Source organism: Winogradskyella alexanderae, assembly GCF_020166335.1.
GTDB classification, from domain to species: Bacteria; Bacteroidota; Bacteroidia; order Flavobacteriales; family Flavobacteriaceae; genus Winogradskyella; species Winogradskyella alexanderae.
The window spans coordinates 461,370-504,902 of the sequence record NZ_JAIUJR010000002.1 but is presented as its reverse complement, the minus strand read 5'-3'; the positions used below and the strand labels follow the sequence as shown (position 1 = coordinate 504,902).

Here is a 43,533-nt window from a genome sequence, read left to right as displayed (position 1 = left end):
GTAGGCGCTAGCCTTGGCGACGAGCTGACCTATACGATCACGGTAGAGAACACGGGCAACGTTACGTTGAGCAACGTAGCCCTTACGGATACGTTTGTAGATGCATTTGGTAATCCATTGACTCTTGTAACAGGTCCAACGTTTGTAAGTGCAGACCTTGGAAGTGTAGAGGGTACGCTTCAGGTAGGCGAGACAGCTACTTATACAGCTACTTATGTAATTCAACAGAATGCTGTAGATGCTGGTGCATTTTCGAATAGCGTTGTAGCCGATGGCGATAGCCCGGCAGGAACGAATGTTAACGATACGAGCGATGACGGTGATGATGCGGATGGTAATACAGAGGATGATCCAACTACTACTATTGTACTAGAAGATCCTAGTATTATTGCAGTTAAGACAGTAGCAATAAGTAACGATGTTGCGCCAGTTGGAGTAAGTCTTGGAGATGAGCTTACATATACGATTACGGTTGAGAACACGGGCAACGTTACGTTGAGCAACGTAGCCCTTACGGATACGTTCGTGGATGCCAACGGCAACCCGCTGACCTTGACAGGTCCAACGTTTGTAAGTGCAGACCTTGGAAGTTTAGAAGGCACGTTGCAAGTCGGTGAGACGGCAACCTATACGGCAACTTATGTCATCACACAGAGTGATATTGATGCTGGTGGATTAAGTAATAGTGTTGTAGCTGATGCTAATAGTCCAATTGGTACAGATGTAAGTGATACGAGCGATGACGGCGATGATACGGATGGTAATACAGATGATGATCCAACGGTTATTGTCATCCCTCAAAATCCATCTATAAGTTTAATTAAAACAACATTGCCATTGGAAGATACAAATGGTGATGGTATAGAAGGAAGTATCGATGACATTATCACTTATGTCTTTGTAGTAGAAAATACTGGCAATGTTACTTTAACTAATATTGAAGTTCAGGATGTTTTACCAGGGCTTAACTTAGTTGGTGGTCCAATTCCTGTATTAATTCCAGGTCAGGTAGATAACACCACATTTACAGCGACATATCAAATCACTCAAAGTGACTTAGATACAGGATTTGTAACAAATTCTGCCACAGTTACAAGTGAAGGGCCTGACGGTGATTTATTAGATCCTACTGATGACGTAGTTGATATAAGTGATGATCCAAATGACTTAAATAACAATGACAACAATGGTAATGGAAATCCAGATGATCCTACTGTAACAGCAGTAAACTCAATTTATGACCTTGAAGTTGATAAGGTTGTAGACCCAACCGATCAAGTTGTTGTAGGAGACGAAATAACCTTTACAATTGAGGTAGCTAACATTGGTAATGTAACGTCTACAGATATTGTAATAAGTGAGCAAATACCGAGTGGTTATGTATTCGTTTCAGCAATTACTACAGCAGGAACTTATTCTGAAGTAAGCGGTGAATGGATTATAGATCAACTAGATCCTGACCAAGTTGAAATCTTACAGATTACGGTTGAAGTTCTTGGTTTCGGAGACTATGTCAATTCAGCTTTTGTTCAAAGTTCGGTAGGAGGTATAGATATAAATCCTAATAACGACGAAAGTTCAGCTTCAGTAGATCCTATATGTTTAACTATATATAACGAATTTTCACCAAACGGTGATGGCGTGAATGAGACATTTGTGATTGATTGTATAGAGCGTTTCCCAAGTAACAAATTAGAAGTATACAATAGATGGGGTAACATAGTTTACTCTAAGAATAGCTATCTGAATGACTGGGACGGCACATCTAATGGCAGAACTGTAATAGACGGATCAAATAAATTACCTGTAGGAACATATTACTATGTTTTAGACTTAGGTGATGGTTCTGAACCACGAGTTGGATGGTTATACATTAATAGATAAAACTAATTAACACTTAATTATAAAATACGTTAAAAATGATACATAAATCATCAATAATAAAAGGATTAATAGCCGTAGTATTTATACTAATTAGTGCTAATAGTTTTGCACAGCAAGATCCTCAGTTTACGAACTATATGTACAATACGTTGAGTGTGAATCCGGCGTATGCTGGTCAAAGAGAGACTTTGAGTGTAGTGGGTTTACACAGGACACAATGGGTAGGAATTGATGGAGCGCCTCAGACTCAGACTTTAGGGATTCATTCTCCACTGAGAAATGAGCGCATTGGACTAGGTCTAAACATTGTCAATGATGCATTAGGTCCAGCAAGAGAAACGTGGGTAGATGCTAATTTTTCATACACTATTCCACTTAATGCTAATGATTTAAAACTATCATTTGGTGCTAAAGCTGGATTTCATATGTTAGATACCGACTGGAGTAAAGGTCGTTTTCAAGATCCAGATGTTGTATTTAATCAAAACTTGAATCTAATCTCGCCAATGATTGGAGCGGGTCTGTATATGCATACAAGAAAATGGTATTTAGGTTTTGCAATACCCAATTTTCTAGAAACAGAGCACTACGACGACTTCCAAGAATCAGTTGCAACAGAGCGTATGCATTTTTATGCGATAGGTGGTTATGTCTTTAATCTAAGTGAAACCTTAGAATTAAAACCTGCCTTTTTGGTTAAAGGTGTGTCAGGAGCACCTTTAATTGCTGACGTTTCAGCTAATTTTTGGTACAAGAAGAATTTAACAGCAGGAATTGCTTGGCGTTGGGATGATTCTGTAAGCGCACTGGTTGGATTTCAAGTAACACCTGGAATGTTCATTGGATATGGATATGACCTTACTACAACTGGTCTAAATAATTATAACAGTGGTTCTCACGAAATTACACTTAGATTTGAAGTGAAAAGACTAGGCAGAATTTTATCACCACGTTTCTTTTAATAAATTGAACATGAAAACAGTATTTAAATATTTATTATTTGCAATTGTAGTTGGCTCAACATCAATTTCATTTGCACAGCAAGGAAAGATCAAAAGTGTCGAAAATGATTACAGGGACTTTGCCTATGTAAAAACTAGTGAGGTTTTATTGGAGGTTGCTAATAAAGGCTACAAATCGGTTGATCTGTTTCAGAAATTGGCAAATTCTTATTATTTCAGAAATGAAATGGAAGATGCGGCCAAGTGGTACGGAGAGCTTGTAGCATTAAACGAAGTAATCGACCCTGAATATTATTTCAGATATGCTCTCGCACTAAAAGGAATAAAAGATTATAAAAAATCTGACATATGGATGAAGAAGTTCTATGAGCTAAAACCTAATGATATGAGAGGTAAGGCTTTTATGTCTATGGTTGACTATAGAGAAGCAATAGAAGAACTCAGCAGAGAGGATGTAGAGCCAATAAACCTTGAAATAAATACTGAGGTTTCGGATTTTGGAACTACAGAATATGAAAATAGTATTGTATTTGCCTCGTCTCGTGGTGGTGGTAGAAAATATAGATGGAATAATCAGCCGTATCTTGATTTATTCAGTGTAGAAAAAACAGATAATGGATTTGGTGAAGTAAAAGAAATTCAAGGCAAGGTAAATACTAAATACCATGAGTCAAGCGCCATTTTCTCACCAAATGGAAAATATATGTTCTTCACTAGAAATAATTTCATAGATCTTAAATATAAAGAAGATGAAGGAGGTATAAATAGACTGCAATTATATAGAGCAACATTAAGTGAGGACGGAACATGGGATGAGATTCATTCTGTACATTTCAATAGCAAAGATTATAGCGTAGCACACCCAGCTTTGAATCTATTGGGGAATAAATTATATTTTGCTTCTGACATGCCGGGAACATTTGGTCAATCTGATATTTTTGTGGTAGATGTGAAGGAAGACGGCACCTTAGGAGAACCAGAAAATTTAGGACCATCAATTAATACGGAAGGGCAAGAGTCATTCCCGTTTTTAAATACAGATGGTGATTTATATTTCTCGTCAAACGGTTATCCTGGTCTAGGCGGTTTTGATGTTTTTAAGTCGGAAGACCTTGATGCAAAAGTAAGAGCAGGGTCTAATAGAAATTTTCCTATTGAAAATGTAGGGAAACCTGTTAATAGCCCATTTGATGATTTTGCTTACTATGAGAATCTTGTAACCAAACGTGTTTATTTCAGTTCTAATAGAGAAGGTGGCAAGGGAAGTGATGATATCTATACTTTCGAAATACCTGAGTGTGATCAAATAGTTAGTGGTACTGTTCTGGATAAAGATACAGATGAGCTACTACCAAACTCTACGGTTGTTTTATTTGATGGCGAAGGTAACGAGTTGGAGCGCCTTACTGTAGGTCCAGACGCAACATTTCAATTTAGTCTAGATTGTGAAACGGAGTATTTGATTAGAGGTGAATTAGAAGCATTTATATCAGACGAAAAACGATTTACTACTCCTGAGAGAAAACAAGAATTATTGCTTCAATTATTACTAGATAGAGATGAGCAAGAGGTTGAACCGTGTGATGATTTAGCTAAGATTTTAGATATTCCAATTATTTATTTCGACTTTGATAAATCAAATATCAGATACGATGCCGAAATTGAACTTCAAAAAGTTCTCGCTGTATTAAACAAATATCCAACAATGACAATTGATATAAGAAGTCATACGGATTGTAGAGGCACAGAAACTTACAATGAAAACCTATCGGAAAGACGTGCCCAATCAACTAAAAAATACTTAATTGATAATGGCATTGCTGAAGATAGACTCACGGCTAAAGGCTATGGTGAATATAGATTGGTAAACGATTGTGGTTGTGAGCCAACAAACCAATCTAGCTGTTCTGAAGCTGACCATCAGTTAAATAGAAGAAGTGAATTTATTATTACAGGGATTAACGGTAAAACGTGTCCTGAAAAATAAATATTCAATTTTAAATAAAACACAAGCCGATTATATATTATAATCGGCTTTTTTTATGATATCCTTTACTTTTTTTAAGAGTATTGGTAGTAATTTTGCAATATGAAAGAAGATAAAGTCATCCTAGTTGATGAGAATGACAAAAAAATTGGTCTAATGGCAAAGATGGAAGCACATGAAAAAGCCCTACTTCATCGTGCATTTTCTGTTTTTGTATTCAATGACAAAAATGAGTTAATGCTTCAACAACGTGCATTACACAAATATCATTCTCCTGGATTATGGACCAATACGTGTTGCAGTCATCAGCGTGATGGTGAGTCAAATATTTCAGCAGGCAAGCGCAGGCTTCTAGAAGAAATGGGTTTTGTAACAGAACTTAAGGAAACAACATCTTTTATTTACAAGGCACCATTTGAAAACGGCCTAACCGAACACGAATATGACCATGTAATGATAGGTCACCATAACAATGATCCAATAATTAACAAGAATGAAGTGGCCGATTGGAAATGGATGTCTATTGAGGCAGTTAAAAGAGATATTTCTGAACACCCGGATTTGTATACAGCTTGGTTTAAGATAATATTTGAGAAGTTTTATGAACATATAAATCTAAAACAATCATGAGAGTTACCGTACACAGAAAAGCACATTTTAATGCAGCGCATAGATTATACAGAAAAGATTGGTCTTTTGAAAAGAATGATGAAATATTTGGAAAGTGCAACAATCCAAATTTTCATGGGCATAACTACGAACTAATAGCAAGTGTTACAGGAGAAATTGATCCTGAGACTGGCTATGTTATAGATGTTAAAATTCTCAAGGATATTATAAAGTCTGAAGTTGAGGATGCTTTTGATCATAAGAATCTAAATATTGAAGTTCCGGAGTTTCAGAACTTAAACCCAACAGTCGAGAATATTGCGGTTGTTATCTATAATAAGGTAAAAGCCAAATTAAATCCTAAATTTGACCTTGAAATTACACTTTACGAAACACCTCGTAATTTTGTAACCTATTCAGGTAAATAGATTTATGTGTAACTTATATCCGCTAAAATTCAATCCCATTTTAATGGACAAGTTTTGGGGTGGCTCAAAACTTAGTAAAAGACTAAGAAAGCAGTCTACTTCAGAGAATCTAGGAGAAAGCTGGGAGATTAGTACCGTGCCTGAAAATGTATCTGTAGTTGCAAACGGTACATTGAAAGGAACTGATTTGCAATACCTTTTAAATGAGTATAAATCCGATTTAATAGGATTAAAGAATTTTGAACGATTTGACACAAAATTTCCTTTGTTAATAAAATTTATCGATGCAAAAAAGGATTTAAGCATTCAACTGCACCCAGATGATGAGCTCGCTAAAAAAAGACATAATTCATTTGGTAAAACAGAGATGTGGTATGTGATGCAAGCAGATGAAGATTCAAATTTAATTATAGGTTTTAATAGGGACATGGATAAAAAAACCTATCTAAAACATCTCGCTAATAAAACCCTTACAGAAATATTAAATTTTGATAAAGTAAATGAAGGAGACAGCTATTTTATAGAGGCTGGTCGTGTACATGCCATTGGAGGCGGTGTTTTATTAGCAGAAATTCAGCAAACAAGTGACGTTACGTATAGAGTCTATGATTGGGATAGGGCAGATGCAGACGGTAAAGAAAGGGAGCTTCACAATGACATTGCAATTGATGCTTTTAAGTTTGATTTAAAGAATAATTTCAGGATTGATTACAGTAAAAATCCTAATGTATCAAACAAAATGGTTCAATGTCCATTTTTTACTACGAACTATTTGCCTGTGGATGGTACAGTTGAAAGGCAAAATACTTATGATTCTTTTATTATTTATATCTGTGTAAAAGGCAAGGTGAAAGTTGATTCTCGGCAATATTCAGAGACCATTTCCGAAGGCGAAACTATCTTAATGCCTTCTTGCATTAAAGACTTTACTCTAATTTCTACGAATGCTAAATTACTTGAGGTTTACATCTAAACTCAAAAAATAATACGTAGTTTTAAGTTAAGTATTTATTACTTTTGTACCTGTAAATTAAATGAAATATGGCCAATAAAAGAGACTTAAAGAAAGATATAAATTATGTTTTAGGCGACATCATTGAAGCGGTTTATATTTGGGAACTGGCAAATGCAGAAAAGCCAACGAAACAAAGTGAAGCAATAATAGATGAAGCTATTGCTACATTTGACGAATTAATTGCTAGAGTTAATGACAGAAGTGTTGAAGATAAAAAAGCACACTTCAAGGCTATCAGTAGCGATTTGGAAGCAAAAGGAAGAAGTTTGATCGAAAAGATTAATACGTTAAAATAAATCAATTTAGGTTAATAGTTAGACTTTAGATTACGTTTTTTGCCGATATAGCTCAGCTGGCTAGAGCAGCTGATTTGTAATCAGCAGGTCGTGGGTTCGAGTCCCTCTATCGGCTCTAAACAAAAAATAATCCAACTGAATTCAGTTGGATTTTTTATTGATCTCAAGGTACTATTCTATGTTTCTAGCTTCAATAAATTTTTTCAGCTTTTTGCCGTAAAACGATAATTTAATATTATCTGTGAGTTTATTATATATAGAGTCTATATAAATTGGATTTGCGCTTGGTACTTCATACAAGGCTAGGTAAGGGGCTATTTCGCTATCGGAATTATTCATGGCATATTGTATGGTGTAAGAGTACTTTCGTTTAATTAGTCGTTCAGAAAGTTTGGTAATTGAATCAAATGCAATAGAGTCACCATCCTTTTGAGCTAATAAGGACGCTTCTATTAAATCTAGGTTTTGATTTTTAAACTCTTCCATAATATCTAAATAAGAGTCAAGTAGTTTTTGTTGCTCTGAACCATTTATTTCTACGTCAAAATTAAAATTGTCTAAAGTTGTTTTTATTTCAGTAACACCTTTATCAGCAAAAAATGGAATGAAATGTTCTTCACCATCATTTTTAAATAGTTTTAAATAAAGTAGCATGGGTTCTTCTAAATTGGTTTCCAGAATAAATTCTTTCTCACCAATAATTTGAAGCGAATCTAAATTAACAATACTTGTGTCACTATCTTTTTGTAAATAAACTGTACCTTTCTTTAGTCCTTTTATACTGCCTTTTAATGTGAAGTTTCCTTTATCGTCGTGTCCACAGGAAACAAATAATGTAAATAGGATAAAAAGACCTAGTGCATTATAAAATTTTGTCATGTTTTGAAGTATTAACGGTTAAGTTACTGGAGCTATAATTCGCATTAATTCAGCTGTAAGCATGGCACCATAAGTTCCAACCACATATCCAAATACGGCTAATAAAACACCAACGGTAGCTAATGATGGATGAAAAGCGGCAGCTACCACGGGAGCAGATGCTGCACCTCCAATGTTAGCCTTGCTCCCCACGGCTAAGAAAAAATAAGGTGCTCTTATGAGTTTTGCAATGAGGAAAAGTAATCCTACATGTATTGCCATCCATACCAAACCTACCACAATTAACCCAGGGTTATCGGCAATCTTGGTAAGATCCATTTTCATTCCAATGGAGGCAACAAGAATATAGATGAAGACACTACCTATTTTACTTGCACCTGCGCCTTCATATTTTTTTAACCTGGTAAATGATAAAAGAATTCCCAGAATAGTAGCTATTGATATCATCCAAAAGAACTGAGATCCGAACGAAGACCAGGAAGATTTCTTGTCGCTTACAGCCTCGACATTGGCTTTTAAGAATTCGGATATTTCATTTGCTCCAAAATGAGAAAAACCAACAACGGTAAATGCCACACCAAGTATGACCATAAAGTCTGCTAAACTGGGATTTCGTGATATGCTGGCGGCATAACTTGAAACCTTTTCTTTCAATGTGTCAATTGCACTATTATCTGCTTTTAACCATTTGTCAATCTTTTTTTGTTTGCCAATACCAAGTAATAGTATTGCCATCCATATGTTTGCCACTACAATATCAACGATTACCATTCCAGCATAATTAGCAGTATTATATTCATAAATTTCTAGCATTGCGGCTTGGTTGGCTCCACCACCAATCCAACTACCGGCAAGTGTAGCCAGTCCTCTCCAAACGGCGTCTGCACCTGCACCTCCAACGGTTTCAGGAGATACTAAAGCAGTAAGGTAGACGGCAATGGGACCACCAATAACAATTCCAATTGTTCCCGTACCAAACATAGCAAGAGCTTTCCAGCCTAAATTAAATACAGCCTTTAAGTCTATGCTTATTGTCATTAATACAAGTGCAGCGGGAAGCATAAACCTACTGGCAATATAATAAGCCTGAGATTTCCCAGTAACTTCAATGAGTTGACCTTGTTCGTTTTCAATTCCCCATTCAGGAGCAATTAATCCAAATGTTGTTAGTGCTGCAGGCATCATATATGCCATTAATAAAGCAGGTATGTATTTATAGAATTTTTTCCAAAATTTGTTTTTACTGGTAGAGGTATAAAAAACAAACCCTAATGTCAGCATCAATAAGCCAAAAACAATAGTATCGTCTGTAAAAATAGGAGTAGTGTCCATAAGTTAGCTTTTAGAGTGGTGCAAAATACAAAAATTAAGTGCTAAAAAAAGTGACCTTAAAGATCACTTTTAATTTGCAGGCGGTTCCTTTTTTTTTGGTTGTCGCTTGTTTGCTTTTAATGACTGCATAAGCATCCATTCTATTTGTCCGTTGGTACTTCTAAATTCATCCGATGCCCATTTTTCAATTGCTTTTAGCATATCTTCATTTATCCTTAATGCAAATGCTTTTTTCTTAGCCATGGTCTTGCGCTTTAATCTTTGTTTTGTAGGTTGCTAGGATACTCTTAGCATCATTTTCTTTTTGTGTGCCAATTAGCAGCTTTTTACCATTTTTAAGCCGAAGCTGTATTCCTTTATCTCCAGAAACATTAATTGCGGTTCCTTTAGATTTTTTCCATAGTGCACCACCTTTAAATCCCCAACCGCCATATTCATTTAAGGCGTCATAGGTCCTTACGTAAGCTTCATCAATAGCGTTCCATGCGATACTTCGATATTTTAGATGAAACGGAAAAAATTTATAGTGTATACCATGTTCGTCTATACGTGTATAAAGTTTAAAAAAGAAGATTATGCATGAAGCTAGTACGATTATGCTAATCGTTACTACTAACTCTATTGGAGTAAAGCTACTTTGGTTTTTAAGGTACGCACCCAAAATTAAACCAAGAGGTACAAGCATACCTATGCCTAAAAGCAGGATAATCCATAATTGGTTAAACCGTTGTTCTTCTTTAAAAACTCGCATTATCTGTTTTTATCACGTTCAAAAACAACACTCATAAAACCTTGTGCTATGAAATTTACCTGCCAGCCCTCTCTGGCATATTGATTCAATAGGTCCTCGAAATTTTGAAGCCGATTTCTAAACCCCAATTTTGGCTGTATTACTTTATATTCTTTCATTTTATTATTCGTCTTTGTTCTGTAAAAATGCAAAAGCCACTATAGTACCCCCTATGATACCTATAAATTAACCCGATACTGTGCCCATTGCCACATTTCCAATAGTGGCACCAATTGTAACACCGATACTTGTACTGATGGCACTTCCAATACCAACACTATATATTTGATATTTATTCATTATTAATGATTTAATGTTCCTGTATTTACCACAGGCGATGCGTCTTTATCACCACATAATACAACCATTAAATTACTTACCATTGCCGCTTTACGTTCCTCATCTAATTCTACAACTTGATTTTTATTAAGTTCTTCAATTGCCATTTCAACCATACTCACTGCACCTTCAACAATTTTATGTCTCGCAGCAACAATGGCCGTAGCTTGTTGACGTTTTAGCATGGCGTTAGCAATTTCTTGAGCATACGCAAGGTAACCGATACGAGCTTCTAAAACCTCAATACCCGCGATTGATAAACGTTCATCAATCTCTTTTTCAAGAGCGTTACTTACTTCGTTAACACTCGATCGCAGTGTGATGTCCTCGTCATGGCCTTCATCAGCAAAGTTGTCGTAAGGATACATGCTTGCTAATTTTCGAACAGCGGCATCGGTTTGTACACGTACAAAATTTTCATAATTATCAACATCAAAGGCGGCTTTATACGTATCCTGAACGCGCCAAACTAGAATTGTGCTAATCATAACTGGATTACCAAGTTTGTCGTTAACTTTTAGTCGTTCACTATCAAAATTACTCGCACGAAGTGATATTTTCTTTTTTGTATAAAAAGGATTTACCCAGTAAAATCCATTCTTTTTTACTGTGCCCACATATTCTCCAAAAAGTAGGAGAACTCTAGATCCATTTGGTTGTACCATAATAAAACCAAACATAATTACAAGTGACAGGAATAATGAAATTCCTGGCCATGCTGTTTCGTAGGTAAAAATTAGCACGATGCTTCCTACAAACATTATTAGGAAAACTAACAACATCAGATAGCCATTTGCTGGGACAATTATTTTTTCTTCTTTCATGATTTAAAGGTTTAATTGGTTAATCATATAATTTATATTGATATTAAAATGATATCATAAAGATATACTTTATTTTGTTAGTATCCAAATTGAAGATTTTGTTACAAATTAATTGAAAGAAAATTTTAAGATAGTTTGGCACGAGGTTTGTTATATAATAATTGTAATGTTCCAGACGATAATTGCTTTAAGCAACATTACTTCAAAATCGTTGCATTACAATTTGGTTGGTTAGTTAGTAAAAAAGCATCTCATAATTGAGATGCTTTTTTAATTTTTAGGAGTTAGCTCTTATCCTTTAATAAAAGCTGTGATGTCTTCAATGAGTGTAGAGGATATATTTCTAAAAGCTTCATTGTATGATTTTGAATTTTCAAGATCATCTCCTTCAATTATAAAAAGCACATGGTTCATATTATCAATTATGCTTAGTTGTGCCTTTTCGTTAGCATTTTTTAAAAGTTTTGCTTCTTCTACGGATACTTGTAAGTCTTTAGTTCCATTAATAATGAGAATTGGTATTTGCAGATTAACAATAATTTCTGTTGGGTTGTAAGACATCCAGTTAATCATAAAGGGTTGAATATCTTTATTAAACATTGAGGCTAATGCGAGAGGATAGTCTTTAGTTGTTTCACCTTTTTTTAGGATATTCACAACACGTTCTGTATCAGATCGAAGCATTGGTGCAGTCTTACCAACTTGCTCTACAATTACATCACCAATATTTTGCCCAGCACCGGCTAACGAAATAAAGCCATCTACATTTTCTCTCGAAGCAATCATTCCTACCAAGCTACCTTGGCTGTGACCAATTATATAGATTTCAGAAAACTGTTCAGTTGACTTAAAATAATTAATTACATCGATAGCATCTTTAACAAAATCGTCAAAAAGTATATTCTTGTTAACATTGCCCATTTTAATTTGTTTTACAACGCGCTTATCAAATCTAAAGGTTGCAATACCATTTTTTGTCAAACTTTCTGAGAGCTTTTTAAGTGAATTATTTTTAAGGAAATTTTGATTGCCATTTCTATCCGTTGGTCCAGAACCAGCAATTATTATTGCCAGTTTAGACGAAAAAACATCTTTGGGAACTAACAGCGTACCGTCGATCCATTTAGAAATCTGTAAGTCTTGGGTATGAAAACCAGCATCATCTGCTTGTGAGAAACATAAATTGGCGATGAAGAGAACAATGACAAATCGGTAATTTTTCATGATAAGCTTTTAGTCAAATTTAATTATTAATTGATTTTTCTAGTTAAAACTAGAACAAAAATGAACAGGATTTAGTATCCAGAAGTTGTAGAAATCGTTTTTTTCGCTGTGCTTTTTATCGATGAAATGCATATTTTCATCTTTAAATGTTAAAATTACATGTAATACATCGATTAAATATGTTTTTAGACGTTAATATTAAAAGCTAATTCTATATTTGAAGTGTACTAAAATTTAGTTTTTAGTTCAATGGATTAATTAATTAATATTTGCATTATGTTATGTTGACTTAGAGACCCTAAATCTACTTACATAATAAAAAAGCAAATTAGAAAAACCGGGTTTGAGGGAACCCGGTTTTTTGTTTATTGGTCAATAAGTTTTCTAAATGTAAGATTAATACGTGGCCCAATTTCTTTTTTCGTTTTAGCAATTTGGTGTAGCCAGAAATGTTGCATTTCGCCTTTCATTATCAAAAGACTTCCATGTTGTAAGAGCAGTTTATGTCTTTCTGTTTTTAATTTCCTGTGCTTAAAGTGAAATGGGCGTTCCTCACCCAAGCTAATTGATGCTATAACGGGATTTTTACCAAGTTCTTTCTCGTTATCTGCGTGCCAACCGTTACTATCGCTCCCATTTCTGTATAAATTAATGAGTACGGTATTAAATTTTACCTGTGACTTTGTTTCAACCTCCTTTTTTATGATTTTTAAGTCATATGTAAAAGGTTCTGGATACATGATAATATCTGAGTAGCGGTATGGTTTTCCAGACGCTCCATATAGCGCAGTTAATCGAGGCTGTTTGTAGGTTTTACCAAAAACGGTGATGTCGTCATGTTGCCAATTTGTTTCTTTATTAATAGTATTAAAGTATTCATCTGCTTTTGGCCTTGAAATGAAATTGGGAAAATAGATGAGCTGGGCATTTGGTAATTTTAAAAATTCTTTCTTTTTGGAAAACAAGTCCATAGCTTATTTTTTGACTAAATTAGTACTTAGATATGAAATTTAAAACGCTTTTATCTACAGTTATTATTGGCTCACTCTTCGGTGCTAGTATTATTCAAAAAGACTTACCCAAGGGTTTTGTTTATGTCAACGATATTATAAAGGACTTGAATGTTGACTTACGTTACTATTCTACCAATAATTTTGTGGGAGATACGATAGACGGCTATAATTCAGACAAGTTAATTCTTACTTTAGAAACAGCAGTAAAATTAAAATTGGTTCAAGAGGAGTTACAATCCCAAAATTTGTGTCTAAAGGTTTTTGATGGCTACAGGCCACAACGCGCTGTAAATCATTTTATCCGATGGGCTAAAGAATTAAATGATACAATAAAAAAATCAATCTTCTATCCAGACGTTGACAAACAAAATCTGTTTAGAGAAGAATACATTGCCTCGAGATCTGGTCATAGTAGGGGAAGTACAATGGATTTGACTATAATTGATGGAAATACAAGTATTCCTCTAGATATGGGTACACCATATGATTTTTTTGGTCAAGAATCTTGGGTGGCTTATCAAGGATTAACAGAAACTCAAAAAGCAAATAGGCAGTTATTACAGAAAATAATGCTTAAACATGGCTTTAGAAATTATCCTAAGGAATGGTGGCACTTTACCTTAAGGGAAGAACCTTTTCCCGATACCTATTTTGATTTTGTTATTGAATAATCACTTTTTTAAATTTCGTTTTAAGTGAATACCAACTCCAATAATATTTACTGCAAGTCCTACAACAATATAGGCAGGTGCTGTGTTTTCTGTTTTAGCCTGATATATAATAACTCCAACGAGAATTGCAATACCAATAAGCGCAATTATTAATCCTGTTTTATCTTTCATTTTATTTAAATATATATCCAAGCCCAATACATAAGGGCAAATTGTAATGGAATTCGTAGTATTAATATCCATTTTGGAATTCCTAATGATGCTTTCTCATTTGTAAGCATGTAAAAGTGAACCAACAAAAAAACAGCAAGCATTGCAATTATAGAATAAATAGAAAATACCTTCAACGCAGGAATGCACAAACCAATACCCAAGAGAATTTCAATAATACCACTCAAAATCACCAAACCTCTATGATTGCTCAAATACTCTGGCATGATCAGCATGTACATTTTCGTTTTTACAAAATGCATAATACCCGCTATTATATAAAGAGCAGCCATAAAATATATGCTCAAGGGTTCATTCATCTTTATATGTCTTTAATTCTATACCCATTCCATAATTGTACAGCTCTTTATCTAAAAGACTGGATTTAAAACCGTTTCCCTTTTCAAACATAATCCATTTATTTCCATTAATAAAAACACGTTTAATAAAAGTACGTTTTGTGTCAATTTCATTTGTGAAAGGTAATAGGGGTCTAAAATTGGTAGGAATTTTTACCACACCACTTGGCGATTGTATTTCCTTATATTTTTTGTTAGGAAGTAATTTCCCTTTTTTATCTGTATATCCCAAAACTTGGAGTGACACAAAAAAACCATTTTTAGGAACATAAAGATTATAGTTATCTAAATTTAGTGTAAAAGCGTCTCCATTGCGTTCTGTGGCTCTAAAAACGATGGTTTCTAAGGTTAAGGGCTTGCCTGGTAAGCCATCCTTGTTGTTGTATATCTTTACTTTGAATAAGGTTGAAAACTTCTTTTTATCACTATTTGCTCTTTTACGCTTGGTCCAATCCCTAGACTCGAGAGCAATAGGAAAGGTAACCGAAGCTAGTTCCTGGTCTTTTTCTGTTGTTTTTGGAAAATACACAGCTATTTCAGATTCAATTGTTGGTAACCAACAGTTATAGTAATCGTCATCGAGATAAGGTTTAAGTTTTTCTATTTTGAATTTTCTGCTGCGTTTAAATCCTAGTACCACTTCATCAAGCACATCAGCTTCTTGCACCATAAACAATTCCTTGGGTAGATTGGTGGTAGAAATGCTTATATCCTTATAACCTAATGCCGATATAAATAAAGAATCTATATCTGGATAGAGTTTTTTTGTGAATACAAATTTACCTTCGTCATCTGCAAAAATTCCGTTACCATTACCAAAGGAGATTGTTGCATAACTAACTGGGAATTTGGTCAAACTGTCTAAAACTGTCTGTGCAGAAGTGAATTGAATAGATAAGAAAAGGAAAAATAGTAGCGCTCTCTTCATAGGCATGACCTGAAAGTCCTAAAGATACATTAAAAAGACCATAAAAAAACGCCCCAATTTTAGGGCGTTTACTATGAAGCGATTTATAATTAATCGTCGAGTGCTTTTTTGGTTTGTGTAAAACCAATGTAAAGTCCAATACCTGCAAATAAAAATATCATTGCGGGATAAATCGAATCTTCATCGAGGGCAGTAAATGTCTCTAAAATGTGTGCAATAAAAACACCAAGCCCAATACCAATTAGTAAAAATGCTAAGTTTAATACTACTACTTTCCATGATTGTCCTGATTTTTTACCAATGTTAAAAATACTAGCATCGGCACCTTTTTCTATTAAGGCCAGGCGTTCTTTGTTTCTAGTTGAAAAATAAAGGTATACCATACCAAATATTGCAGCAAAAAAACTGATTGGAATTAATATTTCTTCGTCCATAATTGTTTGTTTTTAATTGATTAATTTTAAATAATTACCCTTATGACGATGAATTTTTACTTTAGGTTACAACTTCTTAAAGTTTTTTGCCAGATTGTAACCTTTTCAGCTAATTGATCGTCTTAACAACAAAATGACCACTAACGAACATCAATTAATCGAATCTATAAAAAATGGAGAAACAAAAGCTTTTTCTATTTTGGTAGATCGTTATAAAGATTTGGTATATACGTTGTCACTTCGTATGTTAAAAAATAAAGAAGAGGCAGAAGAAGTAGCGCAGGATACTTTTATTAAAGTATATAAATCGTTGGATAAATTTAAAGGCGATTCAAAACTGTCTACTTGGATATACAGAGTGGCTTATAACGCTTGCTTGGATACTATTAAACGAAATAAAAAGCGAATAAACGACGTAGCAATAGATGAAATCTCCTTTAATAAGTTAGATTATATTGACAATGCATTAGAAAATCTTATTAAACAAGAACGAAGCCAACTGATTAAAGAATGTATTGATAAACTTCCAGAGGATAGTAGTGCCTTATTGACTTTATTCTACTTCGAGGAGTTTTCGTTAGAAGAAATATCAAAAATTGTAAACATTGAAACAAACACGGTAAAAGTGAAATTATTTAGAGCTAGAAAAAAACTTGCTATAATACTAGAATCGTACTTACAACCACAAAACAGATTGACTTATGGAACAGGATGAAAAAAGAATTACTGATCTGATAAATAAATTAATGGAGTCTGATAATCTAGAGAAAGCTCCAGAGGGTTTTACGCATTCTGTTATGACCGAAGTTGAAAAGTTTTCCAAGTCTCCTTCCATTGCTTATAAACCGTTAATTCCTAAATATGTTTGGTGGTTAATTATTCTATTCTTTCTTGGGTCTATAACTTACTTTAATCTTAACAGATCAAATACTAATAATGATTCACAATTTTTTGTTTTACCAGAGTTTTCTTTTAGACTATTTGATACCTCAATATTAGATTTTTCAGCAGGATTAATGTACGCTATGGTATTTCTTGTGATAATGATTTGTGTTCAGGTGCCTCTTGTAAAACAATATTATGACAAGCGCCTAGCAGTTTAATCCGGATAATACCAAAAAGGAATCCTTGCTACATAAAGTGTCTGTGTATCTTTTTTACGAATTCGTTTGCGCGTTAGGTTCATTAAATGTTTGCCTTTTTCAATGCCTTCTAGACTTATATAAGTTTCAAAACCTTTTTGCTTTTTGCTGCTTTCAGTAAGAATAAATTCACTTTTAAGTTCTAAACTATCAATTCTTATTGTGTAAACTTCATTTAAGGTTTTCATATAAGCACGTCGAATACTATCCCTTTTTTCCCATGACATTTCATTAATAATTATTATATCTGAACTAAAACCTCTTATGTCTTCCTCTGGTTTTAAATCTGGGTTGTAACTAAAGACATTATCTTCTATCTCATCGTTAAACAACATAAAAACCTTTAAATAATTGGTGCTAATTACCTTTGAAGGTATACTCACGTCATTTATGAAATCTTCGTCGTCAGTTAACATATCTTCGTAATTACTCGTATTACCTATAATTTCGCTCGAATTTAAACTACGGTTAAAAAAGTTTGATGTTTTATTTTGAAATGAACTTAGTACAATTAAAATGATATAAATTGGAAGCAAAAGAAAACTAATGCGCTTTCCAAACTTGTTGTCTAAAAAATTATATACTAATGGTCTGTAAAGAAAGGATAGGGTAATAAAACTAAAAAGCCAATAAAATGGAAAATAGAATTTACTTATCCATTTTTTCTTTTTGAGCCAGCCTTGCGTTGCAAAATCAATAAAGACAAGTAACATACCAACAATAAGAAATAGTATTAATGGTATACCTATGATTTTGCCATATGGATCAATGCTATCATTATCAATTAAGTAAGTTGCAACAAGAGGAAAGGCGCCAATGGTTAAAACAGTAGCAAAAACATAAAAAATAAGTAAAAATGAAATTGCAAAAATAATGCTGCAGTAGTTCTCTAATCTTGCTATGTACCTATCAAAAGAACCAACTTTTTTTCTTAAGTAATTTGTGAATTTTTCACTGTATTTGAGACTGTCGTAATCTATTTCGCCAGAAACATATCTTAAACCAAGTGCACCTATCCAAAGACCTCTTAATACCACATGAAGTAATAGATTAAAGGCTAATATCACGCACGAAATCAATAAAATAACATACACAAAAGCAATGATATTATTGCCGTCAGTTTTGGCCTCAGTGTACAACAATTTCAATGGTGTAAAGGCAGAAAACAAACCAAAAATTGCAAAACCAGATATAATTAATTCAAGTTGCCAGCTTTCTTCCTGCAGTTTTTTTAGTAGCTTTTTAAAGGCGGGATTTGTGTAGTCAGAACTCATAACGAAGGGTGTTATTAATTTTAAAATTTAGAAATGACTATCATAAATTTTATCATTATAAAGTGTTTCAAACTGAAAATAGACTATCTGTCCAGTCTAAAGTTATTCAGATTAATATCGTCTATACCAATACTGTCAAAAGGGTATTCAAGTTGATTTTGAATATTGTACAATGAAATTAGTATAAATTGAGTAATAAATACAACACCGTATACAATCAAAGTCGACTGATTAACGGAGACATTTTTTATGATTTCTGGAGCATATATGAATGGAAAGATATAAATAAAAATTAGACAATAAGCTTTTAGGCTTATAGGAGTTCTATGTATATGAATAGCATTTAAGTTTTCTACACATTCATGCATGTCTTTCATAAAACGAAAAACTTTATCCCTAATTTGTCTAGAAATTGTCTCGTTTTTATCAATCACAAAATCATAAACCTGTTGCATTGATGCATCAATATTTCTAATAGTAATTTCTTTGCCTGATAAATGATGTAATACGGTTAGGTTAATATCTAGTAAAATATTATCGACATCTTTTTTATATAGTTCAACTAAATCAGGTCTGCTCAATAAAAAGGACCTGACAGTATGCAAAGAACTCTTGAACTCAGACAAATGTTCTAATGCCCTTTCCCTGCGTCTAAAGGAACCTCTTATGGAGAAAACCAAAGGAAATATTATAGCAATACTTAATAAAGTCAAATCAATATTAAATCTTATTTCAAAATGATATGACATGTAAGTTGTCAGCATAGCAAATACTAATACCAACAAAGTTTTGAAATTTAATATGATGGAATACTTTCTGATATAAATATTAACTAATTGAATTTTCTAAAGTTATGAATAATTGTCCATATATGAGCTTTATTCGTAAGATCTCTTTTATTTAAAATTTTACTGTTGAACTTTTAAAAAGATGTAAATAATGGTATCATATTTTTCACTATTTTTATGATAATCAACCAATTAATGATTTTTTGTAAGTAAGTTGTCAATGATAGGCCAAATTTCAAGAATTTTACTTTTACTTTTTTTTGTCATTCCTTATTCTGTAAGTGCGCAGCCAGATCAAATTAAAAAGAGTAACAAACTTCGTTTGTTTGAAGAAAATAAGTCTTTACCTATAAAATTCAAATACTCGAAAAAGCAATTAAAGAATGAAACTAATGATTCGACATATATGATAGCTGAAATGTCGTATGAAAAGCACAATGGAATATGGGATACTTTAGAAGTTAAAATAAGAGCCAGAGGAAACTTTAGACGCAAATCATGTTTTTTCACACCAATTAAATTAAAAGTAAGCAAGAAAAATGCTAAAGGAACATTATTTGAGAAGAATAGAAAACTTAAGGTAGTATTTCCTTGTTTAAATGAGTATTTGAAAGATGATTATGTAATGAAGGAATATATCATATATAAGATGTACGAGGTTGTTATGCCTTATCACTTTAAAACTCGATTAATTGAGGTAGAATTCGATGATGTGAAGAATAAAAAGATAAAAACGTATCAATTAAAAGGGTTCTTGATTGAGGACTATGACAAAGTAGCCAAACGATTAGAAGGTAGGGTTGTAAAGCGAGCTTTTTATCCTCAAGGGTATGACGATTTATTTGCAGTTAGAAATGCGATGTTTCAGTTCATGGTTGGTAATACCGACTTCTCAGCTACCTACAGCCATAATTCAAAGGTTATTTATGTAGACAAAAAGTTTGTTCCAATTCCATACGATTTTGATATGTCTGGTTTTGTAAACACAAGCTATTCTGTGGTTTCAAAAACAAGGAAGGCCGAATTACCTATAGAAAATGTTACTGAACGCTATTATATGGGTTATAGGCGCGATATTAAATTGTTTGAAAAAGTAAGATTAGAATTCTTAAATAATAGGAAAGAATTACTTTCCGTAATCGATAATCACAAGAACTATTTTGAAAGTCAACAAAGTTTTGAAACTGCCAAATCTTATATAAAAGGATTCTTTAAGATATTGGAAGATAGAAATACTTTCAAAAGACGTACCTATGACATAGCCCTTAATATGGATTAATTATTGCGTTCAAACAATTGTTTGACCTCGAGCTTGCTTAATTCAATGAGCGCAAATACACCAAGAAGTATTCCAAGAATACCAGTGAGACAACTCACTACGGCCATTGCAAAAATAAAATTGTAATTCTTTACGGCCTTAAGGTAATTTGAAGCCAAAATTGTAAGAAGCCCTATTGTTACAGTAATTACTAGGCCAATAGCGCCGATTATTATCACAATAATACCCGGATTAAAAGGTATATCATTGGATTGATCAAATGCTACGGCACTGGAAACAAAAAATCCTAATCCAACATAAAACATAAAAAATATTGAAAAACAAAGGGTAAGTATACCTTTTATTAAAAATAGGATACTAAAAGTATTAAGATTATGATTGGATTGCATGAGTGAAGATTAGTATGAAGTAAAATTAATAAAAAAACACCTCAATTAGAAACGGGCTTTATAATCTATTTGATTCCTTCTTTTGTTTCATTCAATGCAATAAAAAAGCACAAGTATAACCTACTTGTGCTTTCTTGCTATTAATTCTCGGTGGGTAACCTCAGTTAATTTTATTAATCCAAATAAAATTAGACTAAATAGATTTTTCAAAAATTGATGTATGTTAATTAAACTAAGTTTGTGCAATATCCCTTCGAATCCGACTTAAACTTTCTGTGGTTACGCCAAGGTAAGATGCTATATGATAGTTTTTTACGCTTTTTTCAATATTTGGATAGGTCTTCACAAAGTTAAGATAACGCTCAGTTGCATTTTGAGAAAGATTTCGAAGAATTCTTCGCTGAAATGCAGCAAAGGCTTTTTCAAGCTTTATTCTAAAAAAATGTTCAATTTTAGAAATTTTAGCATATAAGTATTCTTTATCATCTTTACTGATTCGATAGAGAATAGCATCTTGAATAACTTCAATTGTCATTATTGAATTTGATCCTGAAAAAAATGCTGTATAATCGCTTATCCACCAATCTTTAATTCCAAATTGAACTGTATGCTCTTTGCCATGATCATCTATGTGAAAGGCTCTTAAACAACCTTCTAAAATATAGTAGTGCTCTTTGACAGAATCACCTGGTTTAAGTAGTATTGTCCCTTTTTTGACCTCAACTTTGTGAAATACGGTTGTGATTATCTCAATCTCGTTTTCAGTGAATTCAAGATCTTTAAAAATCTCTTTTATTTTAGAGTTATCAGAACGCATAATAGGTCAACCTGTGACTATGAATTTATGTAATACATTTAAACAAGCAATTTACATATGTTAATTCAGATCTATTAAATATAAAAAAACCACCGCATAATGAGGTGGTTTTAAAAGATAATTTCGGACAAATTGGTCTAATTTACTTAATCATATCATAGCTGCGCTTTATAAAATTGGTTAACTCTTCGCCTTTTAAAAGACCTTGAGATAACCTTGCCAAGTCTAAACTTTGATTAATTAGCCGTTCTTGTTTTTTACGAGTTTTTGTGTTTAAAATCTGTCCTACTAATTCATGGTTTGTATTTACAACTAAGTTATACATTTCTGGCATGTTGCCCATACCAAACATACCGCCACCTGTTTGTTGCATTTCTTTCATGCGACGCATAAACTCAGGCTGCGTAATTATAAATGGAGAAGCATTGCTATCCATGGCTTCTAGTTGTACCATGAATTTTTCTGATGGTACGACCTCTTTTAATAACTCATCTAATTTCGTTTTTTCGTCTTCACTCAATTTAGAAATAGTTGTGTCGTCCTTCTTAATTAAGTTATCAATATGATCTGCATCTACACGTGCAAAAGAAATATTCTCCTTTGAAGTTTCCAGTTTTTGCATTAAGTGGCTTACGATAGGTGAATCTAGTAATAAGACTTCATAGTCTTTATCTTTGGCTGCTTGAATATAAGCATGTTGTTCATCTTTGTTTGATGCATAGAGAATTACCATTTTATCATCTTTGTCAGTCTGCTTTGCCTTTATAGCGTTTGTTAGTTCTTCAAAGGTGTAGAATTTACCATCTACCGTAGGATAAAGTGCGAATGCATCTGCCTTTTCAAAGAATTTCTCTTCAGAAAGCATACCGTATTCAATAACAATTTTGATATCGTCCCATTTTTTCTCAAAATCTTCACGATTATTATTGAATATAGACTTTAATTTGTCAGCCACCTTTCTGGTGATGTAAGATGAGATTTTCTTTACATTGCTATCTGCCTGAAGGTAACTTCTTGAGACATTCAGAGGAATATCTGGAGAATCGATAACACCTCTTAACATGGTCAAGAATTCAGGTACTATTCCTTCAACGTTATCCGTTACAAAAACCTGATTTTGATATAGTTGAATTCTATCTTTTTGAATGTTGAGGTCATTGGTCATTTTTGGAAAATATAGAATACCAGTTAGGTGAAAAGGATAATCTACATTTAAATGAATATTGAATAACGGCTCCTCAAATTGCATTGGGTATAGCTCTCTGTAGAAGTTTTTGTAATCATCTTCTTCTAAATCCGTTGGTTGTTTAGTCCAAGCAGGATTAGGATTGTTTATAATATCATCTACTTCTTGCGTTGGAGCAGGGTCGTCTTCTTTTGCTCCTTCAGGTTTTGGCAACGTTTCTGTTTTTGTTCCAAATTTGATTGGAATTGGCATAAACTTGTTATACTTAACCAATAATTCTCTAATTCTCGATTCCTCTAGAAATGCCTCTTCACCTTCGGAGATATGTAAAATAATTTCGGTTCCCCTGTCTTTTTTGTCAGTCTCTTCTAGAGTAAATTCTGGGGAACCATCACAGGTCCAATGTGCTGCAGGTGCATCTGTGTGAGATTTTGTTATGATTTCTACCTTGTCGGCGACCATAAATGATGAGTAGAAGCCTAGGCCAAAGTGCCCAATAATTCCTGCATCCTTTCCTGCATCCTTGTATTTATCAAGAAACTCCTCTGCGCCTGAGAACGCAATTTGGTTAATGTACTTTTCAACCTCTTCAGCAGTCATACCAATACCTTGGTCAATAATGTGCAATTTTTTACCGTCTTTATCTATCTTAACTTCAATTTTTGGTTCGCCATATTCAGATTTGGACTCACCAATACTAGTAAGATGTTTTAACTTTAGCGTAGCGTCAGTTGCGTTACTTATTAATTCACGTAAAAATATTTCGTGATCACTATACAAGAATTTCTTAATTAACGGAAAGATATTTTCTACCGATACATTAATATTTCCTTTTGTCATGATAATTTATTTTTTTAACCTTTACAAAGGCATTAGTTAAAGTGTAATTTTGATTCTTTCTAGTGTATTCAAATAAAATACCAAGTATAAAACTGTGACAAGATGGCATAAAAAAACCATTCAGAAATGAATGGTTTTCCTGTATTTTATTGGTTTTAATTTTTGAGCATTTCTGTGTTTTCTATTTTTTCTTCTTTTTTCGGTTTGTTTTTTACATGCTTTTCTAACCATTGATCTTGTTCCCAAAGCATATGCATTATGGATTCTTTGGCTCTATAGCCGTGACTTTCTTTAGGTAGCATTACAAGCCTAACAGGTGCTCCTAAGCCCTTTAATGCATTGAAATAGCGTTCACTCTGTAGCGGATACGTTCCTGAATTATTATCTGCCACACCATGTATAAGTAAAAGTGGTGTTTTCATTTTGTCAGCATGCATAAATGGTGACATATTGTAATAAATTTCAGGTGCTTCCCAATAACTGCGTTCTTCGCTTTGGAAGCCAAAAGGTGTCAATGTTCTGTTATAGGCACCGCTTCTGGCAATTCCAGCAGCAAATAAGTTAGAATGTGATAATAAATTGGCGGTCATGAATGCACCATAGCTATGGCCACCAACAGCTACTTTATCACGGTCTATATAACCTAAATTGTCTACAGCATCAATAGCAGCTTTACCATTTGCTACCAATTGTGTTCTGAATGAATCATTCGGTTCTTCATCACCTTCGCCAACAATAGGAAATGCCGCATCGTCTAAAACTACATAGCCCTTAGTTACCCAATATATTGGCGAGCCCCAATACGGATAAACAAATTCATTTGGATTTGCCGTGCTCTGGGATGCACTGGCTTTATCCTTGTATTCTCTAGGGTATGCCCACAAAATCATTGGATATTTTTCTCCTTCTTTATAATCTAATGGTAGATAAAGTGTACCTTCTAAGTCTAGGCCATCGTCGCGCTTATAACTAATAACACGTTTGTCAACATTCTCAAGGCTCTTAAACGGGTTTTCAAAAGCAGTAATGGCTTTTAAATCATTCTTTTTATTGATATTTCTAATGTAATAATTTGGATATTCTGTTTTGGACTCTATTCTAACTAAAATTTCACCCTTTTTCATGTCTATTGCACTATTTAAACTTTCAAGCTTATCTGTGTAAGCAGACTGATAGAGCCTTTTTGTTTTTCCGGTTTTGATGTTGTATTCATCAATAAACGGAAACTGACCTTCTTTAGAATAGCCATCTCCCATAAGATAAAGTTTGTCGCCATTCATTGTTAAGGTATATCTTCCGTATTTGTTTTTTGAACTTACAAAATTTCCAGGGTCACTATAAACATCTTGATAATTACGATCTGAGATTAATATTGACTTAGCTGTCGATGGATTAAATATATAGGTTTTTGTGTTCCTAGTGTTCCACCAATAATCGTATGCTATGGCTGTATCATCATTTCCCCAATCAATTCCGGCAAATCGTTGTTGCGTTTTTAATATGAGTTTTGGTGAGCCATTAAATGGTGCCTCTAATTGATATACTGCATCTCTAAAATCAGTTTCAACTGCAGGATCTCCGCCATCTAGTGCTTCTGCCCAAACAAGAGTTGATGGTTTGTCTCCTCGCCATGTCATATTACGTTTGCCTAGTCTTGTAGACATAAATCCTTTAGGTCTTACTTCATCTAATGGTACTTCATTTACAACTTTAACTTTGTTTCCTTCCATATCATAAATGGTACTTTCACTTGGAAATCTCCCATAGGTAACCAAATATGAAAAAGGACGCATAGTCTTTGTTATCATCACATAGTTACCATCAGGCGAAAAACTTATGCCCCGATACATGTCTGCTTCTAAATAGTCACTAACTTCGCCTTTAATCGATACTTTTTTAATTTCTGAACGAGCCAATTGCTCAAAGTTGTATTCGTCATTTGGCGTTTTTAATAAATCTTGATAGGTACGGTTCTGTGCCTTTGCACCATCACTGACTGAAACAGTTGGTCCAGTAGGGACGGCAATGGCAGTATTAATAAGTGGTTTTCTGTCTGAAGGTAGCATTTTAACTAAGAGATGCTTATTATCCTTGAACCAATTAATAGTACTTCCCATATTTGCATTTACCGACGCATCGGTTAATTTAGTAACCTCAGCCTTTGCAATATCGAGTACCCAGACTTCAACGCCTGTAGAAGTAGTATTAAGGCAGGCAATCATGCTTTCATCCGGCGACCAACTAAATCCAGATAGTCTTGCATTTTCTGGTAATCCCAACACTTGCCTTGCCTCCTTGTCATTTATGCCTTTGACCTTTAAGTTGGTATAGTAGTTAGTACGACTTCCGATATTAGTAACCGGATTGATCCTAAGACCAGCCAGACGCATTTCGGTTTCGGACAACTCTGCAATCGATTTGTACTGATTGCGATAAAGTAAAACCATGTTCTCTCCGTGGCTGTCTATTTGAACACCTGGTGCAAGTTCTACATCTGCTAATTCTAAAATTTCTTCTGATGGTTTTTGGTATTCTAAGCTTTGTTGCGCATAATTGTTCAATACCAAGAGCAATGCAAAAAGTCTGATGATAGTTTTCATGTTTTTTGATTATTTATTAGTGGCTTGAAGGTAATTAAAATAGCCTGTACGAGAGTTCTAGGTGCTGTTAAATAATTGCAAATTTTCGAAGTTTAATTTATTATGCATGCATAACGAATAGATTTAAGAATAGATGCAAATGGGTTAATTTTGTAAATCTAACTTTATATAATAGCTAATGTACAATTCAAGAATAACAGGCCTAGGAAAATATGTTCCCGAAAATGTAGTAACCAATAATGATCTTAAGGTTTGGATGGACACAAGTGATGAGTGGATTCAAGAAAGAACGGGTATTAAAGAACGTCGTTGGATTGATCCAAAAACTAGTGATGACACCACATCCTTAATGGGTGCTAAAGCAGCAAAAATTGCAATTGAACGCGCGGGATTGACAAAAGGCGATATTGATTTTATAGTATTTGCTACTTTAAGTCCAGATATGTATTTCCCAGGAGGCGGTGTAAGAGTTCAAGAACTATTAGAAATGGATACCATTGGAGCTTTGGATGTAAGAAATCAGTGTTCTGGATTTATCTACGGTTTGTCTGTTGCAGACCAGTTTGTGAAAACTGGTATGTACAAGAATGTATTGGTAATTGGTAGCGAGAATCATTCAGGTGGTTTAGAACGCTCAACTCGTGGTAGAGCAGTAACTGTAATTTTTGGTGATGGTGCTGGTGCTGCAGTGGTAAGCAGGGAGGAGGACAATACTAAAGGTATATTGTCTACACACTTGCATTCTGAAGGCAAACATGCAAAAGAGTTATCATTAGAAGGACCGAGTACCGGACGTTGGGTTGATACTATTATGGAAGAAAATGATCCAAATGATACGTCATATTATCCATATATGAATGGTCAGTTTGTGTTTAAGCATGCTGTAGTACGTTTTAGTGAAGCCATTATTGAAGGACTAATTGCCAATAATATGCAAAAAGAGGATATAGATATGCTCATTCCGCATCAAGCCAATCTTAGAATTTCTCAGTTTATCCAGAAGAAGTTTGGATTGAGTGATGATCAAGTCTATAACAACATAACGCGCTACGGCAATACAACCGCTGCATCCATTCCTATTGCATTAACAGAAGCATGGGAAGAAGGTAAAATTAAAGAAGGTGACAATGTCGTGTTAGCCGCCTTTGGAAGTGGTTTTACTTGGGGAAGTGCTATAATAAAGTGGTAAGAAGAAATTGAATAACAAAAAAGCCCAAACAATTACGTTCGGGCTTTTTCTGCTATTAACCAACTTTAACTAACACTACAATATAAAATATTCATTTTATAAAGTTTATTACTTAAAACTTATCTCTGAACTATAGACGTAGCGTTTCTAATTTTATTTCAAACTTTAACATATTAGGGTAAATTTTAACAAAAAACCCGAAAACTATTATGTTTCGGGTTTTCTTATTTAATAGTTGTACACTAACACTAACCATCAACTATATTTATGTAAACTATTAAATTTGCTTTATATAAAAGACGAACTTTTATGATTATTGTTACGCAATAATTAGAGATTAAATATAATTTAACATCAATGCAAGACACAACTTTGGTATTTGGAGCCTCATTAAAACCAGAACGATACGCTAACATAGCAATAGGCAGACTTTTAAATTATGGAGAAACCGTTAAAGCTTTTGGAATTAAAACTGGAGAAGTAAATGGAGTGACTATAGATACCGAGCTTTTATCTTATGAAAAGATAGATACGGTAACACTTTATCTTAATCCAAAAAGACAAAAAGCATATTACGATTATATAATTGGTCTCAAACCAAAGCGTGTAATTTTTAATCCAGGGACTGAAAATCCTGAGTTTTATGAGCTTCTGAAAGAAAACAAAATTCATGTGGAAGTGGCTTGTACTTTAGTTTTGCTAGCCACCAATAAGTATTCTAATTATTCAGTAACAGAGTAAAGTTTTAGTGGTGCATCATTAGCAAGAACAAAAACAATGTTTCTATCTTTCATTTTAACAACTTCAATCTGCTTTATTTGATCATTAAAAGGTGCCATTCCTAATTGAGAAACCGTTTCATAGTTTTGTGCGTCTTCTAGCAAAAGGCCCTTAAGCGATAAATAAGATCCATGATAAGTATTGACTTTATATGAATTACCACCAATTATCAGTTCAGACTTTTCACCAGAACTTATTTTCGTAAATGTTGTAATTGGTGCCAATTGCAAAGCTTCTTCAAAGGGTATAAAAGCAGTATATTGACCGTTGTCATTTCTTAAATATCCTGAGGCTAAAGTATGAGCAAATGATTTTTCGGCATCGTCAATTGTACCTTGTTTCATTACTTCTTCGATCGTTTTACCAGCAACACTTTTATGGTCTACATAGATTTTATTAATAATATTCATTTGACCAGCTAGTTCATCTTTAGAATTTACCATGTAATATTTACCATCTCTATTGTAAGCTATGAGGGTTTCATTAACACCATTTTTATCAAAGTCAGAATAGTACAAATGTAAAGGGCCATCAAAATACAAATTGAATTTTGTGTTTAATCCCCAATTTCCGAGCAGGATATCTTCATCACCATCACTATCAATGTCAAATGTCCCTACAGATTGCCATAAGCCATTGATGTTCTCTGGGATAACTTGGGGCTCTAATTTGCCATTATTATTTATGTAAATTCTTGGAGCATCCCATTCACACGCCACTATTAAGTCTTTAACATTATCGTTATTTATATCTTTCCAAATAGCTGAAGTTACCTTACTCACATCAAGTTCTGTGCTCTTTTTGAAATTACCTTTTCCGTCGTTGTTAAGGACATATGAGGTTACCTTCTTGCCATAATCTCCAGCAACGGAGTGGTTACCAATAAATAGGTCTGTATCTCCATCATTGTCGTAATCATAAGGCTTAACAACTGTTGTAATGAGATTGTTTACGGGAATACGATTGTTAGCAATCTCAAATTTTCCATTTTGATTGAGGTATAAACGATCATGCATTAAAGTTTCTGTTTTTAATGCTGTAATTCCAGAGGCGACATATAGGTCTAAATCACCATCATTGTCAGCGTCAAAAAGAGTAGCGTCATTATCTTCGTAAACCATATCTCCTTCGAAAACGGTTTGTTTAGAAAGACTAAAACTACTACCTGAATTCAAATAGAGTTGACTCGCTTTACCAGAGGCGCTTCCAATGTATATGTCATCGTAGCCATTACCATCAACGTCTCCTTTCGTGAAGGCTGGACCAAATGTTGAAACTTTGTAAGGGATTAATTTTTCCTCTTGGAAATCGGTGTAATTGTCTTCTTCATGAACGTAGGAAATACTCTCATCAACTTTAAAGTAAGAGTTCTTATTAGTTAAATTGTCATAGACATAAAACTGGTTGGTTGGAGTGTATGACACCTTTAGTTCAGAATTAATTTTGGGCGCATAAATCTTCTGATATTCATTATTTGGCCATATGATTTCGATAGAGTCGATGGTTTCAGCGTCATTTAGTCCAAAATATAGTTTGCTATCCAGTGATGAAATAAAACCACGAGATTTAAATAATTGTTTTAATTGAGACTTACCATTTGCATGAACAATGGCCTTTGTTCCAATGCCATCTTTATTTCCGCTTTGATAGTCTAATTCTAAATTGATATAATTTTTAGTGCCATTGGTTGTATTTCTATATACATCTGCCACCGCATTAAAATTATTGGTAACAATATCTAAGTCACCATCTAAATCTAAGTCAACATATACAGCCCCATTAGACAGGCTAGGTTTATTCTCTATCCATTCACCTGTTTTACTTTTAAAGTTTTTTGAATTGCCTTCAAACATCTCGTTAGTAACGTCTCCTGGGGTCATTTCGCTTATAGAATTGAATAACCATTCTAGTCCTTCACTTTCAGACCTGCCTTTAAAAGCATTTGATACATATTTTTTAAAATCAAGACCATTTGGACGTCTCAAAATTCCATTAGAAATAAATAGATCTTGGTGACCATCATTATTAAAGTCTGCAAACAAAGGCGCCCAACTCCAGTCGGTATCTGCAACCTTATTTATTAGTGCCGTTTCATGGAAATACTCACCATTATTGTTGATCTGAAGCATATTACGCGAATATTGATCCTTATAACCCAAATTCTCTAAATGCTCCTGCATATTGAACATGGCATCGTCACCTTCAGTTTCTTTTAGGATGCGTTCATCTTTAGGTAACATATCTAAAGTCATTAAATCTTGGTAACCGTCGCCATTAATATCAGCGGCGTCACTTCCCATCGAAAAACGACTAATCGTTGTAAACGATTTATCTAATTGCTCCGAAAACGTACCGTCTTGATTATTTATGTAGTAATAATCATCCTCATGAAAATCATTGCAAACATATATATCATCCCAACCATCATTATTGAAATCCGCGATAGTAGCACTTAAACCATATCCATTTACACCGCCATATATATTTGCCGATTCACTCACATCTTTAAATGAACCATTGTCGTTGTTCAATAAAACGTCTCCAACAAGTGGCATACGTTTGTTTCTAAGATCTGCATTACCGTGAGAAAGGGTAGTATGGACGGCATGGTTCACAATGTAGACATCGAGATCGTTATCCTTGTCGTAATCAAAGAAATATGCCTGTGTGGAATAGCCTTCAAAATCTAAGCCATAAGCTTTTGCATTTTCAGTAAACGTGCCATCACCATTGTTAATGTATAACTCATTATGACCTGTAAAGTCCAATAAACCAGAAACAGCACAAACGTAAATATCAAGTAATCCATCGTTATTTATATCAACCATAGTTACACCAGTCTGCCAACTGGATTTACCTTGAATATTAGCAGTTTCTGAAATATCCTCAAACCTGAAGTCGCCTTTATTTACATATAACTTGTTTTCTCCCATATTTGAGACGAAGAACAAATCTGGTAGGTTGTCCCCATTAATATCTCCAGTTGCAACACCACTGCCATTATAATAATAGATGTAGTTTATAATGCTGTGTTGTGGATCTTCTGTAACTAAATTTTTGAATTTTATTCCAGTTTCATCAGATGAAACGGATTCCAACAGATAAGAAGTTTTTTTTGGGTTGGATTTTGAATCTTCAGAACACGTTAAAAAAAGAAAACAGACTAATGCTATTAGATATATTTTTTTCATAAAGTAACTAGAAAGTGCAGTTAAGCAAATATACTAATATTTTAGGCTTTCAAATCTTGATTTTCTTAGGATAATAGAAGGAGTTATTTCCTTTTTTTAATGAGCAGAAGTCCTAAAAATGTTATTAAACCGTTAATTGGAAGTAATTCGTAGCCCAGTGTATAACCACCTAATTTTTCTGGTGGAATTGCACCAACAATCGAAATGATAACAGCAGAAATAAGTGCCACGATCCACACATACTTATCTTTTATTTCGAATTTGGTAAAAATGCCGAATGCAAACAATCCGAGTAATGGGCCGTAAGTATAACCAGCTACCGTTAATAGGCTATCAATGACATTACTTGTCAGCACATACTTAAAAATTATTATGACCAGAACTAATAATACACTCATGGCTATGTGTATTCTTTTTCGAAGTTTTTTCTGCTGATCCTGCGGTCTTTTATCAATATTTAAAAAATCCACACAAAATGAAGTGGTAAGCGATGTAAGTGCACTATCGGCACTACTATATGCTGCCGCAATCAAGCCAAGCATAAATGTAACGGCAAGTGTAATACCAAGGCCACTATTTAAAGCAATTTCCGGGAAGAGTAGGTCTGTTCTTGGCTTTCCATCCATTAGTGGCACTTCGACATTATTCTTATTCGCATAGATGTATAATAAGGCACCCAATAGCATAAATAAAAATGTAGCAATTACCAGTACCACACTGAACGATACCATATTTTTCTGTGCGTCTTTTAGCGATTTACAGGTTAGATTTTTTTGCATCATATCTTGATCTAGGCCAGTCATGCATATGGTGATGAACATGCCACCAAGAAAAGATTTTACAAAGTGACTTCGTTCTAAAAAGCTATCGGTAACAAAAACCTTATCGTAGTTTTTTAATTCTTCTGAAGCAAGAAATTCACTAAATGACCATCCTAAACTATCATTAATGAAGTAAATGGATAAACCGACAGCTAAAAGCATAAATAGGGTCTGTAATGTGTCTGTCCAAATAATTGTCTTTATGCCACCTTTATTTGTGTAAACCCAAATCAATAAAATGGAAATTATAACCGTGATTTCAAAAGGTACATTCCAAGCGTCAAACACAAATTGTTGCAAAACAATTGCCACTAAAAACAATCTAAATGCGGCGCCAATAACCCTTGAAATAAAAAAGAAAAACGCACCGGTTCTATGGCTTACCACACCGAATCGAGTCATGAGATACTCGTAAATGGAGGTGACATTATGTTTATAATATATAGGCAAAAGCACAAAAGCAACAACAAAATAACCAAACATATAGCCAAGTACTACCTGAAAATAACTAAACTGAGAACCTTCTATCCAACCTGGTACAGAAATGAAGGTAACTCCGGAGAGTGATGCACCAATCATTCCAAATGCAACAATATACCACGGTGATTGTTTATTTGCTCTAAAGAACACATCGTTATTGTCCTCTTTTCCAGTTAAGTAAGAAATTAAGATAAGAATACTGAAGTAGCTCACAATTAAAATCAGTATTGAAAATGGTGACATTTAGGTATTATTAAGGATATTTTTGGAAAAGTACTATTTTTGGAAAAATTAGCTAACCGAAATTAAAAAAATATGAAAAAGATTGTTTTTTATTTTGTATGTCTGTTTGCTTCACTAACATTATCGGCACAAGAATATCTTGATTTAATTGCAGAAGGAGATCACACCGTTCAATATATTACAGAACGTGCCGAAGCTTACTTTGATGAAGTGGGTAGAGATAGAGGTACTGGATATAAGCCATTTAGAAGATGGCAATATTTCGCAGAACGTGCCATGGATGAAAATGGCTATTTAAAAACTCCAGAATTTTACTATAATGAACTTATAAACTACAATGCACGATTGAATAATGAAGGCGTGCTGTCAAGAACTACAGTCGGAACATGGGAAGAAATGGGACCAACCTACTGGAATGCGACGTCAGGTTACAACCCAGGAGTAGGCCGTATAACATCTATTGCTGTAGACGAAGCTAACTTAAACCATATCATTGCCGGTAGTCAAACAGGTGGTGTTTGGAAAAGTCTGAATGGCGGTTCAACTTGGACTGTGTTAACAGATAATTTATCAAACATAGACGTTTATTCATTGGCAATAGATCCACTAAATAGTAACATTTATTATTGGGGATCGACGGGTGGGTCTATTTTTAGATCGACTGATGGTGGTGCAACGTGGACACTCCATGGAAGTGGATTAGGAGGAACGGTAAATAGAATTTTAATTGATCCAACTAATACATCAAAAATGTATGCAAGTGCACAAAGCGGAGGATTATTTAAATCTATAAATGGTGGTTCAACATGGACATCTATAAACACTAGTGCAACAACTGGTTATGATTTTCAATTTAAACCAGGAGATACTAATACAATTTATGCCTCAGGGACTCAATTCTTTGTCTCTACTGATGGTGGCCTAACTTTCAATACTAGTGATGGTTTAGGTGCTTGGACGCAAGAATATGTGAGTGGTTCAACCGATTGGACAACATCTGGTTCAAACCAAAATGGTACAGTCTCACCAAGAACAGGTAATAGCATGGCACTGTTTTATATAGGTAATTTTTCGCAGCCAAAAACTAGATTGGTTACTCCATCATTAAATTTAGCTGGAGCGGTTAATCCAAGTGTAAATTTTTCCTATACCAATGTCAATTGGGCAGGGGATATAGATGAGCTGAGAGTATTTTATAAAACATCTGCCGGCGGAAATTGGACCCAAATCGCAGAGTATACAGCAGAATCAACAATCTGGGCAGATATTACTTTAAATCTTCCAAACCCTACTGGTGATTATTATGTTGCATTTGAAGGTACTTCCAACTATGGAAGGGGATTAACCTTAGATGATATTTCAATTGAAACAAATAATTTAGGAACAGTTTTCTCAGATGGTTTTGAATCTGCACCAAACAATTTTTCCTCAGGTGTTAAGATGATAGGTGTTTCACCAGATGACCCGTCAGTAGTTTACGTTGTAGAAGCAGATGGTAATGTATTTGGCGGTTTTCACAAGTCAACCGATAGTGGTATAACCTTCTCGCAACTTAGTCATCCTTTTCAAAATTACTTCGGGTATGATTCCAATGGATTTGATAATCTTGGACAAGCACCAAGAGATATGGCCATAACAGTTAATCCGAATGATGTTAATGATGTTCATATTGCTGGAATAAATACTTGGCGCTCTACAAACGGTGGTGTGTCGTTTAATATAAGTTCTCAATGGACACCTGGAGGAGCTTTTAATGAAAATATTGGCTATTGCCATGCAGACGTTGATATCATGTTTTTTGCTGGCACTGGCGCAAATGCAAAATTATTTGTAGGTACAGATGGTGGGATTTTTAGAGCAGAAGACCCAACTACAGTAAACACAAATTATTATACGGATTTGACCCCAGGTATGGGGATTCGGCAGTTTTACAAAATTGGTATAAGCCAAACGGATCCGGTGATCGTAACAGGAGGTTCTCAAGATAACGGATCCTCTGTTTTAAGAGCTGATGGGAATTGGTACGATTGGTGGGGCGCTGATGGTATGGAAGGATTTGTAGATAAAAACAACACTCAAATTTTATATGGGACATCACAGTTCGGATCATTTGTAAAATCCTTAAATGGCGGCAATTCTGTAATTGGCGTTGATCAACCAGATGGAAAGGGAGGTCAAAGTAACTGGAATTGGATTGTGCCTTTTGAACAGGATCCAATAATTCAGAATACTATTTATTGTGCTTTTGATCAGGTCTACAAATCAATAAATGGAGGTAGCTCATGGACCCCTGCTTCCCAAAATTTTGGTGCTAGTGTTGACCATTTAAAAATAGCACCAACTGACAGTAACAAAATGTATCTAGCTATAGATGGTGCTTTTTGGTACACCTCCAATGGAGGATTATTCTGGACACAATCTGGATTAAATCTTGGTGGTGGTCGAGTAAATAGTATTGCAGTACATCCAACAGATCCTGATAAAATCGCTATAGCAACAACCAATAGCACTAAAGTTTATGTAAGTATAGATGGTGGCCTGTCATTTACAGGAATTCCTTGGGATCTTCCTAATTTTTCTGCTCAGGCTGTAGCTTGGCAGGATAATGGAGAAGATGGTCTCTATGTAGGTATGAATTATGGCGTTTATTACACCGATAATGATTTAGGAAATACATGGATTCCATTTAATAACAATCTTCCAAATGTTAGAATCAATGAACTTGAGATAAACACGGCAGATAATAAGATTTATGCTGCTACTTATGGCAGGGGATTATGGCGTTCTAACTTATATGATGCGGCCCTAAGTATAAACGAATTTACTATTGAAGACTTTAGTATTTATCCAAACCCAGCAGCAGATGAGGTTAATATTAAATGGACAAAATCAGACGACGTTAGTGTAAGAATCTATAATACCCTAGGTAAGTTAGTATTTTATTCTAAAAAGTTAAATTTAATTAATGGTCAGCGTATTGATGTTTCAAATTTTGAGGAAGGAGTATATTTCGTAAAATTGAATAGTTCTTACGGTGAATTAACCAAAAAATTAGTTCTAAAATAAGAACAGGTTTATTATAACAAGTTCAATTATTACTACTTAATAATTGGACTTTTTTATTTTTAGGAATGAAGCTAAAAGCTGTAACTTCGCAAACATGGAATTTTCTTCTAAATTACTTGAAAATGCTGTTAATGAAATGTCTCAGCTACCTGGAATAGGTAAGCGAACTGCCTTGAGGCTTGTTTTACATTTGCTTCGACAACCAGACACTCAAACATTTCAATTAGCAGATGCCCTTTCAAAAGTAAGAGCCGAAATTAAATTTTGTAAATCATGTCATAACATTAGTGATAAGGACATTTGTGAGATTTGCGAAAATCCAAAAAGGCAAACGGATATAATCTGTGTAGTTGAGGATATTAGAGATGTCATGGCAATAGAAAACACAAGTTCCTTCAAAGGTTTGTATCATGTTTTGGGAGGAAAAATTTCACCTATGGATGGGATTGGACCGCAAGACTTAACTATTAAGGCGCTTGTGGAAAAGGTTAAAAAGGGAACTGTTAAAGAATTAATTTTTGCCATGAGCCCGACGATGGAAGGCGATACGACCAATTTTTACATTTTTAAGCAAATCCAAGGTATGGATGTTGCTACGTCGACTATTGCTAGAGGTGTCGCGGCTGGAAATGAGCTAGAATATACTGATGAGATTACATTGGGAAGAAGTATTGTTGATAGGGTTCCGTTTGAGGCCTCTCTTAAATCATAAAGTTCGGTGAAACTTTCTGTTATTATCCTAAATTACAATGTTCGTTATTTTTTAGAATTATGTTTAAAAAGTGTCGAAAGGGCTATCTCCAATCTTGATGGTGAAATTATCGTCGTAGACAATAACTCAACTGATGGAAGTTGTGAGATGGTAAAATCTCTTTTTCCGAAGGTCATACTAATCGAGAATAAAGAAAACTGTGGTTTTGCTAAGGGTAATAATATTGGTGTTAATAAAGCAAAAGGCGAGTATCTCTGTATATTAAATCCTGACACGGTTGTTTCAGAGGATACTTTTGAGAAAATTATTGAATTCTACGATGTCAAGCCCAACGCAGGAATAGTAGGATGCCATCTTATTGACGGTACTGGTAGCTTTTTACCAGAGAGTAAAAGAAACATTCCAACACCAACAGTAGCATTAAAAAAAATGCTAGGATGTAGTAAATCCTATTATGCCAATCATATAAATGAAAATGAAATTGGTATTGCAGACATATTTGTTGGTGCATTTATGTTTTTGAAGACGTCAATTTATCGTGAAACTGGAGGATTTGATGAAGACTATTTCATGTATGGTGAAGACATCGATTTATCGTATAGAATAAAAAAGGCAGGCTATCAGAATTATTATTTCGGAGAAACATCTGTTATTCATTTTAAGGGAGAAAGCACGTTAAAAGATACTATTTATGCTAAACGGTTTTTTGGCGCAATGCAAATCTTTTACAAAAAACATTTTAAGCGTAATTTGGTATTTGATACAATTGTCGGGATAGGCATTAATTTGTCCAAACACCTAAAATTTTCAAAAGTCGAAAAGCCAATATATATAAACAACATCTTTGTTTATTCGGATAAAACAGAAGGCGGTTTTAAAGGGATAAATAATAGAAAAGTTCATATACTTGAAAATCTGGAAGCAGAGCTTACACCTAACGCAATGCTTATTTATGACTGCGATTACATAAGTTTTACGAGTATAATTTACGATATAAGAAAAAGGCGTCTACAGAAAAATCTGGTATTTCGGTTTTTACTTAAGGGTAGTAATTTCATTATTGGAAGCGATTCTTCTGTGAGGAGAGGTGCTGTAGATAAAATTTAACCTACTTTTATGATGCATAAAAACCAACAAATTATTGGTTTTTTTATTAATTTTGCAGGCAATTAGCGAATAAGGACCTTCAAATTAAAGATATGGCAAAGTTTGAACTTAAGTTACCTAAAATGGGCGAGAGCGTTGCAGAAGCGACAATTACCTCGTGGTTAAAAGACATAGGTGATACCATTGAAGCAGATGAAGCTGTTTTGGAAATTGCAACCGATAAAGTAGATAGTGAAGTGCCAAGTGAAGTTGATGGTGTTTTGGTTGAAAAATTATTTGAGATAGACGATGTTGTTCAAGTGGGTCAAACCATTGCTATTATTGAAATTGAAGGTGAGGATACCGAAGTAGCTCAAGGGCCAAAAGAACAGCCTAAAGCTGAACCTATAAAAGAAGAACATGTAGAAGAAGTTGTTCAAACTGTAGTTGCTGCAAAACAGACGGTTGAAGCCGTAGTATCTTCAGAAGATCGCTTTTATTCACCATTGGTTCGAAATATAGCTAAGCAAGAAGGTGTATCACAGTCAGAACTAGATAGCATTCCTGGAAGCGGTAAAGATGGCCGAGTTACTAAAAATGATATTAAGGCCTATTTAGAAAGTAGAGGCACAAAACAAGAGGAGGAAGTTAAAACCAAACCTGTTGTACCGCAAGAGCCTGTAGCGAAACATACTTCACCAGCACCAATACAAGAACAAAAGGTTGCACCAATTGTTGCTTCGGGAGATGATGAGATAATCGAAATGACCAGAATGGGTAAACTCATCTCAAAACATATGGTAGACTCAGTACATACATCTGCTCATGTGCAGTCGTTTATTGAAGCTGATGTCACCAACATCTGGAATTGGAGAAATAAGCACAAGGATGGTTTTAAGAAAAGAGAAGGTGAGAACCTAACCTTTACACCAATATTTATGGAAGCAGTGGCGAAAGCATTGCGAGATTTCCCAATGATGAATATTTCTGTTCAAGGTGAAAATATCATTAAGAAAAAACACATTAATCTTGGTATGGCAGCAGCCTTACCTGATGGAAATTTAATTGTACCTGTAATCAAAGATGCAGATCAGTTGAATTTATTAGGTATGGCTAAGAAAGTTAATGACTTAGCTAATAGAGCCAGAATAGGTGCACTACAACCAGACGAAATACAGGATGGAACTTATACAGTTACAAATGTTGGTACATTTGGGAGCATAATGGGAACTCCAATAATTAACCAGCCGCAAGTGGGTATTTTAGCACTTGGCGCAATAAGAAAGGTGCCCGCAGTTATTGAAACGCCTGATGGAGACTTTATAGGTATCCGTTACAAAATGTTTTTATCACATTCATATGACCATAGAGTTGTTAATGGGGCATTAGGAGGTCAATTTGTCAAAGCTGTGAAAGACTATCTTGAAGCTTGGGACATGGATAGAGAAATTTAAATTTATACCAAATAGATTTAAAGTAAAAAGCGCAGATAAACTCTGTGCTTTTTTAGTTAACAAAACCTTCCCAGCGTCTCATATAGTTAATAAAGGTTTTACTTAAACCTTCATTTAGAAGATAGCCTTCTGTTACGGGATTTTTAATCGGTTCAAAATTTGGGTTTTTAATAACTCTTTTTGGGAAATCATGATGCAATATTGCGGATCGACCTATGGTTGCAAAATCAACACCTGAATCGAGTACTTTTTGTACATCTTTGCCAGTTCTAATATTTCCTGCTACAGTAAGTTTTACGTTTTTATAGTCTAGTTGAAGCACGTGCTCAAGGAGACTTAGTTTGCTATCTGGAAATTCCTCAGGAGTTTTAAAACAATCCCAAAGTGAGAGGTCCAAAAAGTCGATATTATAGTCGTTAATTAATGTTTGACTCACTTCTTTCATTTCACTCAAGTACATTCCAAAACGTTCGGGTGAAAGTCTAACACCCAATAAAAATTCCGGACCACATTTTTTACGAATACCTCTCACAATTTCGAAGAGTAATCGTGCTCTATTTTCTAATGATCCTCCATACTTATCTTCACGTTGATTAATTTTTGAACTTAAGAACTGTGTCAAAATATAACCATGAGCACCATGGACTTCAACACCATCATAGCCACAATCCTGAGCTCTTACAGCCGCATTGATAAAATCCTCCCGTAATTGTCGAACTTCTTCAATACTTAGTGCTCTAGCATTATGTTTTTCATTGTCAGATGGGCAAACGGCTTTAGTCTTTATCACCTCAAATGGTGATCGCATACCAGCATGATGTAATTGTACAACGGCAAGACTGTTATAAGACTGAATTTTAGAAGCCAGCCTTAAGTGCCCCTCCTTATGTTCGTCTGAAAAAATACCAAGTTGCCCACTAAAACCTTTGCCAATCTCTTGAACGTGAGATGCGCACGTCATAGTTAAGCCAAATCCGCCCTTTGCACGCAGGGTTAGCCAATTGAATTCGTCTTCAGATAGTTGTCCGTTTTCATTACTTTGCTGATTGGTTAAAGGTGCGAGCATAAATCGATTTTTCATCGATAGCCCACAGTTAAAGTGAATAGAAGAGGCAGGATTTGTATTCATGAATAAAAAATTTAGTACGAATTTCGACTATTTTAATAATATCCTCAAATTTCATTTATGGGCATCTAGTTTCCTTAATTCGACTACCTTTGCAAAAAAATATGGCCCATGCAGTTGAATCTTAATAAACCCATTTGCTTTTTCGATTTAGAAACTACTGGAATTAATATTTCAAAGGACAGAATTGTAGAAATTTCAATCCTAAAAGTTTATCCAAATGGCAAGGAAGAATCTTATACTAAATTGGTGAACCCAACAATTCCTATTCCCCCTGAGGTAACCAAGGTACACGGAATTTCTGACGCTGATGTGGCAGATGCATCAACGTTCAAAGAAATAGCAAAGGAGGTTCACAATATTATAAAAGACTCCGATCTCGGAGGATTCAATTCTAATCGATTTGATATTCCCTTGTTGGCAGAAGAGATGCTCAGGGCCGAGGTAGATTTTGATATGAAGAATCGAGTTGCTGTAGATGTTCAGACCATTTACCATAAAATGGAACAACGTACATTGAGTGCAGCATACAGGTTTTATTGCGACAAAAACTTAGACGATGCGCATAGTGCGGAAGCAGATACTAGAGCGACCTTTGAAGTTTTAAAGGCTCAGCTTTCAAAATATGAGACTCTAGAAAATGACACCAAGTTTTTAGCTGAGTTCAGTTCGCGCAAAAAATTTGCAGATTTTGCAGGATTTTTGATATACAACAAGGAAGGAGAGGAATGTTTTTCTTTTGGAAAACACAAAGGTAAGCGGGTAGTTGATGTTATGGAACAAGAACCCGGCTATTTTGGATGGTTATTAAATGCAGACTTTCCTTTATATACAAAAAAGGTATTAACGGCTATAAAATTGAAACAATTTAATAATAAGTTAGATTAAATCCATTTCTGAATGAAGCTCATTTGTATTGGCCGTAACTACACAGAACATATTAAGGAACTTGAAAATGAAAGGCCAAAAGATCCTGTAGTTTTTATAAAACCCGACACTTCAATTTTATTGAAAAAAATGCCTTTTTTTATTCCAGATTTTTCTGATGAGATTCATCATGAAGTAGAAGTTTTGGTGAAAATAAAAAAGGTAGGAAAGTATATTGATAAGAAGTTTGCCCATAAATATTATGATGAAATTGGGCTTGGAATAGACTTTACTGCAAGAGATTTGCAAAGCCAATTAAAGTCAAAAGGGTTGCCTTGGGAGAAGGCCAAAGCTTTTGATGGCGCCGCAGTTATTGGTAAATGGCTGCCCAAAAATCAATTTGACAATATAGATAACATTTCTTTTAGTTTAGAACGAAATGGAGAAATTGTTCAAACTGGTAATACTGAACTAATGCTTTGGAAAATTGATGAGCTTGTAGAATATGTATCAAAATATTTTACGTTGAAAATTGGAGATATTATTTTTACCGGAACTCCGGCAGGAGTTGGTAAGGTTTTTGCAAATGATGAATTAAAAGGATATATTGAAGACCAAGAAATGTTTTCAATCAAAATTAAATAGATGGCAGAACATTATAAATTAGATCGCGTAAGAGAAATGGCAGATAACGACGAAGATTTCGTTATGGCTTTAGCGGCAGCCTTCATTGAGGAAGTACCAGTTGATGCAGAACGTTTAAGGATCGCCGTACCAGAAAATGATTACTATGAAGCTTATCAGGCAGCTCATAAAATGAAACCTACCTTAGAACTTTTTGGTATAAAGGCCTACCATGCATTGCTCGAAGTTCAGGATTGGGGAAAATTTGAACAATCGGAAAAGGATATTACTTTACAATTACAGACTGTTTTAGACGGTGTTGAAAAGGCAACAGCAGAAATTAAATCTGATTTTAATTTATAATCATTTAATTCCCAAAACATCTTTAGACATATGCATGGTAACAAGCATATGTGGCAAATCAACCGTTTCAGCTATTTTAAGGTCTCCGGCAAGGGAACAAAGGGCATAGGCCTCATTTTCGCTTAATCCATGCTCCTCCATTAGATAATCTACCATATATAAGGTCGCTTTTTTAGCAGCAATATCAATGGTTGTTCCATAGCCTGTGGTAGCATAATAATCATCCGTTTCATATTGAGGCTCTTTTATGGACTTGTTTTTAATTAATTCGATCTCGTAAACGATTCTTAATGGCACTTCTATGGCTGTACCACATACTTCGCCCAAACCTTGTACAGCATGGCCATCACCGATTGAAAACAAACCACCTTCAACAAATACTGGGAAATATACTGAGGTGCCAACTGTCATATTTGGATCATCCATATTTCCGCCGTTCGCTCTAGGCGGAATAGTACTAAGAAGCTCTGAGGTTGCCGGAGCCACACCCATAACCCCTGGGAAAGGATTTAGCTTTAGTTGAATGGAATCGTTAAAATTAACCTTAGTTTTATTATTCTTTAGGTCATATAATCGCAGGTATTCTCCTTTAATTGAGTCAGCTACAAAGCTAAAACCAGGATATATGGCATTCCAGCCCCAATCTCCAATCTCAATTTCATGTAAGGTCACCTTTAATACATCGCCTGGTGCTGCACCTTCAACAAAAACAGGTCCTGTTAATGGGTGAATTGGATCAAAATTGAGATTTTTAAGATCATCAATTGTTGAATTTAGATTAAACTGCTCATCACTGGCATCTTCAGTGAAAGCCTCAATGATAGCGCCGGATTTTACTGTAAGTATTGGTGCAATAGTGCTACTGAATTTATTGTGTGTCTGGTCCTTAGTTAGAGTGTATTCTGGTTTTACTTTCTCCTCTATCAACTGAGTATCAGTCGATGCTTTTTCCATTTTATCATTACATTGATAAAAAACGGAACTAAATAGTATACAGTACAGAAGCGTTTGGAAAATAGTTTTAGTAGTCAT

The 43,533-nt window shown here is 34.4% G+C and carries 42 protein-coding genes and 1 tRNA gene; 21 read left to right on the top strand and 22 right to left on the bottom strand.

Annotation, left to right across the window (positions count from 1 at the left end):
- The 8 genes from LBU54_RS05770 to LBU54_RS05735 all read left to right on the top strand — a co-directional run.
- A partial coding sequence (locus LBU54_RS05770; protein ID WP_224527056.1) for a DUF7507 domain-containing protein occupies nucleotides 1-1,884 on the top strand: 1,884 nt, incomplete at its 5' end.
- Nucleotides 1,885-1,919: 35 nt separating this feature from the next.
- Entirely contained in the window at nucleotides 1,920-2,846 is a 927-nt protein-coding gene (locus LBU54_RS05765) for a PorP/SprF family type IX secretion system membrane protein (RefSeq protein WP_224527054.1), read from the top strand.
- 10 nt (nucleotides 2,847-2,856) lie between these two features.
- On the top strand, nucleotides 2,857-4,833 hold the full coding sequence (locus tag LBU54_RS05760; protein WP_224527052.1) for an OmpA family protein: 1,977 nt from the start codon (nucleotides 2,857-2,859) through the stop codon (nucleotides 4,831-4,833).
- Nucleotides 4,834-4,935: 102 nt separating this feature from the next.
- Entirely contained in the window at nucleotides 4,936-5,463 is a 528-nt protein-coding gene (gene idi, locus LBU54_RS05755; protein ID WP_224527050.1) for an isopentenyl-diphosphate Delta-isomerase, read from the top strand.
- The gene (locus tag LBU54_RS05750; protein ID WP_224527048.1) at nucleotides 5,460-5,870 is read left to right on the top strand and encodes a 6-pyruvoyl trahydropterin synthase family protein; all 411 of its coding nucleotides are present in this window, start codon (nucleotides 5,460-5,462) and stop codon (nucleotides 5,868-5,870) included. The genes idi and LBU54_RS05750 overlap by 4 nt, the downstream gene beginning before the upstream one ends.
- 4 nt (nucleotides 5,871-5,874) lie before the next feature.
- Entirely contained in the window at nucleotides 5,875-6,843 is a 969-nt protein-coding gene (locus LBU54_RS05745) for a type I phosphomannose isomerase catalytic subunit (protein ID WP_224527045.1), read from the top strand.
- A 68-nt stretch (nucleotides 6,844-6,911) separates the two neighbouring features.
- Entirely contained in the window at nucleotides 6,912-7,181 is a 270-nt protein-coding gene (locus LBU54_RS05740; protein WP_224527042.1) for a hypothetical protein, read from the top strand.
- 41 nt (nucleotides 7,182-7,222) lie between these two features.
- Nucleotides 7,223-7,296, top strand: a tRNA-Thr gene (locus tag LBU54_RS05735).
- A 56-nt stretch (nucleotides 7,297-7,352) separates the two neighbouring features.
- On the opposite strand, the gene LBU54_RS05730 is transcribed toward LBU54_RS05735, so the two are convergent.
- The 8 genes from LBU54_RS05730 to LBU54_RS05695 all read right to left on the bottom strand — a co-directional run bounded on the left by LBU54_RS05730 (nucleotide 7,353) and on the right by LBU54_RS05695 (nucleotide 13,540).
- Nucleotides 7,353-8,060, bottom strand: a complete 708-nt coding sequence (locus LBU54_RS05730; protein ID WP_224527038.1) for a DUF4369 domain-containing protein — start codon at nucleotides 8,058-8,060, stop codon at nucleotides 7,353-7,355.
- An 18-nt stretch (nucleotides 8,061-8,078) separates the two neighbouring features.
- Nucleotides 8,079-9,392: a DUF819 family protein gene (locus LBU54_RS05725; RefSeq protein WP_224527035.1), complete on the bottom strand. Its 1,314-nt coding sequence runs from the start codon at nucleotides 9,390-9,392 to the stop codon at nucleotides 8,079-8,081.
- Nucleotides 9,393-9,461: 69 nt separating this feature from the next.
- Nucleotides 9,462-9,635, bottom strand: a complete 174-nt coding sequence (locus LBU54_RS05720) for an Arc family DNA-binding protein (RefSeq protein ID WP_224527032.1) — start codon at nucleotides 9,633-9,635, stop codon at nucleotides 9,462-9,464.
- Nucleotides 9,628-10,143 (bottom strand): hypothetical protein, encoded by a 516-nt coding sequence (locus LBU54_RS05715; RefSeq protein ID WP_224527029.1) that lies wholly within the window; start codon nucleotides 10,141-10,143, stop codon nucleotides 9,628-9,630. The genes LBU54_RS05720 and LBU54_RS05715 overlap by 8 nt, the downstream gene beginning before the upstream one ends.
- Nucleotides 10,143-10,301 (bottom strand): DUF4177 domain-containing protein, encoded by a 159-nt coding sequence (locus LBU54_RS05710; RefSeq protein WP_224527026.1) that lies wholly within the window; start codon nucleotides 10,299-10,301, stop codon nucleotides 10,143-10,145. Before LBU54_RS05710 ends, LBU54_RS05715 begins: the two co-directional genes overlap by 1 nt.
- 183 nt (nucleotides 10,302-10,484) lie before the next feature.
- On the bottom strand, nucleotides 10,485-11,345 hold the full coding sequence (locus tag LBU54_RS05705; protein WP_224527025.1) for an SPFH domain-containing protein: 861 nt from the start codon (nucleotides 11,343-11,345) through the stop codon (nucleotides 10,485-10,487).
- A 291-nt stretch (nucleotides 11,346-11,636) separates the two neighbouring features.
- A complete protein-coding gene (locus LBU54_RS05700; RefSeq protein WP_224527023.1) occupies nucleotides 11,637-12,569 on the bottom strand; it encodes an alpha/beta hydrolase family protein in 933 nt (310 codons plus the stop codon).
- Between the two features lie 365 nt (nucleotides 12,570-12,934).
- Nucleotides 12,935-13,540: an alpha-ketoglutarate-dependent dioxygenase AlkB family protein gene (locus tag LBU54_RS05695; protein WP_224527020.1), complete on the bottom strand. Its 606-nt coding sequence runs from the start codon at nucleotides 13,538-13,540 to the stop codon at nucleotides 12,935-12,937.
- A gap of 32 nt (nucleotides 13,541-13,572) precedes the next feature.
- On the opposite strand from LBU54_RS05695, the gene LBU54_RS05690 reads away from it, so the two are divergent.
- The gene (locus LBU54_RS05690; protein ID WP_224527018.1) at nucleotides 13,573-14,253 is read left to right on the top strand and encodes a M15 family metallopeptidase; all 681 of its coding nucleotides are present in this window, start codon (nucleotides 13,573-13,575) and stop codon (nucleotides 14,251-14,253) included.
- Here LBU54_RS05690 and LBU54_RS05685 read toward each other — a convergent pair whose 3' ends face one another.
- From LBU54_RS05685 to LBU54_RS05670, 4 genes are all read right to left on the bottom strand, one after another.
- On the bottom strand, nucleotides 14,254-14,424 hold the full coding sequence (locus LBU54_RS05685; protein WP_224527016.1) for a hypothetical protein: 171 nt from the start codon (nucleotides 14,422-14,424) through the stop codon (nucleotides 14,254-14,256).
- A 5-nt stretch (nucleotides 14,425-14,429) separates the two neighbouring features.
- Nucleotides 14,430-14,783 carry a DoxX family protein gene (locus tag LBU54_RS05680; protein WP_224527014.1) on the bottom strand — a complete coding sequence of 118 codons (354 nt, stop codon included), beginning with the start codon at nucleotides 14,781-14,783 and terminating at the stop codon, nucleotides 14,430-14,432.
- On the bottom strand, nucleotides 14,776-15,750 hold the full coding sequence (locus LBU54_RS05675; RefSeq protein ID WP_224527012.1) for a carboxypeptidase-like regulatory domain-containing protein: 975 nt from the start codon (nucleotides 15,748-15,750) through the stop codon (nucleotides 14,776-14,778). The genes LBU54_RS05680 and LBU54_RS05675 overlap by 8 nt, the downstream gene beginning before the upstream one ends.
- 89 nt (nucleotides 15,751-15,839) lie before the next feature.
- A complete protein-coding gene (locus LBU54_RS05670) occupies nucleotides 15,840-16,184 on the bottom strand; it encodes a DUF6249 domain-containing protein (RefSeq protein ID WP_224527010.1) in 345 nt (114 codons plus the stop codon).
- 133 nt (nucleotides 16,185-16,317) lie between these two features.
- On the opposite strand from LBU54_RS05670, the gene LBU54_RS05665 reads away from it, so the two are divergent.
- Together LBU54_RS05665 and LBU54_RS05660 are read left to right on the top strand one after the other, a co-directional pair.
- On the top strand, nucleotides 16,318-16,899 hold the full coding sequence (locus LBU54_RS05665; protein WP_224527009.1) for an RNA polymerase sigma factor: 582 nt from the start codon (nucleotides 16,318-16,320) through the stop codon (nucleotides 16,897-16,899).
- Nucleotides 16,886-17,287, top strand: a complete 402-nt coding sequence (locus LBU54_RS05660; protein WP_224527006.1) for a hypothetical protein — start codon at nucleotides 16,886-16,888, stop codon at nucleotides 17,285-17,287. The genes LBU54_RS05665 and LBU54_RS05660 overlap by 14 nt, the downstream gene beginning before the upstream one ends.
- On the opposite strand, the gene LBU54_RS05655 is transcribed toward LBU54_RS05660, so the two are convergent.
- Together LBU54_RS05655 and LBU54_RS05650 are read right to left on the bottom strand one after the other, a co-directional pair.
- Nucleotides 17,284-18,600 (bottom strand): hypothetical protein, encoded by a 1,317-nt coding sequence (locus tag LBU54_RS05655; RefSeq protein ID WP_224527002.1) that lies wholly within the window; start codon nucleotides 18,598-18,600, stop codon nucleotides 17,284-17,286. The two genes, LBU54_RS05660 and LBU54_RS05655, sit on opposite strands and share 4 nt — an antisense overlap.
- Nucleotides 18,601-18,683: 83 nt before the next feature.
- On the bottom strand, nucleotides 18,684-19,385 hold the full coding sequence (locus LBU54_RS05650) for a hypothetical protein (RefSeq protein WP_224526999.1): 702 nt from the start codon (nucleotides 19,383-19,385) through the stop codon (nucleotides 18,684-18,686).
- A gap of 223 nt (nucleotides 19,386-19,608) precedes the next feature.
- Between LBU54_RS05650 and LBU54_RS05645 the strand changes: the two genes are divergently transcribed.
- Entirely contained in the window at nucleotides 19,609-20,667 is a 1,059-nt protein-coding gene (locus tag LBU54_RS05645; protein WP_224526997.1) for a hypothetical protein, read from the top strand.
- On the opposite strand, the gene LBU54_RS05640 is transcribed toward LBU54_RS05645, so the two are convergent.
- From LBU54_RS05640 to LBU54_RS05625, 4 genes are all read right to left on the bottom strand, one after another.
- Nucleotides 20,664-21,056, bottom strand: a complete 393-nt coding sequence (locus tag LBU54_RS05640) for a hypothetical protein (RefSeq protein ID WP_224526994.1) — start codon at nucleotides 21,054-21,056, stop codon at nucleotides 20,664-20,666. The genes LBU54_RS05645 and LBU54_RS05640 overlap by 4 nt on opposite strands.
- Before the next feature lie 232 nt (nucleotides 21,057-21,288).
- Entirely contained in the window at nucleotides 21,289-21,873 is a 585-nt protein-coding gene (locus tag LBU54_RS05635) for a Crp/Fnr family transcriptional regulator (RefSeq protein ID WP_224526991.1), read from the bottom strand.
- A gap of 142 nt (nucleotides 21,874-22,015) precedes the next feature.
- Complete coding sequence (htpG, locus tag LBU54_RS05630) at nucleotides 22,016-23,899, bottom strand: molecular chaperone HtpG (protein ID WP_224526988.1); 1,884 nt, start codon at nucleotides 23,897-23,899, stop codon at nucleotides 22,016-22,018.
- Between the two features lie 155 nt (nucleotides 23,900-24,054).
- Nucleotides 24,055-26,499: a prolyl oligopeptidase family serine peptidase gene (locus tag LBU54_RS05625; RefSeq protein WP_224526985.1), complete on the bottom strand. Its 2,445-nt coding sequence runs from the start codon at nucleotides 26,497-26,499 to the stop codon at nucleotides 24,055-24,057.
- Nucleotides 26,500-26,677: 178 nt separating this feature from the next.
- Here LBU54_RS05625 and LBU54_RS05620 point away from each other — a divergent pair, with 178 nt between their 5' ends.
- Together LBU54_RS05620 and LBU54_RS05615 are read left to right on the top strand one after the other, a co-directional pair.
- Nucleotides 26,678-27,688, top strand: a complete 1,011-nt coding sequence (locus tag LBU54_RS05620; RefSeq protein WP_224526982.1) for a 3-oxoacyl-ACP synthase III family protein — start codon at nucleotides 26,678-26,680, stop codon at nucleotides 27,686-27,688.
- 357 nt (nucleotides 27,689-28,045) lie between these two features.
- Nucleotides 28,046-28,429, top strand: coding sequence for a CoA-binding protein (locus LBU54_RS05615; protein WP_224526979.1), 384 nt, complete (start codon nucleotides 28,046-28,048; stop codon nucleotides 28,427-28,429).
- Here the strand turns inward: LBU54_RS05615 and LBU54_RS05610 are convergent.
- Nucleotides 28,411-31,659, bottom strand: a complete 3,249-nt coding sequence (locus tag LBU54_RS05610; protein WP_224526976.1) for a VCBS repeat-containing protein — start codon at nucleotides 31,657-31,659, stop codon at nucleotides 28,411-28,413. The two genes, LBU54_RS05615 and LBU54_RS05610, sit on opposite strands and share 19 nt — an antisense overlap.
- An 83-nt stretch (nucleotides 31,660-31,742) precedes the next feature.
- Complete coding sequence (locus tag LBU54_RS05605; RefSeq protein ID WP_224526974.1) at nucleotides 31,743-33,203, bottom strand: sodium:solute symporter; 1,461 nt, start codon at nucleotides 33,201-33,203, stop codon at nucleotides 31,743-31,745.
- Between the two features lie 72 nt (nucleotides 33,204-33,275).
- On the opposite strand from LBU54_RS05605, the gene LBU54_RS05600 reads away from it, so the two are divergent.
- From LBU54_RS05600 to LBU54_RS05585, 4 genes are all read left to right on the top strand, one after another.
- Entirely contained in the window at nucleotides 33,276-36,269 is a 2,994-nt protein-coding gene (locus LBU54_RS05600) for a VPS10 domain-containing protein (protein ID WP_224526971.1), read from the top strand.
- A gap of 94 nt (nucleotides 36,270-36,363) precedes the next feature.
- On the top strand, nucleotides 36,364-36,981 hold the full coding sequence (recR, locus tag LBU54_RS05595; protein WP_224526968.1) for a recombination mediator RecR: 618 nt from the start codon (nucleotides 36,364-36,366) through the stop codon (nucleotides 36,979-36,981).
- Between the two features lie 6 nt (nucleotides 36,982-36,987).
- Entirely contained in the window at nucleotides 36,988-38,088 is a 1,101-nt protein-coding gene (locus tag LBU54_RS05590; protein ID WP_224526964.1) for a glycosyltransferase family 2 protein, read from the top strand.
- A gap of 92 nt (nucleotides 38,089-38,180) precedes the next feature.
- Nucleotides 38,181-39,521, top strand: coding sequence for a dihydrolipoamide acetyltransferase family protein (locus LBU54_RS05585; RefSeq protein ID WP_224526962.1), 1,341 nt, complete (start codon nucleotides 38,181-38,183; stop codon nucleotides 39,519-39,521).
- A 52-nt stretch (nucleotides 39,522-39,573) separates the two neighbouring features.
- Here LBU54_RS05585 and LBU54_RS05580 read toward each other — a convergent pair whose 3' ends face one another.
- On the bottom strand, nucleotides 39,574-40,650 hold the full coding sequence (locus LBU54_RS05580; protein WP_224526960.1) for an NADH:flavin oxidoreductase: 1,077 nt from the start codon (nucleotides 40,648-40,650) through the stop codon (nucleotides 39,574-39,576).
- A 108-nt stretch (nucleotides 40,651-40,758) separates the two neighbouring features.
- Here LBU54_RS05580 and LBU54_RS05575 point away from each other — a divergent pair, with 108 nt between their 5' ends.
- From LBU54_RS05575 to LBU54_RS05565, 3 genes are read left to right on the top strand one after another with little or no spacing between them, the layout of a single operon-like run.
- Nucleotides 40,759-41,535, top strand: a complete 777-nt coding sequence (locus tag LBU54_RS05575; RefSeq protein WP_224526959.1) for a 3'-5' exonuclease — start codon at nucleotides 40,759-40,761, stop codon at nucleotides 41,533-41,535.
- A gap of 12 nt (nucleotides 41,536-41,547) precedes the next feature.
- Nucleotides 41,548-42,159 (top strand): fumarylacetoacetate hydrolase family protein, encoded by a 612-nt coding sequence (locus LBU54_RS05570; protein WP_224526957.1) that lies wholly within the window; start codon nucleotides 41,548-41,550, stop codon nucleotides 42,157-42,159.
- Nucleotides 42,160-42,501 (top strand): Hpt domain-containing protein, encoded by a 342-nt coding sequence (locus tag LBU54_RS05565; RefSeq protein WP_224526955.1) that lies wholly within the window; start codon nucleotides 42,160-42,162, stop codon nucleotides 42,499-42,501.
- Here LBU54_RS05565 and LBU54_RS05560 read toward each other — a convergent pair whose 3' ends face one another.
- Nucleotides 42,502-43,455: an acetamidase/formamidase family protein gene (locus LBU54_RS05560; RefSeq protein ID WP_224526953.1), complete on the bottom strand. Its 954-nt coding sequence runs from the start codon at nucleotides 43,453-43,455 to the stop codon at nucleotides 42,502-42,504.
- Between the last annotated feature and the right edge of the window lie 78 nt (nucleotides 43,456-43,533).

Excerpts from the sequence above, each read along its gene's own strand:
- LBU54_RS05685 (WP_224527016.1), bottom strand. The coding sequence starts at position 14,424 with ATGAAAGATAAAACAGGATTAATAATTGCGCTTATTGGTATTGCAATT.
- LBU54_RS05580 (WP_224526960.1), bottom strand. The coding sequence starts at position 40,650 with ATGAATACAAATCCTGCCTCTTCTATTCACTTTAACTGTGGGCTATCG.
- LBU54_RS05765 (WP_224527054.1), top strand. The coding sequence starts at position 1,920 with ATGATACATAAATCATCAATAATAAAAGGATTAATAGCCGTAGTATTT.
- LBU54_RS05615 (WP_224526979.1), top strand. The coding sequence starts at position 28,046 with ATGCAAGACACAACTTTGGTATTTGGAGCCTCATTAAAACCAGAACGA.
- LBU54_RS05655 (WP_224527002.1), bottom strand. The coding sequence starts at position 18,600 with ATGAGTTCTGACTACACAAATCCCGCCTTTAAAAAGCTACTAAAAAAA.
- LBU54_RS05710 (WP_224527026.1), bottom strand. The coding sequence starts at position 10,301 with ATGAAAGAATATAAAGTAATACAGCCAAAATTGGGGTTTAGAAATCGG.
- LBU54_RS05730 (WP_224527038.1), bottom strand. The coding sequence starts at position 8,060 with ATGACAAAATTTTATAATGCACTAGGTCTTTTTATCCTATTTACATTA.
- LBU54_RS05620 (WP_224526982.1), top strand. The coding sequence starts at position 26,678 with ATGTACAATTCAAGAATAACAGGCCTAGGAAAATATGTTCCCGAAAAT.
- LBU54_RS05585 (WP_224526962.1), top strand. The coding sequence starts at position 38,181 with ATGGCAAAGTTTGAACTTAAGTTACCTAAAATGGGCGAGAGCGTTGCA.
- LBU54_RS05760 (WP_224527052.1), top strand. The coding sequence starts at position 2,857 with ATGAAAACAGTATTTAAATATTTATTATTTGCAATTGTAGTTGGCTCA.
- LBU54_RS05750 (WP_224527048.1), top strand. The coding sequence starts at position 5,460 with ATGAGAGTTACCGTACACAGAAAAGCACATTTTAATGCAGCGCATAGA.
- LBU54_RS05560 (WP_224526953.1), bottom strand. The coding sequence starts at position 43,455 with ATGGAAAAAGCATCGACTGATACTCAGTTGATAGAGGAGAAAGTAAAA.
- LBU54_RS05720 (WP_224527032.1), bottom strand. The coding sequence starts at position 9,635 with ATGGCTAAGAAAAAAGCATTTGCATTAAGGATAAATGAAGATATGCTA.
- LBU54_RS05675 (WP_224527012.1), bottom strand. The coding sequence starts at position 15,750 with ATGAAGAGAGCGCTACTATTTTTCCTTTTCTTATCTATTCAATTCACT.
- htpG (WP_224526988.1), bottom strand. The coding sequence starts at position 23,899 with ATGACAAAAGGAAATATTAATGTATCGGTAGAAAATATCTTTCCGTTA.
- LBU54_RS05575 (WP_224526959.1), top strand. The coding sequence starts at position 40,759 with ATGCAGTTGAATCTTAATAAACCCATTTGCTTTTTCGATTTAGAAACT.
- LBU54_RS05600 (WP_224526971.1), top strand. The coding sequence starts at position 33,276 with ATGAAAAAGATTGTTTTTTATTTTGTATGTCTGTTTGCTTCACTAACA.
- LBU54_RS05570 (WP_224526957.1), top strand. The coding sequence starts at position 41,548 with ATGAAGCTCATTTGTATTGGCCGTAACTACACAGAACATATTAAGGAA.
- LBU54_RS05745 (WP_224527045.1), top strand. The coding sequence starts at position 5,875 with ATGTGTAACTTATATCCGCTAAAATTCAATCCCATTTTAATGGACAAG.
- LBU54_RS05690 (WP_224527018.1), top strand. The coding sequence starts at position 13,573 with ATGAAATTTAAAACGCTTTTATCTACAGTTATTATTGGCTCACTCTTC.
- recR (WP_224526968.1), top strand. The coding sequence starts at position 36,364 with ATGGAATTTTCTTCTAAATTACTTGAAAATGCTGTTAATGAAATGTCT.
- LBU54_RS05705 (WP_224527025.1), bottom strand. The coding sequence starts at position 11,345 with ATGAAAGAAGAAAAAATAATTGTCCCAGCAAATGGCTATCTGATGTTG.
- LBU54_RS05700 (WP_224527023.1), bottom strand. The coding sequence starts at position 12,569 with ATGAAAAATTACCGATTTGTCATTGTTCTCTTCATCGCCAATTTATGT.
- LBU54_RS05695 (WP_224527020.1), bottom strand. The coding sequence starts at position 13,540 with ATGGACTTGTTTTCCAAAAAGAAAGAATTTTTAAAATTACCAAATGCC.
- LBU54_RS05740 (WP_224527042.1), top strand. The coding sequence starts at position 6,912 with ATGGCCAATAAAAGAGACTTAAAGAAAGATATAAATTATGTTTTAGGC.
- LBU54_RS05725 (WP_224527035.1), bottom strand. The coding sequence starts at position 9,392 with ATGGACACTACTCCTATTTTTACAGACGATACTATTGTTTTTGGCTTA.
- LBU54_RS05680 (WP_224527014.1), bottom strand. The coding sequence starts at position 14,783 with ATGAATGAACCCTTGAGCATATATTTTATGGCTGCTCTTTATATAATA.
- LBU54_RS05640 (WP_224526994.1), bottom strand. The coding sequence starts at position 21,056 with ATGCAATCCAATCATAATCTTAATACTTTTAGTATCCTATTTTTAATA.
- idi (WP_224527050.1), top strand. The coding sequence starts at position 4,936 with ATGAAAGAAGATAAAGTCATCCTAGTTGATGAGAATGACAAAAAAATT.
- LBU54_RS05565 (WP_224526955.1), top strand. The coding sequence starts at position 42,160 with ATGGCAGAACATTATAAATTAGATCGCGTAAGAGAAATGGCAGATAAC.
- LBU54_RS05665 (WP_224527009.1), top strand. The coding sequence starts at position 16,318 with ATGACCACTAACGAACATCAATTAATCGAATCTATAAAAAATGGAGAA.
- LBU54_RS05670 (WP_224527010.1), bottom strand. The coding sequence starts at position 16,184 with ATGGACGAAGAAATATTAATTCCAATCAGTTTTTTTGCTGCAATATTT.
- LBU54_RS05625 (WP_224526985.1), bottom strand. The coding sequence starts at position 26,499 with ATGAAAACTATCATCAGACTTTTTGCATTGCTCTTGGTATTGAACAAT.
- LBU54_RS05610 (WP_224526976.1), bottom strand. The coding sequence starts at position 31,659 with ATGAAAAAAATATATCTAATAGCATTAGTCTGTTTTCTTTTTTTAACG.
- LBU54_RS05645 (WP_224526997.1), top strand. The coding sequence starts at position 19,609 with ATGATAGGCCAAATTTCAAGAATTTTACTTTTACTTTTTTTTGTCATT.
- LBU54_RS05605 (WP_224526974.1), bottom strand. The coding sequence starts at position 33,203 with ATGTCACCATTTTCAATACTGATTTTAATTGTGAGCTACTTCAGTATT.
- LBU54_RS05635 (WP_224526991.1), bottom strand. The coding sequence starts at position 21,873 with ATGCGTTCTGATAACTCTAAAATAAAAGAGATTTTTAAAGATCTTGAA.
- LBU54_RS05660 (WP_224527006.1), top strand. The coding sequence starts at position 16,886 with ATGGAACAGGATGAAAAAAGAATTACTGATCTGATAAATAAATTAATG.
- LBU54_RS05715 (WP_224527029.1), bottom strand. The coding sequence starts at position 10,143 with ATGCGAGTTTTTAAAGAAGAACAACGGTTTAACCAATTATGGATTATC.